Here is a 57,671-nt window from a genome sequence, read left to right on the forward strand (position 1 = left end):
CCATTTTCGGTCGGCGCGAGGGTGTGGCCTCATGGTTCACCCGCAAGCAGTGAGAAACGTCGGACACCCGGTTGTGGTCGCGGCCGACCGTGCTGCACCACCGGTTGCCTTTTCTTGCCCCTCGCTGGATGGCATGCGGCCCCGCCCATCCGTACGGACAACCCCGCTCGACCCCGCCACGACCCGACCCGACCCGACCACGATGCCTGGCCAACCAGCGCGAAACACTTACGCTCGGGGCGCTGACTCGGTAGTGAAGGTGCGTATGAGGGTTCCTGCGTAGGTCGCGTCCGCGGAGCGGTGGAAAAGGGGTCAACGCAGAGTTCCGTGGGGTTGATGTCACGCGGCTTCTTCGAGTGCCGCTGCGATCTCAACGGGTGCCTTGAGCAGCGGGGTTGGTGGTTTGAGCAGAGCGTGGCCGAGGTCTTGCACGGAGCGCAAGGCGGCGGGTGTCATGTCGAAGCCGTGCCTGCCGCGTGAGGCCCGGTCGAGGACCGCCCACGGCCGATACGGCGTCGGCTACCCCGAGGCGCCTACTTCGGTGCGAACGCCCCGTCGTCGACGCCATCCGCCATCAGCTCGCCGAGCACCTGGCAAGCCGTGATTCAGGACGTCGTCGTCTTGGGCCACGACCCGTGGCTCCAGACGGACCGCGTTGCATGGAAGAAGCTGGTCGAGGCCGCCGGCGGCCGGTGGCGGCGGGTTCTACCTGCCGATCGACCGGGACGGACTCCTGCGGCACCTGGCCGACCGGAACCGGCGCGAGGACGCCGGCGCCCGTACAGGTATGGCGGACGCAGAGGCGACGATCGGACGGAACCCGCGTGTTCCCGGGTTGTGGTGCTGGACGACGAGGCATTGGGTGATCCGGCTTCGGGTGCCTGGCAAGACCGGATCGGGGCACGGGGAGTTGGTGTTCCAGGAAGAACAGGCGCGGCGTACGCTATGTGATCGTGTCGCGACTCTCGGATGGTGCGGGCGGCGGGGATACCGGACTCGGGACAGTGCGTCAGGCGGTCATCCTGGCCGGCGGCTTCGGCAGCCGGTTGTGGCCACTGACGCGGACCCGGCCGAAATCGATGGTCGAAGTGCGCGGCACTCCGATCCTGCGCCATCAACTCGACTGGTTCGCCGAGTCGGGCGTGGAACAGGTCGTCGTCTCCGCGGGGCACCTGGCGCCGGTGATCGGCGACTACCTCGCCTCCCACCAGCTGCCGCTGCGTGCGGAGGTGGTGGTCGAGGAACGACCCCTGGGCCGGGGTGGCGGGCTCAAGCTTGCGGCTGCCGCCCTGGACCGGCTCGACGAGCCGTGGCTGGCGGTGTACGGGGACATCTGGACGCGGTTTTCGCTCGCCGGGATGTTCGCTCACCATCGGCGTCACGCCGCGCTGGCCACGGTTGCCCTGCCCCGCCCTTGGCTGCCCAGGGGCAGCGTCGACTGTGACGAGCGGGGCCGAGTGACCACGCTCGTCTCGCACGCGCCACCGCCGTTCCGGGTGAACGGCGGCGTCTACGTCTTCGCCCCGCGCGTTGTGGAACTGCTGCCCGACGAGGGCGACCACGAGGAGGTCACCCTCCCTCGTCTGATACGGGCACGGCAGCTGATCGGATATCTGGTGGACGGCCCGTGGCGGGCCATCAACACCCCACATGACCTGGACGACATCGAACGCGAACTCGCTTCGGCTGCGGATGACGCGTAGAAGAGGATCGCCATGCTGCTCGGACGGATCGGTGTATGGAGTGTGGGACTCACCCACGGGGACCGCACCGAGGCGAGGGACGCCGCAGCGGAGCTGGAGGCACTCGGCTACGGCACGCTGTGGTTGGGCGGCACCCCCGGCGACAACCCGCAGCCGGATCTCGCTGCTGCAGCCGAAGTACTGGCGGCGACCAGACGGACGGTGGTAGCAACCGCCTGCCTCTCCATCTGGACACACACCCCGGACCGGCTCGCCGCAGCCTACGGGGCACTGCCCGCCGCCGACCGCGCCCGACTGGTCACGGGCCTGGCGGTGAGCCACGCCCCGTTCGCCGAACACTACGGGCGGCCGCTGACCGCCATGCGCCGCTATCTCGACGCTCTGGACGCCATCGGCACCGGACCGCCGCCCTCCGCACGGCTCATCGGCGCACACCGCCCGCGGATGACACAGCTGGCCGCAGCCCGGACCGCCGGCATCCAGCCCTATCTCGTAGACACCCGCTACACCGCGCGGGCCCGTGCGCTGCTGGGCACGGGCCCGCTGCTGGCTCCGGTGCAGACCGTGGTCCCGCTCACCGACCCGATCACGGCCCGGGCAGCGGCCCGCACCGTGCTCGCGCCCTATCTGGCACTGCCCAACCTCACCCGAACCTGGCTCGACTCAGGCTTCACCGAGGCCGATCTCCAGCACGGCGGCAGCGACCGCCTCGTCGACAGGCTCGTCGCCTGGGGGGACACCGAGCGGATTACCGCCCGCATCACCAGCCATCTGCGGGCCGGTGCCGACCACGTCGCCGTCCACGTCGTCACGGAGCACCCCCGAGCCTTCCCACGCGCCGCTTGGCGCGACCTGGCCCCACGGCTCCCGACCACCTGACGATGCTGCTGGCTGCGCAAGTGCGGTGGATACAGGCATCTCGAGAGTGCCCCGCACTGCGGACAGCCAGTGTCCGCAGTGCGGTCGTCGGGAAAAGGGACACCCCGCAGGAACCCGCCCGCCGCGTTCGCACAGGGCTCTCTTCCCCGGCTGTCCCAGGTCGTCGGGCGACTGGAGAAGCGCGGCTGGGTACGCCGTAACCCCGACCCCACCGACGGCCGCTACACCGTGGCCGCCCTCACCGACGACGGGCTACGACAAGGTGGTCGCCACCGCTCCCGGAGACGTGGCGGCCGTACGCAGCTGCGTCGTCGACGCACTCACCAGGGCACAGGTCCGCCAGCTGACCACTATCGGCCGCCGTCACGGCGCGCCCTTGAGCGGGTCGGCATCCCAGATGCCGCGCAACGGGCACAGGTCCCGTCCGCACACACGCCTGCGGACGGCGGGACCGATCGGCGATGGGGGTTCGGCTCGGGCCAGACCTGCCTGCGGCGGCTGGAGCGGTGGCCGCCGCGGCCGTGCGAGCCATCATCGGGGCCCCGGTCACGGAAAGCCGTGACCGGGGCCCCAGGATCAGCTACCGCGGAAGGTGCCGACCGCCGCTAGTTCCGGTACCGGAACACGATCCGGCCGCGCGTCAGGTCGTACGGCGGGAGCTCCACCAGCACCCGGTCTTCCAGGTAGATCTTGATGTAGTTCTTGCGGATCTTCCCGCTGATGTGCGCGAGGACCTGGTGGCCGTTCTCGAGCTCCACGGTGAACATGGCGCTGCGCAGGCACTCGACGACCTTGCCCTCGACCTCGATGACGTTCTTGTTCTTCGTCATCGCACCAGCTCCAGGTTGCTACTCATCGGCCGGGCGCCGATGCTCTCGAACAGCGCCGAGGCTGCTTGGTTGGACTCGTGGACTTCGGTCCAGGCCGCGGTGAACCCGGAGCGGTGCAGCGTCCCCAGCGCGTGGGCGAGCAGCGACCGCGCGATGCCGCGGCGCTGCTCGCCGGCCCGGACCGCGACCAGCCCGATGCGCGGCCGGTTCACCGTCACCACCCGGATGAGACCCAGGTAGCGGTCCGGCGCCGCGGCCACCGCGTACTTCGACGGGTCAACGATGGTGTCGCCTTCGGAGCGGGGAATGACCTCCGCGGGCATCGACTGCCATCCGAGGGTCGCCTCGACTTCGTCACGGATCGCGCGGTCCACCGCCCGCAGCAGACTCTCGTCCGCCTGACCGGCGGGCACGAGCGTCACGCCCGAAGGCGGCAGGACCGCTTCGAGCCCTGTGACCTGAGGGTCGGTCGGCACGGCGTACTCCCACTCGCGGCGCCGGATCGTGAACCCGGCCCGCCGCCAGCCGGCCGTCAGTTCGACGTCGGCTTCGTCGACCACCGTGTACAGCGGCGCCGGCAGTTGTGCCAGCATCGCCTCGGCGAGCCGGTCGAAGGTGGCGTCGCGCCAGGCGTCGATGCTGACGAACAAGCGTCCGTCGGGCCGGTGCTCAGCATGCCCGCGGCCGACCACCAGGTCGTCATCCAGTGCATGCCATTGCCTGTCCGCGACGCGCGTGATCAACACCGCGTTCTCGCTCAGGCCAGAGGTGAAAGGCTTCGTGTTCATCGGAGTCTCCTTCCAGGAGTGCCTCGATCTCAGGCGCTCCCGGCGACACCGAACGTCAGCCGCCGGACCGTGACGGGTTGAGGGAGCACCCATGGGTAACTGTGTTCACGGGGCTCACCTCCATACGACGACTTCACGGTCCACCACGAAAGTAGCAACGGGGCGCCGCCTCGCTCAAATCATTTCCCATGAGCTCGTAACGTGATCACGATCCGGTCTACGGAGGTGCCTCAAGCAGATGACAGAACAGGCGGGTTGAGGATTCCTTGCTCTTCCAGCGCGCCCTTGACCACGGCTGGGTACCCGCAACGGCACGTCCCGCATCGTCGCCGTCACCGACGCGGGACGTGCCGTACACATGATGCGCACGGTCACTCGGTGGCGGTGGCGGGCACGTCGTCCCAGGCCAGTGACGACATCCTCCACCCCGACGGGGTCCGGAGGAACTGGGTGGTCTTGTGGCCGGAGCCCTCGAACCACTCGCCTTGGTGGAAGCCGGACTTGCGGTATTCGCTGAACCGGTGCGCGATCGACCCGAAGATCTCGGTCCGCTCAGCCACCTCCCATTCGTGGAACTCCGTCAGCGTCCCGTCTGTGAGCATCTTCTGCCGGGGCTCGATGAATGCGTCGAGGTCGTAGATCACGGGCTCGTCCCCGGCGTTCGCGATGATCCTCCCTTGCGGAATGAAGACGTCGCGGATGACCCCGAGGTCAGGCCGGCTGTCGCCGGTGTTGCTGAAGGCGCCCATGAACACCCGCATCAGCCGATCGAGCTCGGCCTGGACGCGGGACCCGGACACTTCCTCGGGAGACGGCCATTCTTCGGAAAGGACCGACCAGACTTCGCTGTCGTGCCGCGCACCTCGGTACGGATAACGCTGTCGCAGCACACCGTCACGGGTCATGCCCAGTCGGCGCGCGACGTCGATGCTGCGGGTGTTGCCCGCCGCGACCCACCATTCGACGCGGCTCATTCCGCGTTCCTGGAAGGCCCAGTCGATCAATACCCGGCAGGCCCGGGCCACCAGGCCCCGTCCCTCCCCGGCCTGCTCCAGCCAGCAGCCGATCTCGCACACCCCGGAGGCGCCGTCGAAGCGGGTGAACATGACGCCGCCGACCAGCGTGCCGTCCAGCCAGATCCCGTAGATCCGGCCGGCGTCCTGGGCCAGACGGTCGGCGTAGCGCTGGAGGGTAGCCGTGGCCGAGTCGAGGTCGGTGCTGAGCGTCGCCCAGGGTATCCACGGGTCCACGGAGACCCGGGCGCGGTCGATATGGGCGAGGAACTCCTCTACCTGCCAGGGCTCCAGGGGACGGAGTTGGGCATGGTCGCCGAGCGGAAGGGTGAACATGGGAGCCTCGCTCTCTGGATGCATAACAAGCGTTCGGTACGTAAGCTAGCAGCATGCCGCCCGCACCAGGAGACCGTGAAGCCCGCCGCAAGGACGTATCCGAGGCGGTGTGGAACGTACTCGCCGACAGGGGGTTCGGCGGGCTGACCCTGCGTACCGTCGCCGCCGCGATGGGGGTCTCGACCGGGATGCTCATGCACTACTTCCCGACCAAACGGGCCCTGCTCACGCACGCCTTGGACCTGCTGGAGAAGCGCACCGCGGAGCGGCCCCGCCGCACGCGTCCCGCCGCGGGTCTCGCCACCGTGCGCGCCATGCTCCTGGACATCCTGCCGCTGACCCCTGACGACACCGCCCGCAACCGCATCTGGGTCAGCTCCTGGGACCTCTCCCTCGCCGACGACGAACTGACCACGGAACAGGCCGACCGCTACACCCGGCTGCGCTCGACGATCCGCCCGCACCTCGAAGCCGCGCGCGAACTTGGCGAGCTCCCCGCAGCCGCCGACCCGGACCAACTTGCCGCCACTGCCGTCGCCTTCACCCATGGACTCGTCGTCCAGGCCCTCTTCGACCCCGGCCGATTCCCCCAGGACGTACAGATCACCATGCTCGACGACTTCCTCGCCTCGATCGCGCTGCCCCGGTCCGACGGCGGCAGCCGACCGGTCCCTGGTATCGGCGTACGGTCTTACTGATCACTTCAGAGTGAGGTTCGCAGCGGTCTCAAGCAGATGATGCTGCAGGCGAATTGGAGCAGCCCGAGGTGCAGGTCGACGCGTATCTCGTAGCGGGTCCGCAGTCGTTTGAACTGGTGGCGCCGAGCGAAGATCCGCTCGACGACCCAGCGGCCCCCACGCCGGAACCGTGGGCGGTGCCCTTGCGGGCGATCTTCGGCGTGATGCCTCGAGCTCGGAGAAGACGGCGGCACTTGTCGTAGTCGTAGCCGCGGGCGGCGAACACGTGCTTCGGCAGGCGATGAGGGTGTCGGCCGGTTCCTGGAAACGGGGGCGCAGGCTCTCGATGCGGCGGGGGTGAAGGCGTCGGTGACGAAGCGCCGCATACGGGTGTGCTTGGGCGGGTCCTGGTGGAGGAGGTGGACCTGGAGCTGGGAGTGCTGCGGTTCGGTCATGATCGAGGCCGCGGGCGCGCCAGCGGTCGTTGCGCGGTCGTGGTTCTTGCCCAGGCCGTCGTCGTTCAACGCGCAGTGCGCGGCGTCGTAGCCGGTGACGAGCCAGGCTTGTACACCGCTGGGGAAAAGCACGCGGTGGACCGGGCCGGCCCGCGCATCCGCTCGTAGAGCGGGTAGGGGTTGCTCTTGTAAGGGCAGCCGGTCAGCGGGACCGGGTCGGGCAGGCGCTCGGGTTTCACGGGCCAGCAGGGTTCCCGGAGGGGCATGGGAAGGCTCCTCAGAAGGCGAGTTCGGGCCGGTGGTGGTCCAGCCAGAGGGCGAGGTCGACGACACGTTCGAGGCGGAGGCGGTGGCCCCACTCCAGCCGGTCGGGCGGGGTGTCGAGGCAGGGCTTGATGCGGGCCTCGTCGGCCAGGGCACGGACTTGCTCGGAGGACAGGGCGTCGCGGGCCAGGTCCTGCAGGCCGCGGTTGTATTCGGGGTGGTGGGTGGCCGGGTAGTGGTTTTTGGGGCGCCACAGGACCGACTCCGGCGCGAGGCCGGTACTGGCGGCGCGCAGCAGGCTCTTCTCCCGGCCGTCGAAGCTCTTCAGTGCCCAGGGTGTGGCGAAGGCGTACTCGACGAGGCGGTGGTCGCAGTAGGGGACGCGGACCTCCAGGCCCTGGGCCATGCTCAACCGGTCCTTGCGGTGCAGGAGTTGGCGCAGCCAGCGGGTCAGGGACAGGTGCTGCATCTCGCGTTGCCGGTGTTCGGCGGGGGTTTCGTCGTCCCGATGAGGTACGGCGGCCAGCGCGCTGCGGTAGGTGTCCTGGCGGAACTCCCCCATGCGCAGGTCGAGCTCCGGGTTGAGCGGCATCGCGGCCTCGTCACCGGTGACGAGCAGCCACGGGAAGGTGGCTGCGGTCAGCGCCTTGGAGCTGTGGAACCAGGGGTAGCCGCCGAAGACCTCGTCCGCCGCCTCGCCGGAGAGGGCCACGGTGGAGTGTTTGCGGATCTCGCCGAACAGCAGATACAGCGAGGTGTCCATGTCGCCGACGCCAATCGGCGAGTCCCTGGCCACGACGACCGCCTTGCGGTGCTCGGGGTCGAGCAGGGCACGTGGATCGAGGACGACCGTGCTGTGGTCGGTGCCGATGAAGGCGCCGGCCTCGGTGGCGTAGGGGGTGTCGTGGCCGGTGCGCAGCACGTCGCCGGTGAACTGCTCCGCCTGGTCGCTGTAGTCGACGGCGTAGGAGCGAATGCGGGCGGCCGGCCCCTCGCGCAGACGGAGTTCGTCGGCGAGCAACGCGGTCAGCACGGTGGAGTCGATGCCGCCGGACAGCAGGCTGCACAGCGGGACGTCGGCCTCCAACTGGCTGCGGGCGGCCGTGCCGACCAGGTCGCGGATCCGTTCGACGGCCGTGTCCTGGTTGTCTTCGAAAAGACCCGCCGCCAGCTGCCAGTAGCGGCGTTCGCGGATGCCGTCCCGGTCCAGGACGAGCAGGCCGCCGGGCTCCACCTCCCGTACGCCCGACCACACGGTCGGACCGGTGTTGAAGAGCAGGCTGTACGCCTCCCGCAGCCCGTCGGCGTCCACCCGGGGCCGGATCTCGGGGTGGGCGAACAGGGCCTTGGGCTCGGAGGCGAAGGCCAGGCCACCGTCGACGGCTGCCCAGAAGAGGGGCTTGACGCCGAGCCGGTCGCGGACCAGGAGCAGTCGCTGCGCGCGCTCGTCCCAGACGGCGAAGGCGAACATGCCCTCCAGGTGGTCGGCGAGGTCCTCGCCCCACTCGGCGTACGCGCGCAATACCACCTCGGTGTCGCTGCGCGTACGGAAAACGTGTCCCCGACCGCGGAGTTCGGCCCGCAGCTCGTGATGGTTGTACACCTCGCCGCTGTAGCTCAGGACGATGGTCGGCCGGTCGGGCCGGTCGGTCATCGGCTGTACGCCGCCGGTCAGGTCGATGACGGCCAAGCGGCGGTGGCCGATCGCGGCGCGCTCGCCGAGCCAGACACCGCCGGCGTCCGGGCCGCGCGGGGTGAGGGTGGCGGTCATGGCCTCGATGACCGGTGCCTGAGTGCGGGCGTCGTGGTGGAAGGACGCCCAGCCGGTGATTCCGCACATGGGGGTGGCTCCTGGGTCAGTTGTGGGCGGCGGGCGCCGCGTCGGCGGTCTTCTCGGGCACAGAGGTGGGCCGCCTGCTGGGCAGGGCAAGGAGGGGTACGGCGAGACAGGCGGCGGTGGCGGCCAGCGCGAGCCCGGCCCGTACGCCCGCGCCGGGTCCGGTCAGCCCGCAGGCGGCGGTGGCCAGGGCGGGGCCGAGGGTGAAGCCGAGACTGCGGGCGAGCTGCACCGTGGAACCGACGGTCGCGGTCCGGCCCGGCGGGGCGGCGCCCATGACCAGGGCCTGGGTCGGGCCGCCGGTCAAGCCCAGGCCGACGCCCGCCAGCGCCAGCCGCCAGGCCACGTCCAGCGGTGACCAGCCGTCGCCCAGCGGGACCAGCAGGAGCAGGCCGGCAGCCGTGAAGGCAGCACCGGTGACCGCGACCGGCCGGGCGCCATACCTGTCGGCGAGGCGCCCGCCGAGCGGTCCGGCCAGTCCCATGCCCAGGGGGAAGGCGAGGACGGTCAGCCCGGTCGTGGTGGCGCTGACACCGTTGTCTCGCTGGAGGTGCAGAGCGACCACGTAGTGCATGGCAGCAAATCCGGCCGCGAGGGCCAGTACCGCGCTGTGGGCCCGGGACAGACCGGTGGCTCGCAGGACAACACCCACCGGTCGACCGCCCGGACCACGCAGCCACCACCAGAGCGGCGGGACCGCCGCGATCGCCAGCACCAGCCACGACGGGCGGTCCGCTGCCAGGGTCAGCGCCAGGAGCAGGACCGCCACACCCGACGCCACCAGCAACGTGTCCGCCGCCGACCGCCGGTCGGGCCGACGCAACCCGCCATCCCGCGGCATGGCCCGCCAGGCAACGACCAGGGCGAGCACACAGAAGGGGATCTTCACCAGGAAGACGGAGCGCCAGCCCAGGTGGTCCAGCAGCAGCCCGCCCACAGCCGGTCCGGTCACCGCGCCCAGCGGGCCCAAGGTGGCGGGCACGCTCATCGCCCGTCCGCGCAGCTCCGGTCGTACGGAACGGATCGCGAGGACCGGCATCAGCACGAACAGCACCGCCCCGAACGCGCCCTGCACAAGGCGGGCGGCGATCAGCCAGGCCGCCCAGGGTGCCGCAGCGGCCAGGGCGCTGCACAGGCCGAAGCCGCAGGTTGCAGCCAGCACTGCGGAACGCAGCCCCACCCCGTCAAGCCATCTGCCGACGGGCAACAGCAAGGCCACGACCGGTAGTTGGTAACCGAGAACAGCCCATTGGGCAGTGGCGGTGGACACATGCAGACCGTCGGCGATGTCCGCCAAGGCGACGTTGACGATGTTCATATCGAGCATCGCCACGAACGCCAGCACGCCCGCCACGGCGACCAGCGGCCAGCAGTCCTCACCTACGGGTATGTGACCGGGCCGATCCGTACCGGGACCGTCGTGTGCCACCCTTCCCCCCTCATCACCACGAGCGTGCTGCCGGACGGCAACCCGTCCCATAAGTCGAGAGGGATCCGGGATGAGTTCCCCGCCGTACCCAGAAAAAGTGACCGGTGAGCTGGTTCTTCACGCTGATCAGCCGAGCAGGTCGTTCTCCACAAGCAGAGTCCGAGGCAGAGCCCGAGACAGAGCCCGAGACAGTGAGCGAATCGACGTGGCGCGTTCCGATGGCGACGGCGGCGCGATGCCCCGCCCTGCGGCCGGCCCCCTCCCCCGTTCTCAGCCTCGAGATCGCCGCCCCGCCGTGGAACTCCGCACTCCGCTCAACCGACTCCTGACGTGTGGGCACTTGCCTGAACCCCGCACCCGCGGATCGGTCCACCTCTGAAAGCCCCCATGACACCCAGGAGTTCTCGTATGGCCCAGAAGCAATACAACGTCACCGGTATGAGCTGTGAGCACTGCGTGGCGAGCGTCACGGAAGAGGTCTCCGCGGTGCCAGGGGTCAACGAGGTCGTGGTCGACCTCGCCGCTGACACCGTCACGGTGCACGGTACGGACCTCGATGACGAGCGGCTGCGCGCCGCCATCGTCGAGGCCGGTTACGGCGTCGACGCCCCAGTAGCAGCCTGATCCCGACCGTGGGAAGTTCCAGGGCAGGGCACGCCCTGCCCTGCCCTGGAACTCGGGCGTCGTCGAAGGACACGTCAACCGCATCAAGATGCTCAGACGCCAGATGTTCGGCCGCGCGGGCTTCGCCCTCCTGCGAAAGCGAGTCCTGCTCGCGCCGTGACGCAGACTGTCTGCCGAGAGGCCAAGCAGCACTGGTCTGTCTGGAACACCGGAAATGGCGGCAGTGTGACGCAGGCCAGGTCTGCTCCCTCACCGCCCTGTACGGGCTCGCATCGCGGTGAGCCGTACTTCGCCCGCAACCGGATCCCGGTCACCACGAACGTCGAAGGCGCCTCCCGGCGTCAGTGGGCTCCGTAGGCTCGGGCAAGTACGCCCCCAGTGGCGGCCGTGGCCTGGCGCAGTTCGGCAGGTGAGACGACCTCGACGTCGATACCTAGCCGCAGCAGCTCCCCGCAGGCGTGGTCAATGCTCTCGATCGGGATGACAGCCTCGACCCATCCGTCGTCCTTGACGGCAGTCGCGGTGGAGTCGACTGCCCGCACCACCTCCGGAGGGACGTTGTCGGGCAGGCGCCGGCGTCCGCGCGGGGACAGGCGGATGGTGGCTGTGCCCGTGTAGCGGCGTGCCTCGAAATCGTTGAGGTACGAGGTCCAGTGCGCGCCCAGGTCGAAACCCTGCGGCCGGTCGAACCGCTCGTCGCTGGGCACCGCATCGAGGACTTGGGTGACCCGGTAGGTCGCGGTCCGACTCTCCGCCGCGGCGGCCACGAGATACCAGATACCGGATACCGGATACCGGATACCGGATACCGGATACCGGATTTGAGTACCAAGCCGTAGGGACGAAGACGGCGATTCACCTCCTGCGGCGCGCGCCAACGCCGATAGCGCACATCCACCGCACGCCGCGTGAGCAGCGCGTCGACCAGCAGGGGCAGAAACGGCGTCTGCTGCCTCGGACAGGACGCCGTTCTTGTGGGTGAGGCAGTCGGCGCGCCTGCCCATGGCCACTACCGACTCATTGCGTTCTCAGCTTGCGGCTTCCGGCTCGGTTCTTCGCGATGTTTCGAATTTTCCTTCTGCTGCCTGACTCGGCGAGCAGGGCGAGTACCGCAGGCGGCGTCGACTCCTCGGCGAGGACGCGCTGCATCCAGTCCGTGACCTTCGCCAACTCGGCCGGTGTCGGCACGTGACCGTCCTCGATGGACAGGTAGAACAGCCAGTCGTGGATGCGGCGGCGGATGAACTCGCGGTACCCCTCCGTCTTGAGCTGGTCGATCTCTGGCAGTAGTTCGGCCGACCACTGCCGGAACTCGGCAGGACCGGTCACCTTCATCGCGATCCTGTCCACGAGGGTGACCACCGCCGTCTTGGACGTCATCTCGTTGGGGTCGCGCAGGATCATGGCCACGATCGCGCGGTCTCGGTCGCGGCTTCGCGAGGAAGCAGTCACCAAGACGACGCGTCGGTACGCGGACGATCGCACGTGCTCGTCCGCGACGGCATCGTCGACGTCCACGTCGAGGATGCCGGCCCCCGCTAGCAATTCGGCCACATCGGAATGCAATGTCATCGCTTCATCCTTTCTTGCAGGGCCGGACTCCACATCGCGGGCATCTTCCTCTGGTCCGCACGCTGCTCCAAACGAAACGGCGTAGATGGCGAAGGTCAGACGATGCACGAAGGCCGCCTCGGCTGCCTGCATGCCGGCAGAGGGAGGCGGTTCGTCGTGGGCTGCGGTCGCATGGATCCGAAACCCTGCAGGGAGATCTTGCGTCTTCCTCCGCGTGCCTTTGTCTCGAAGATCCCCTCTCGTATCCGTCGCCGTCGGGATGACGGCGCTCCTCGCGCTTTCCGCGTGCGGTGGCGCGCCTTCCGCTCGCGGCAGGCAGGGCGGCGGCGCGTCGGAGAGCGGCTCTGCTTCCCCGTCACCGGCGAAGCAGAGGCCGGCGGGTGCTGGTGGGCTGCTGTCGGGAGGGGTCTGGGCGGTCCAGGAGGTCGAGATCGATGGCCACAGGGAGGATCTGCCGTCCGAGGCCCGGGGGTGGGTCGCCGTTCAGAGCGACGGCACGGCGTCGGGCAGTTACGGGTGCACGCCGTTCCGCACCCAAGCGAAGGTGACGGCGACGCGCCTCACGCTGGGCAAGGAGGTGGCGCCCCTCCCCTCCCCCTCCCTCCCACCCACCCGACCGGAAGACGGACCGGGCCCGTGCCATCCGGACGACGTAGCCGACACAGCGCCACTGGCGGACTTCGAGAAAAAGATGAAAGCCGCCTTCAGCGGAGAGCTCTCGCTGTCCACGAAGCGCACTCCCGGCTACCCCCTCCAGTTGCACGTCAAGAACCAACAGGGCTACGACATCACGTTCGCGCAGGCCAGGCGCGAGGACTTCTTCCAGATCAGGTGGCAGCTCGTCGATACCACCCAGTACGACAGCCACGGCGCGGAATTCACCGCCGGTGACCAGATGTACTTCGACTTCCACGACAACGGTGAGGTGAGCGGCAAACTCGGCTGCAACGCTTTCACCGCCAAAGCCACGTTCGCCGGTACCCACCTCTACTTCAATGACGCGGCTCTGACGACGCAGCGCACCTGCAGCGAAAAGATCACGAAAGACGAGGCGAGCGTCCTCGCGACCCTGAAGAAGTCACTCAACTACTCGTACTGGGCGGAACCAGACAGTCTCACCCTGTCCCTCAATGAGGACTTGGCTTTCCCTGCGAGAGAAACCGGTTTCACCTTCCGCGGGGTACCGCGCCCGTAGGCAGGAATTGCCGACCATTGTCCACGGCTTCTGCCACTGGACGCGTCACCATCTCGATCACGTCGAGAACGCGCGACGGCGCTACGCCACCCCGGATCGCATCGCCCACGCGACATTGTCCAGCGGAGCGTGATCTCCGCGTCGCCGCACGGGGGTCGCGAACGGGGACGCCGCATCTACGCGTTGGCCAGAGTCCGACAACCCTGGTCGTTCGTTCCCGCCTGCCCTTGCCCCATGCGCAGTGTGGGCGCAGGACGTGCCGTTGCTGCCAGCAGGTTTTCGCTCATGGATACGGCGGCGGGCGGTGGCGAGAACCAAGGAGCAGGTCCTCAATCCACTCGCCCGGGTGGCAACGCGCCGAGAGGACCACTCTTTCCTTGCCGCCGCCCGCGGCGCGTGCAGGATGACGGCATGACGTCCCATCACGGCGGCCCGACGGGCGGCCATTGGCCGCACCCCGTCATCCGTCTCCCACATGAGCAGGAGCTCTTCGCGCGTGGGCGCGGTGTACAGGACCACATCGCGGACGCGATCACCGCTTTCGCGGGATCCATGGCTTTTGTGTATGTGCACATGGTGTGGTTCGCCGGCTGGATCCTGATCAACGAAGGACTCTTCGGCCAGGCCGCCGTCTTCGACCCCTTCCCCTTCGGGCTGCTCACCATGATCGTCAGCCTTGAGGCGATCTTCCTGTCGACGTTCGTCATGGTCAGCCAGAACCGCCAGGCCGCGCGCGACGCGATTCGCGCCGATCTCAACTTCGAGGCCAGTGTGCGTTCGGAGGTCTGGTCGACGAACTTGGGGCGCGCCCTGGGCCTGGACCCCGAAGAGATCGAGCGGCAGACACAGGAGCTCATCGCGACGAGCCGGGCCAAGATGAACAACGAGATGGGACGACCTCAGGCTTGAGCGCCGAGCGCGGCGCGGGCGCGTACGCACGTGGCAGGCCCCGGCGCTGCATTGGGGAGTGCAGTGCCACTGCTTGAGGCGGCGATGCGGCGCAGCCGGTCGTACACGCCCCGCCCGTTGCCCTACGGGTGGGCAGGCTTCCCGCAGTCGGCCACTCCGGAGCCTCCAGCCGATGGTGTCGATCACCTGATGGTGATCACGTCAGCTGCCCCTGCCTCCAGATCCGATCCAGAAGCAACGACTCTCTCCTTACCCACTGCGCGGCGTCAGCGGCGTGCCGGACAAAGCCAACTCCGTGCGCTTCCACGGTTCTACGCCCAGTCCACGGAACCCCGTGATGAGCCGAGGGCATGCCTTCGTCACCGACCGCGTGCAGCCGTGAGCCCACCGGAGCTGCTTGCACAACCAGCCGGAGCAGGCACGCCGCATCCAGCCGGTGCACGGTCCGCCAGCGATTCGCCCCATTCCCCGGAGTGGCAGAAACGCCCTTGGCGCCATCAATGCCGATCAAGCCCAGGACGAAGCCGTAGGTCGGTCACGCCCGGACGGCGTAGTCCGAGAAGTCGTCTGCGGAACCGTGCCGATCAGCAGCTTCCAGGTATGTACGGCCGTGTGCGGTGAGGTGGGCAGGACGCACGCGGCCGTGGTCGGCGGTGGCGGGCCGGGTGATCAGGCGTCCAGCAGGCCACGCAGGACGACGTTCATGGAACGTACGTTGAGGGCGGCGCGGATGACACACGGTGGAAAGGGATACCAGCAGGGGGTGGCCGCAGCACGATTGCAGGTTTCCCAAGGGGAAATTACGCCGCTTGGCGTGAGCCGCCGCCCCAATGGAGACCGGGGGCGCCCACTAGGATGCCTCGAGAACGTAAACATCCCCATATATGAGCTATCAACCTTTGATTCACTGATGCCCGGTATGGCGCGTCGGAGCGGGGTACGGTCCGCTCACGGAGTATGTGTTCATGGCCGGCCCCATGCGGTCATGGTGCTCCGGCACCTGGTCGCCAGACGCGACGCGAAAGCCGCGACGTCCGGAACAGGTGCTCCCGCACCAGCGACCGAACCGAGCACCCGGATGGAGAGGACGCTGCGTGAGCGTGCAACGGGTTGGCATCGTCGTCCACGGGGGCCGTCCCGGCGCCGTGGCGGCCGCTGACGTGGTCCGACGGTGGTGCGAACGCCAGGATGTCGGCTGCGTTGCCATCGATGTGTGGAGCCAGGACGAACAACGGCGAGATGCGCGGGAGGAGGTCGACGCTGCCGGCGGCCCCGACCTGATCGTCACGCTCGGAGGAGACGGCACCTTCCTCCGCGGGGCACGCCTGGCCGCACAGAACGACGCGCTTGTCCTCGGTGTCGACTTGGGCACCCTAGGCTTCCTGACCGAGGTCCCGGCCGACGATGTCGAGTGCGCACTGGACACCATCCAACGCGGCCAAGCAGACATCGAGACCCGCCTCATGCTGACCATGCGTGCGTCCTGTCCGCTGCAACTCCCCGAGGGTATGGAGGCCCTCCTGCACTACGGCCGGGGTCCCGCACTGCCGTCTCCGCCGGTGCGCCCCGAGTGTGCCGTCGCCCTCGACTGGGGGATGGCCCTGAACGTGACAGCCCTCAACGACATCGTCCTGGAGAAACTGGCACGCGACCGGCAGGTCTCCCTCGGCGTGTACCTCGCGGGCCGGCTGCTCGCCTCCTACTCCGCCGACGCCGTCCTGGTCGCCACCCCCACCGGATCCACCGCCTACAGCTTCGCCGCCGGCGGCCCCGTCATCTCCCCTCGGGCCGACGCCATCATCTTCACCCCTGTCGCTCCGCACATGACATTCAACCGTTCGGTGGTGGCCGCACCCGACGAAGCCGTGGCCCTGCGCGTCCTGGGACATTCCGGTCGCGCGGCGGTGAGTGTCGACGGGCAGTTGCGCGGCGTACTGGATCCTGGGGACTGGATCGGTGTCTACGCGGCTCCGCAGCGCCTGCGCGTCGTGCGGCTCGGGCCAACCGACTTCTACGGCAGGCTGCGTGAGCGCATGCGCCTGACCGACGCCCCCGCGACAGCCGGCACCGACATCACCCCCATGTGGCCCCACACCAGCCCACCCCCCGATGACCTCGCACACCTGCGCCTTCCGCCCCTGCCTGCGGACGTCAACTGACCTCGCTCGCCCGGGTCTGCAGAACGCGGGGGTTGCCCGGCTGGTCTGGCGCGCGGTGGTCGACATGGCTGAGCGGGCCGACTTGCGTGGAGAGCACCTCGGGGTGGCCCCGCTGTCTCCCGGCGCGAAGGTATCCGTAGCTGGCGGGGGTGGAGACCAGTGACCCACCGCAACGCGCCCCTGTCACCCGAAGGTCGCCGTCGCCTGATCGAACGCTGCACGAGTCGGCCGATCGCCCCGTGGCAGCGGAGATGGGGATCTCACGTGCCTGCGCGTCCAAGTGGGTGAACCGTTACCGCCGCCCCCCGCCCATCGACCGTCGTGCCGAGCTGCGCTGCTATATGCGCGATCCCGACGGCTACCTCATCGAGGTGGGACAGGCCACCGGCCTGCTCGACGGCATCCTGGCCCGCACCGACCCCTGACCAGGGCGTCGTCCGGGCGCCCGGACGTGCTGCCGGGCCGGCAGCAGGCACCCGTACGCCCCGCCGGTTACGATGCAGGGAAGCAGGCGGACGGCCTCAGCGCGACCACCGCGAGGTCAGCTGCCCACGCCTCACCAGGGAGGCATGCCGTATGGCACCTGATATGGCACCTGACCGGATCCCAGGCATCAACCCGGCATCCGCTCCCAGCGGAGCCGGCTGTACGGACTGCCTGGCGGGCGACGGACCAGGCTGGTGGTTTCACCTGCGCCGCTGCGCCGAGTGCGGACACATCGGATGCTGCGACTCCTCACCGTCGCAACACGGCACCAAGCACGCCCGCGAGGCGGGACACCCGTTCCTCACCAGCTTCGAACCGGGCGAGAGCTGGTTCTGGAACATCGAGACCGGCGAGTACTACGACGGGCCACAGCTGCGCCCGCCCGTCGCCCATCCCTCCGACCAGCCGACACCGGGCCCCCGGGACAAGGTCCCCGCGGACTGGGAGCGGCAGCTGCACTGAGTCCCTGGCCTTCGGCCGGAGGCGAGGTCAGCCCTGCCGGGCTGCCCGCTGTGGGTCTGTCACCCCGCCAGGGCAGGCAAGCCCTTCGAGGTCCCATCCGGCACGCCCGGCACCGGCCCGGTACGCGCTGTCGTAGAAGGCGAGGACGGTGGCACGGGGATCGCTCTGGGCCCGGGCATCGTCGTACCGCAGGACGGCCAGGTGGCTGCCGGCCCGCGCGGCCCAGCTTGCCGCCGTGGGCACGAGCGGCTCCTCGGCCAGATGCGCGGGCTCCGGAGCGGTGTAGGAGTAGAACGCGGGCTCGGCGAAGGTGTCGTCCCCGAACCAGAAACCGAAGCTGATCACCTCCCGGGAGTACGCCTCCCGGGTCACCGGGTCGACCTGCGGCGGCTGGTCGACGCGCCGCTCGGAGAACCGGCTGTGGGCGATGTCGAAGGTGTGCCAGAAGTGGTGCACCGGGCTGGACTTCCCCGAGAAGCCCGCCGCGAACTCCTCCAGCACCGACGCCACCTGGCTGAGGACCCGCCAGTAGCGGTTGGCGTGCCAGGGATCGTACGTCGCGTGCTCGGTGTCCTCGGCGAACGGCCGGGCGGCGTCGGGCAGGTCGAACGGCCTGGGGATGTCGAGCCGCACGCGGACGCCCAGCGCGGCCAGCGCGTCCATGACCGCGTCGTGGAAGGACGCCACGGACTGGCCGATCAGCGGGAAGGAGATCTCCCGGCCGTCCAGAGTCGAAACAACCAGCTGATGGCCGACGAAGTCAAAATCGATCGTGTAGATCGGATTCCCGTCGACCTGCCCCATCGGGCGAGTGGTGATGCCGCGCCCCGTGAGATGGAACGGGACATTCCACCAGTGATTGCGCCGGGCGCTCGCGGCGAGGCGGACCTTCCCGACGACCTGCGCGAAGCGATGGAGCGTTTCCTTGGTGCCACACCACTCGGCGAGCGGGATCGGCGGGAACAACTCCATCGTCAACACCTTCCCCTTCCCACCCGACACTCCTCACGGCCGGACGGGGCCTGGAAGACCATGATGACCACGCCGGACAGCCGCGGCACCTCGTCAAACCCGGGAGGCGTATCAGCGTGCGTGCGCGCCACTGCCCCAGTTGGCCGAGCGCGTCTTCGGAATCGGCCCCCGGATCGGCCGGATCGGCCCGCGGCCGGCTTTGTCCACGAGATCGTGCGGCATTCGCGAATGAGGGACATCAACGATGCGTAGAGGAAGCCGACGCCTGTCGGTATGAGGCACGGCATGCATGTGCGCTCCTTTGGAGTAGGAAAACTGGACTTCGGAGGTGTGAAGTTCAAGAGTATTCTGCCGTTTTGACGGGCCATCTGCTGTGCTCGGCTCCCGAATGCCGTCCGTCGCGGCTCTGTGCTTCCCAGGCGACCTTGAGTGAGAGGTACGGGAGACAGGCGGCAATCGCAGTCATCCGCAGCGCAACGCCAACGCCTCGGCGCGAGGAGGGAGCGGGGACAGGAGGCGGGAGGTGGAGCGGCGAGGGCGCGGTGGCCGGTGCGTACGGTTATGGCGATCAGCCTTTCCCGCCCCGCTCCCCGCCCGCCTCGTCCGCACCGACGATCCGCCTCCGCCGCACGGGCAGGTCGGCTGGTGGGCAATCGGCAGAGGGGCGGCCAGGCACGTACCCACTTCGGCGGGGTAGTGCACTGGACTTCAACGAGCCCGTTCCGCGGGGGCCAGGGGTTTGGCAACGCCCGTTACGCAGGCACCCTGGCTGTGGCGGGGCCCACTGCACTGGCTCCAGGAATTCGAGCCGGTTGCCCACCGGATCCTCGGCGGAGAAGCGCGACGAGATCACGCCCAACTCCGGTACGTCAGGCTCCCGGTGGCAACCGCCACGGTGACGTTGCTTGATCAACAGGGACGGTGTTACGGTCTTAGTGAGCCCCGTATGGGCCTACGCATGGAGGTAGCGGCTACTCAGCCATTACAGAGATCGGCACGGTCCGTCTCTCGCAGTTTGTCAATCCCTTTCCTGGGATTGCTGCGCCCATCTTCACTGCGTAGGCATGCGGGGTATTTCTCTGTCGATTTCCGGTTGCATGGCATGACGTGGCCCTCCTTCGCGATCAATCGACGCGGAAAGGCAGTGCATGAGCAAGGAACAGGCCGAGACCTGGGAAGAGCAGGCCAAGACCTGGGCGGGCTTCGACGTCAATGAGTTCCAGCGTCAAGTCATCGCCGAGTTTCGGGCGAACAACGGGAAGATGAGCGGCATGTTCGAGGGCTGGACGCTGGCCGTGCTGACGACCGTCGGAGCCAAGAGCGGTCTGCGCCGGGAGAGCATCCTGGGGTATCTCGAATTCGACGGAAAAGGCATCGTCGTCGCGTCCGCGAATGGCGCCGACAAGCACCCGGCGTGGTACCACAACATCCGCAAGAACCCGATCGTGACGGTCGAGACGGGCACCGACACCTATCAGGCGATCGCCGCCATCCCGCCGGGCCAGGAGCGCGACAAGCTCTTCGACCGCGTGATCGCCGAGGCGCCCGGTTACGCCGACCACCAGGCCAAGACGACCCGGGAGATCCCGGTCGTCGTACTGCACCGGATCGGCCCCAAGGCCGGCGAGGAGCGCGTCAAGGGCATGGGCGACTGGATCGTCGAGGTGCACGACTGGCTGCGCAAGGAGCTCGAGACGCTCCGCGCCCAGGCAGACCAGGTGATCGAGGGCGGCGCGGACACGATCGAGCGCACGCCGCCGGACCTCGCCCAGCAGATGCGCACCCACTGCCTCAACTTCTGCGGGGCGCTGAAGAAGCATCACGGCGGCGAGGACATGGCCATGTTCCCGATGCTGGCCAAGCAGTTCCCCGCACTCGCTCCGGCGCTGGCGCAGCTCGGTGAGGAGCACACGGTGGTCGCGCGGCTGCAGGACGACATCCAGCAGCTCGTCGACAGGTTCGTACCCGGTGAAACCGACCCCGTAGAGCTACGCGCCAACCTGGAGCGGCTGGCGAACCAGCTGGAGTCCCACTTCAGGTACGAGGAGGAGACGATCGTGACGGCGCTCAACGCCACGGCCCCGGCTCCCGACTTCGGCTGATCATCCACCAGCGCCCCTCCGGGCCGACCCTTCCTCCACCCGGGGGTGTCCGCGGCGCGCCACGGCGCGGATAGCGAACGGCAGCAGTGGACCTTCGCTCCCTTCGTGAGCGGGGGGCCGCTGCCGTTCGGAATGAGTTCGGGCGAGGCATCTGCTGCGCTCGGCTGCCTCCGTGCGGGTGTTCGCCAGCACGGCCCGCATGAGGACATCGTGTGCCACGCCTGCTTCGAGAGGGGGCTGAAGCTCTACTTCGCGGCCGGTGAGAGCTTGTGCGGCGTTTCGATTGATGCGCTGCGGGGCCGCAGGTTCTCGCCGACGGGGCGGCACTGGTCGGCCGGGTTCCCTCCGAGCTGGAGCAGTGGTTGTTCGACCGTGCTGAGAGCCGGGAACCCTCTGCGGAGCTGTTCTATCTGCCCGGAGCGGAGGCCGGATCGCTGACTCTCGGGTTGGTGTGGTGTGTGCAGCGGACCGGCGATCGGTTGATCACGCGACCTGTCTTCCTGCCTGCCGCTGCCATGGGCGACGTCTCTCACCATCTGCCGAGGGAGGCCTGGGCCATCTTCTGATCAAGCACCGCCCTGCATGGACTCCGGCACGGGGGGGGTCATGAACGGGGCCAGACCGCCAGAGCGGCAGCGGTGACCGAGTCGAGGAGCACATACCCTCGCTTGTCATACCGGGTGGCCACGGCCCTGCAGCTTTTCCGCTTGTTGACGGCCCGTTCGAGGGTGTTGTGCTTCTTGTACCGGTCCTCGTCGAAACCTGGTGGCCGTCCGCCCCGCGATCCTTTACGCAGCTGGGCGGCCTGGCTGTCTGCCTTCTCCGGAATGGTGTGGCGGATGCCCCGACGCCGCAGGTACTGGCGGCAGGGGCCGTTGCTGTATGCCTTGTCAGCCGCGACGCTGTCCGGCAGAAACGGCTGCAGCCGCTCCCACTCGGCATCCGAGAGATCACCGTGTCCATCCCACGCCATGCCCAGGACAACGACCCGGGCGCGAGGCGCTCACATGATCGGCCGGACAGTTCCCGGGCACGGCCAGGCTGGAACGGGTGCTACCGGCGATCCCACCAGGCGGGCAGCTCCGGGACGTCGAGCAAGAACCCACGCCGCCGACCGGGCAGTACGCCGATCGCCGACTCGGCGCGGTGGCGATGCTGGAAGTCGCGGGCGCCCTCGCCGTTCTGCTCGGAGAACCGAAAGGTCTTGCTCGCCTCGTGTGTGCGTCCGTTGCTGGGATCCGTCCAGGCCACCTCGAGCCGCACCGTCCAGTGCCCCGGGCCCCGCGGGTTCTTGGCGAACGAGGTGCGCGCCGCGACAACCCTCCCCCGCACGGCAGAGACTGGGCAGCAACATGGGACAGCGAGGCGGCCCGACGGCCCGGACCGGCTGTGCTCCGGGCCGCGGTGGAGCCGGTCGCCGCTCAGCCTTCAGCGGACATCAGCCGTCGGTCTCCGAGGACGGCAGGTACGCCCCCGGCACATCCTGCGGCGCGAAGATCTTGTTCTCGCCCGGGTACGGCTTGTTCCAGTTGTGTGTCTCGTACCAGGTGAGGTGGTTCATCTGGGCGGGGTTGGCGTAGTCGGGGACGGCGTGGGGGCCGGTCAGCCGCTGCTTGGACTTCCACCTGTCCCAGGTTGCCGCCAGGTCCTGCTTGTCCGCGGGTACCTTCGCGGGCGCGACGGCCGCTGCCCCGGGGTTCTGCGGTGCCGGGATGTCCGGGCCGCAGGGCGGCTGGGTCTTCAGGCCGTCGGTGAGGGGGACGCGGTTGGGCTGCGCCGTGAACGGGGTGGTGTCCGGGTAGCGGGTGAAGGCGCGGCTCATGGGGCTGGCCGCGCTGTCCTTCTGGTTCATCGGGTGGATCCCGAGGATCTGCTCGATGGTCCGGATCATCGTGATCTGGGTGTAGTAGTGGCTGTCGGTCCTGCCGTGCCGTGCCCAGGGGCTGATGATCTGGATCGGGGCCCGGTGCCCGTCGACGTGGTCGAGGCCGGCCTGGGAGTCGTCCTCGACGACGAAGATGGCCGAGTCCTTCCAGTACTTGCTGTGCGAGATCTTGTCGACCATCTTGCCGACCGCGAGGTCGTTGTCCGCGACCTGGGCGGACGGGCTCGCGGGACCACCGGTGTGGTCGTTGGAGAACCAGAACATGTTCAGGTTCGCCGGCGGGTTCTTCTCGAAGTCCTGCTTCCAGACCTGGTACTTGTAGACGTCCGGGACGTCGAGGTCGAACATCGGGAAGCCGGGCACCGACACGTCGTTGAGCGAGGGGATCGCCGACCCGGTCTTGATGGGGTAGGCCGTGGGCTGCCCGGTTGCGTCCATGGTCTTGGCGTCGCAGTACAGGTTCTGCCAGGACGCTCCGGACGGTTTGCTCTCCAGCGACTGGAACTCACCGAAGTCCTTGACGGACTTGCCCGCCGCCTGCGCACCGGTCCACAGAAAACCGGACTTCTGGTGGCCGAGAGCGTCGTTCTCGGTGTCGTAGCTGCGCTGGTACTCACCGGCCGAGGACTCGGTGTACTCCGGATTGTCGCTCTGCATCAGCCAGTTGTGGCCCTCGGCGGAGTTGGTCCCGATGTCGTAGGTGTTGTCGTACAGCCCGAACTGCTTGGCCAGCGCATGCTGGTTCGGCGTCACGTTCTCGCCGAACTGTGTCAGCGTCGCATCGCCGTTGCCCTGCGGGAGGTCGCCGAAGACCTGGTCGTAGGTCCGGTTCTCCTTGACGATCAGGAAGACGTGTTTGATCGTCGAGGGGTCGCCGAGCCGCTGCGGGACCGCTGTCGGCTTCGCGTCGCTGTTCCCGTCGGTCTTCTTGACCGAGCCGCCCATCCATCCGTTCTGCTGGAAGACCTTGGCCGTCTTGGACCTGATGACGCTGTCGTCGGGCAGGGTGAACCGCTGCAGGCTGGAGGTGGTGTCGTGGGTGCCGTGCGCGCCGCTGGGGTTGGGGCGACGGGCGTCGATACCGCGGGTGTTGGAGACCAGCACCTGGTTGCCGACGGTGGCGATCTCCGAGGGGAAGTAGTCCGTGGGGAGCAGGCCGACGTAGCTGACCGGCTCCTGCGGGCTCTTGTACTTGTACACGGCGACCGCGTTGGCGCGGCCCAGCGTCACCAGCAGATGACCGTCGTCGGTGAGCGTGACCGCGTTGGGCTCGTACCCCACCGACGCCTCCGGCCACGGACGGGTGGCGATGGTCTGCACGACCTTGTCGCGGGCGGTGCTGATGACCGACACGTCGTTGCTGGCGGTGTTGGTGACGAACAGTGCCCCGCCCTTGGCGTACAGGGCGGTCGGGTGCAGACCGACGTCGATGCTCCCGACGGCGGCATCCGGCTTCGCCAGGTCGATGACGCTGACCGTGCCGGTGGTGGTGGCACCGGTCTTCGGGTCGGCAGGCACCTGGGTGTTGTAGGAGTTGATCGTGGTGTCGCCGGGCCTGGCCGGACGGCCGCCCTCGTTGCTGACGTAGAGCTTGTCGCCGACCTTGGCCATGTCACGCGGGGCGTTGCCCACGTCCCAGCTGTGCTTGACGGCCCCGGTCGTCGCATCGAGGGCAACCACCTTGTTCTGGCCGTTGACCGCGGCGTACACGGTGGAGCCGTCGGACGAGAACACCGGCTCACCCACCAGCGCGCGCTTGGCCCCGTCCGCCGGGATCTTGATGAACGTCGGGTCGGTGACGCTGCCGTCCGGGCTCACGGTGAACTTGGTGTAGCCGTCGGTCTGGCCCAGCCACAGCTGCTTGCCGTCGGGTGAGTACGTGGGGCCTTCCTGGCCCACGGAGTTGCTGCTGATGCGCGGGATCGACGATGCGGAGGCGCTGACGAGCTGCTGCACCTTCCAGTTCTTGCGGTCGACGATGGCCAGCGCCGCTCCGCCGTCGGTCAGCGAGGCCGCGACGTGGGTGCCGTCCGGGCTGACCGAGGACGACATGATCTTGCCGTTGTCGATGACGAGGCGTTCGCCGTACGGGGCGATGTACTGGTCGCTGGAGACGACCTGGCCGTCAGCCGTCTGCTGGCCGACCTGGTCGGTGCCGAACTGGTGCGTCTGGGCATAACCGATGCCGGCGGTGGCGGCGAGAACGACCGCGGTGGCCGTCGCCAGGGCACTGCGGCGGCTGAAGCGGCTGAAGCGTCTGTCGAGGAAGCCGGCACGGTCGTTCCCGTCATGCCGAAGGCGGCGTATGACCTGCATGGAGTCATCCCTTCGAGGTGGAGAGAAGTTCGACAGTGCCGTCGAACTGCCACAGCGGGTTCGGTGCGTCCCCCTCCGGGGTCCGCACCAGGAAGTAGCCGTTGACTTCCTTCGGCCCATCGCCATCGGCCATGTACCGCCCGTCCGGGGTCACGTCGAGCTGATAGATGGCCTGGCCGGCGGCGTCGACGCCGGGGAGATGCCAGGAGACGACGCAGCGCCAGTCATTGCCCGGCCCCTGCGCGGCGACCTGGAGGCCGCCCTTGTTGCACGTCGCCGTGGCTCTCAGCCGGTCCTCGGTGACGGCGGGCCGGTGGAGTTGGTCGGTCTGCATGCGGTACAGGTGGGCGAATGCCGTGGCGACCGAGCGTTGCACCTTCTCCTGCCCGATCCCGGAGCCGGTCGCCGTGGCCGTGGTCGTGTCCGTGGCGGTGGCCTTGGTCGTGTCCGTTGCCGTGATCGACGTGGTGAGCACCGCCACCGTCACGGCGACCAGCCCGACCAGCGGCAGCACTCCGACCGTGACCGCGCGGCGCCCCGAGCCGTCGTAGCTCAGGTTCGTGAAGTCGCGCCGCAGGAACAGCAGATAGGCCAGCGCTGTCGCGAGCACGGCCCACGCCAGGCTGACACCGATGCCGATCAGGAGCGGGGCAAGCTGGGCCGGGCCGGTGAACAGACCGCTCCAGGCGATGAAGGCGTAGCTGGGCAGGGCCAGGCGTACGGCGACGGGCAGTGGCATCATCTGGGCGAGCTGCATCGCGAGGGCGACGAACACGGGCAGCAGCAGTCCCATCGGGGAGCGCCCCAGCGCGACGGACCCGAGCAGTCCTATCCCGGCGAGGGCGAGGGTCGGAGCGAGGACGCAGACCCAGGCGAGCAGGACCTTTACGGCGGCGTCCGCCGACGTCAGCAGGTGGCCGTCGAGGCCGACCAGCGGCCGGCTGCCGACCGCCACGACCCCACCGGCCGCGCTGGAACAGACCAGCCCCGCCACGAGCAGCAGGAGGACGGTGAGGCTGGCGAACGCCTTCGCGGCGAAGATCCGCCTGGGCGACCGGACCGCCACGAGCAGGTGGCGCCAGGTGCCGAGCCGGTCCTCGGCGGCGAACACGTCGCCGGCGACCACCGAGGTCAGCAGCGGAAGCGCCCAGGTGCCCGCGAAACCGAGCATCACCAGCGGTCCGGCCCACCCCGTGGCGTGCATCCAGCGACCGAAAAGGGTGTCGACAGGGAGCGAGCTCTGTTGGCTCACCGCGGCGACGAAGAGCGCCGGCGCGATCCAGCAGGCAAGAACCAGCAGGCGGATCCGCCACTGCGAGACCAGCTTGACCAGCTCGAAGCGGTAGCAACGCGCCACCGAGGACCGGCGGGTACCGGCACCGTGGGGCCGGGCATGGGCGAGGGTCGCGGTCATCGTCCGGCCTCCTCGGGTTCGGTGAGGGCGAGGAACGCTGCCTCGAGCGGCGATACCAGGGGGCAGAGCTCGCGTACCGCGACGCCCGCCTGCACCAGCCGCACCACCAGTTGGTCGAGGGCAGATGCCTGCGCGCGCACGACGAGCACCTTCGCGTCATATCGTGCCCCGGTGTCGTCGACAAGGCAGATCCCGGCCGTTTCGGCAGCCAGTTGGCGGGCGGCGTGCGCATCGGAGGTGCGAACCCGGTAGTCGAGTTCCTGCTCCTCGGCGGCCAGCTTGCTCAGCGGCCCGGAAAAGACGACCCGCCCGGCGGCGAGGATGGTGACGTCGGAGCACAGGGCCTCGAGGTCGTCCATGCGGTGACTGGAGAGCACGACGCTGGTGCCGTCCGTCGCGAGCCGGGTCAGGACGCCGTGTACGTGCCTTTTGCCGGCCGGGTCCAGCCCGTTGGACGGCTCGTCAAGCACCAGCAGCCGGGGCTTGGTGAGCAGCGCCGCGGCCAGCCCCAGCCGCTGTCGCATGCCGAGGGAGAAGCCGCGGGCCCGTTCGTCGGCGACATCGGTGAGCCCGACCTGCGCAAGCGCGTCGTCGATCGCCGTCGTCCGCGCGTCGTCACCGCGGAGAGCGGCCAGCGCGGCGAGGTTCTGCCGGGCGGTGAGCGAGGGGTAGAGACCGGGTCCGTCCACGAAGCCCGCGACACCGTCGGGAGCGTCGAGCGCCCGCCCGACCGGTGCACCCAGGATCTCGAGGCTGCCGCTGTCGGCGACGGCCAGACCCAGCAGGAGGCCGAGCAAGGTCGTCTTGCCGGCGCCGTTCGGTCCGACCAGGCCGTGAATCTGCCCCTGCGTCACATCCAGGTCGACGCCCTCGAGCGCGACGACATCACCGAACCACTTGGTGATCCCGCGAGCCCGGACTGCGAGGAGTGCATCCATGAGTCCCCTCCTTCGAAAACCTCAAGGACCGTAGATGCAGCGCACAACAACGATCAGGAGCAGTCAACTGAACGCTCATGAAACGGTTGACGACAGGCGCGCACCCCGACGATGCCCGAGCGCGCGCCGAGGAGCGCCGGGGGGATCGGCAGCGGCGGGCACGGTTGACGGCGCGGGCGCGTAGGAGAAGGTGCGGCACTCTGTGCGGATGCGTGGATGCCTGCCCGAAGAGCACGGGAGTCTCGTCAGCCGTGACAGCGAACTGGCAGACGTACGGTGATCATCGCGGTCCGGTTCGCCGCGACCCTCCTGGGGCCTGCCGTCCCGGACACCCCGCCACCCGGCTTCCGCCACAACAGCGAGTCCTTCCACCCGGTGTGCAGGTCCTCAGCGTCGACGATCGCGTCGCGAGGCACCGTGATCTCCGCCCTTCCGGTGCCGAGCTGCCACTCGATGTCGACTACCGGATGTTCGATGACCGCCCGGGACAGGTCCAAGTGCACCCTTCCGAATGCGGACTCGACCTTCAGGCTCCGAGGTTCCCGCCATACGCCGCGACGCCGGATCCGTCCGCCGGCGACGGCAATCGTGGACGTGGTGCCCGCATTCTCCTCCGGGAGCGAGGCCAGTGCCGACTCGAGCTCGCTGTGCGTCTTGGCGGTGAGCACCTGGTGGAGGCGTTCGTCCAACTCCTCGTGCGGGATGTGCCCTTCGGCGTACGCCTCCTGCAGGCGCTGCACGGCCGTGTCGCGGTCGTCTTCTCTGACCAGTCGCGTCGGGTCTTCCGGCGGAGAGGTCACCGTTTCGCTCTGGTGCTGTGCCGACGAGCGAACGCGCCAAGGTCCGCTAGGGGGCAAGGCATCCGAATGGGAAGGTCGGCCACTCGGCAGCATGGTGTTGATCGCCAAACCCGGCGAACCTATGCGGCTCAGCGTCATGCGTAGTGTTGCCGGCTGTCGTTCGGGCCGGGGCGGGCCCGCGAGCGGAAGGTGCGGCGGTAGGTGTCCGGGGGCACGCCGACGGTGCGGTTGAAGTGTCGGCGTAGCGTCGTGGCCGTGCCCATGCCGGTGGCTGCCGCGATGGCGTCGACACTGTCGTCGGTGGCCTCCAGCAACTCCTGGGCGTGGCGGATCCGCTGGGTCAGCAGCCACTGCAGCGGGGTGGTGCCGGTCACCGACCTGAAGTGGCGGCCGAGGTTGCGCGAGCTCATCCTTGCTTGGCGGGCCAGGTCTTCCACGGTCAGCGGATGGTCCAGCCGTTCGATCGCCCAGGGGAGCAGCTCGGCGAGCGGATGGTTGTCCCGGGCGGGCACCGGGGTGGTGACGAACTGGGCCTGGCCGCCGGCCCGATGGGGCGGAACGACCAGGCGGCGGGCAATCGCGTTGGAGGTCGACGAGCCGTGGTCGAGGCGGACGAGGTGCAGGCACAGGTCCATCGCGGCGGCCTTGCCGGCGGAGGTGAGCACGCTGCCGCTGTCCACGTAGAGCACGTCCGGGTCCACCTCCACCTGGGGGAAGCGGGCGCGCAGATCGCCGGCGTGCGCCCAGTGCGTGGTCGCGCGCCGTCCGTTCAGCAGCCCGGCGGCGGCCAGCACGAACGCGCCTGTGCAAAGGGAGGCCACGCGCGCGCCTGCCTCGTGGGCCGCGCGCACCGCGTCAACCAGGTCGGCGGGCGGATCCTCGTCGACGTCGGCCCAGCCAGGGACGATCACGGTGTCGGCGCGCGGGAGCCGGTCGAGCCCGTGGTCGGGGTCCAGCCGGAACCGGCCGACCTGCACGGCGCCCGGACCGCACAAGACGGTGTCGTACCAGGCGTCGGCCACGCCGGCCGGGCCGGCGCCGAAGACCTCGTACGCCACGGACAGTTCGAAGTGCAGCATCCCGTCGGTGACGGCCAGCGCGACAGTACTCACGTCCGTAATTGTACGGGTCATGGCGTTCCAGACACTCGTGTGGGAGGCCCGCCATCGTCAGGATGTCCACAGCAGATCATTTGATGACGAGGGGGAACCCATGGGATCGAAGGTGACGGTGTTCGGCGCGTACGGGCACACCGGGCGCTTTGTGGTGGCGCAGCTGCTGGAGCGCGGGTTCGTCCCGGTTCTCTCCGGCCGCGACACCCACAAGCTGCAGGCACTGGCGGCGTCTCATCCCGGGCTCGACGCCCGCCCGGCGTCGGCCGGCGACCCGGATTCGCTCGACCGCGCGCTGGCCGGCGCGAAGGCCGTGATCAACTGTGCCGGGCCGTTCGCCGCGACTGCCGCTCCCGTGATCGAGGCGGCGCTGCGCGTCGGAATCCCGTATGTGGATGTGGCGGCGGAAATCGAGGCCATCGTCGATACGTTCGAGGACTTCACGGACCGCGCCCGCGCCGCAGGAGCGGTGATCGTCCCCGCGATGGCCTTCTACGGCGGCCTCGGCGACCTGTTGGCCACCGCGGCGATGGGCGACTGGACGACGGCCGACGAGGCGCACATCGCCTACGCGCTGAGCAGTTGGCACCCCACCGCCGGAACGCGCGCCACGAGCTCGGTCTCCCGGCAGCGGCGGAACGGCCAACGCTTCGTCTACACCAACGGGCGGTTGGAGTACCGCAACGACGACCCGCCGACCCTGGAGTGGCCCTTTCCCGACCCGATGGGCACCCGGGCCGTCATCGGGGAGTTCACGATGGCCGACGTCGTCACCGTCCCCAGCCACCTGTCCATCCCCGAGGTACGCACCCACATGACGGTCGAGGCAGCCAGGGACGTGCTGGCCCCGGACACGCCGACGCCAGCTGCGGTCGACGAACGCGGGCGGTCCGCGCAGACCTTCCTCGTCGATGCCGTCGTGCGCTCCGGCGACGTGGAACGGCGTGCCGTGGCGGGGGGACAGGACATCTACGCTGTCAGCGCGCCGCTCGCGGTCGAAGCGGTACACCGCATCCTCACGAGACAGACCAGCACGGTCGGTGTCACCGCCGCCGGCGAGATCTTCGACGCGCCCGACTTCCTCCGTGCCTTGTCCTCGCACATCTCCGTCGAACTGCCTCAGTAGTGCGTCCCGTCCGCCGAAGTGGTCGACATCCAGGCGATCGGCCGCGGCACCACCGTCGCGGTCAGCGGCTTGCAGAACGCGTTGCGGGACATCTCAGCGGCTTCGAAGTCACTGCGTACGGTGATCGGTATCCACACCGGCGGCCGCGGATCGTACAGCGGATCCACGGCGCCACGCCTGGGCCTCAACCATCGACTGCGTCGCACTGAGCGATCCGCTGCGCCTGGTCTGGCACTCGATGCGCGAGGCCAGGCACTCCCGCAACATCACCATGAACAAGCCCCGCACCCGCCCGTCGCCGGGCAACCACGACTACCACACGTCGGGCGCCTCGGGATACTTCAACTACTTCGGCGCCAACCATGCACCCGACACCTCGACCGGCCCACTCGTCCAGGCGCTGTACGACAACAACGCCGAGGTGATCGCCACCGGCCACAACCACCAGTACGAGCGGTTCGCACCCATGAACCCGAGCGGGCAGCTCGACAACGCTCGCGGCATCCGGCACTTCGTCGCCGGCATGGGCGGCGCCAGCCACTACAGCTTTGGCACCATCCTGCCCAACAGCCAGGCCCGCAACAGCGACACCTATGGCGTGCTCAAGTTCACCCTGCACGCCAACAGCTACGACTGGCAGTTCGTCCCCGAGGCGGGCAAGACCTACTCCGACAGCGGCACCACCACCTGCCACTGACTGCGCACGCCTGAGCACGACGCGGGGCTGTCCCAGGCGTCACCGCGGCCGGCCCCGCCTTCCGTGGGGAACAGCACGCGCCGGGCCACCGATGATCCGGGGCAGCCGGCCGCAGGCCGTCAGGAACGAGCGCGAAATTCAGGCTGATGGACCGCTTGTGGTCCTCGGAAATCGCCGGGTTGAGGTCCCGTTGCCCGCAGCGACCCTGGACAGTCCGGAGGGGCCGGTAGCGGCGCCCCGGAGCGGATGGTCCTGTTACTACCGGGGCTCACTACACGCCGGCGAGGCCGCGCGGGTCGCACCCACCTCAATCGCCAGGTATTTCGCGCCTGCGATGTGCACGCCTCCCGCACGCAACACTGCGGGGTCGTCGAACCCGGCCTTGATTTGCCCACAAGGTTGCCCTCCACGTGGGAATGGGCCGACCGCAGTGACAAGGTAGTGACCATCGGGAGCCAACCTCATGGCACGCTGGCGACTCCTTCTTGTTGAAAGCGCCTCAACTGGGGACTTCAGAGTCTTAGTTGACGCATGGGGAACACAGGTATCCAAGGAGACACGAGCATGAAGCTTGGCCTGAAGCGGTTCGCGGTGATCGGCGCGCTGGGTGTGGCCTCGGCGGCACTGGCAGCGTCCCCGGCGTTCGCGAAGAGCGACATCTCGATCCAGGCGACTCCCCACACGGCGCATGTCGGCCACGTCGTGAAGGTGCACGGCCAGGGTGGGGACGACGCCGAGGAGTACACCACGCTCGTCATACAGGAGAGGTCTGGCAGGCCCGGCCACTGGGGCCATTGGCGGGCTGTAAAGCGGGATTTCAGCGGCGATGCGCGCGCGAACGTCAAGGTCAGGCACACGGGCGAGCTGCAGTTCCGTTCGGTGCTGTACTCGACCGACAAGCACCACCAGCACGCGAAGAAGGACCGCGTATCTGCGCCGGTGACTATCCACGTCGTCCGCTAGAGCGTTTCCCTTTGGCGCGCTGAGCAGTTGATCGGTTGCGTCTGCCCGGCCGGCCCGGCCCTGGCAGCGGCCAGCAGTCATCACGTGTTCGGGTAAGGAAAGCGGACGGGCGCGGTAACGCGGCAGCGGCCTGGGACCGCGCCCGCCGTAGCCGGGCCGATACGGTCCGGCCGCCTCGTCGTGGGCGGTCATCTCGCCCTTCACCCGCAGCACATGGCCAAACGCGCGGTCTTCCAGACCATGGCGGACCAGCGTGCCGTCCTCACCGACGGCCCGCCGGCCGTCGTCAGGCGGGGAAGGTCAGCTCCGTGGTGGGAATCCACAGGTCGCGGATGGTGAGCAGGGGCATCTGCTGTCCGGCCCCGAAGAGGTCGAGACCGAGGATGATCCGCGAGGTGCCGTCCCGGCGAGGCTTTTGCGTGCGGACGAACTCCTCGACGGCGTCCGTCAGTTTCCGGGACCAGGTGGCGTCGGCTGTCGGTGAGGCGTCGATCGAGGTCAGTGGCAGCAGGGCGATGGGCAGGATGGTCAGCGGGAGGCCCGGAGCGGGAGCGACCGCGTAGGCGTAGGCGGCGGTCATCTTCGCCGTCAGCCGACGGCCGTCAGCCCCGGTGAACAGGGCCTTGAAGAAGCCGTCCAGATGGTCCTGGAGCCGTGCGGGCCGCCCCTGGGTCCCGAACCGGTACGCGGCATGGAACAGCAGCGGGACGACCGGGGCGGCGGCCCGCACCTCGGGTGTGCTGAAGCGGAACTCCGGCTCCACGACGTCCGCGTTGCGTTCGACGTGGAGCTGCCCGGATGCCTCCTGGTCACGGAAGATGTCGCGGGGACCGAACTCCAGGGCGCACTCCGCCGGAGCCGCCGCATAGCGGAGGTACGTGCCGGGCGTACCGCGGCGCCGGTAGTGCCAGGAGCGCTGGACGCCCTGCGGCGGATCCGTCGCCACCGGCTCGTACTCGGCGCCGAGCAGTACGGCGGGCGGGGTGACGCCGGCCGCGCAGCGCAGGTCCATCCGGGCCCGGCCGTCCGTCTCCTCGGCCAGCCGCAGCCACACCTGGACGGTCTCCGAGGTGTCCTCCGGTGCGGCGGCGGACGGCTGCGCCGGTGGGGTCGCAGGCGGGGACGCCCACCGCTCGTACGCCGTGGCGACCGCGCCGAGCAGGGTCTCGAACGCCTGGAGCGCCGCGCGTGCGGTGAGCACGTCGGTGTCGTTGGGCTTGCTGCGGGCACCGACCGGCCGCAGATGGCGGTCGAGGTCCGCGGCGATCGCCGGATGGCTGGTGACGAAATCGGCGAGGGCGGCCCTCAGGGGTGTGTCCACGTCCTCGGGGGCCTCGGCCTCCTGGGCGGCCGTGCTGCCGCCGAACCGGACCGTCGCGTCGAGCCAGTCCTGTGCGGCGCTGCGGTAGGAGTAGCCCAGCGCATAGGTCCACAAGGGGAGTTTGTCCGGCGTACCGGGCTTGGCGGCGGGGCGGCCGGACTGGGCGGTGATGGACGGCGGTTGCGGAAGGGCGCGCAGCACCACGGGGAAGGTGACCGTGCCGAGCGCCTTGGTGACCGCCCCGCTGACGAAGGTGATCCAACGGGCGTCGCGGTAACCGTCGATCCCGGGAACGTCCCGGATGTCGTGTTCCAGATGCGTGATCTCGTAGGTCACGTCCAGGGGCACGGAGGCGTGTTCGGTCAGGCTCTTGGATTCGAAGAGGAATGCCAGGTACGAGGTGCTGGTGTGCTCACCGGGCCCGCGAAGGGGCACCTTGGCGGAGGAGAGTGCATAGCTCTTCGCGGTGTCCGTGGAGGCTTCCTCGCCGTGCGGCGGTGCCGCCATCGGCTGGCCGTAGAAGCGCGGGGGCGCGGCGACCCCGGGCGGCAGGCCATGGGCCCGGGCATGATCGGCCTTCAGCACCGCGACGCAGGTGACGGAGTAGGCGGCGGCGAGATGGTCGAGTAGCGCCTCGTGCAGCTTCTCGCCGGCCGCGGTGCGGGCCGCGCCGCTGGTGTCGAACGGCGCGCCGGGCGACACCGGCAGCACACTCGCGGCGATGGCCCCGGCGAGCTTCTTCTTGTGACCGAGGATCCTGCCGAGCAGCCCGTCCCGTTCCGGATGATCGATACCGGCCAGCCGGTCGAGGACGAACGCGGGCGAGGTGAACGTGGGGGCGAGCAGCGCGTCGACGGCGGCCAGTGCCTGGCGCGCCCAGACATTCGGATCCGCTCCGCGCAGGGTGAGCGTCTTCTTCTGTCCGGGGCGCAGTCCCTTGCCTGTCTCGTACCGGGAGACCTCGGCCGTCAGGTCGCACAGGGCGGTGGCGAGCGGCTTGGGCGCGAAGAAAGCGGCGGCGGAACCGCTCGGGAGGTCGCAGCCCAGACCGGCTTCCGGAGAGCCCGGACGGGCCAGCCGCACCGCCCACAGGGTGCGGTCCCGTTCGCTGTCCTTGCCAGGCGTGGCACTGGACGTGCCCAGCCGGAGCACGGACGTGGCGGTGGTGAACGCCTTCTCGAAGTCCTCGGCGAAGATGCGCAGATCACTGTGCCGGGCGACGTGCGGGGCGATCTCCGTGTGGTCGGTGAGCGCGCCGCTGACCCGCAGAGCCGGGTCGGCCAGTGCGGACTGCCGGGTGAGCTCGAAGCCGACCTTCAGCGGGATGATCTCGTCCTCGCGGAGTGCGTCCGGCGGTACGGGGAAGCTCAGCGTCACCGACGGCCGACCGGTGGCCGAGGTCCCGGCGGCACGGTGAGAGACGTGGACGAGGCAGTCGGCGACGAACTTCCGCACCGTGTCGGCCTGCGCGGTGCTGAGCGCGGTGCCGGGGTCCTTCAGCAGGGAGCTGAGGACACGGAACCCGACCGCGTACCCGCTCACCTCCGGCACCGCGGCGCCGTCGTAGTTCTGGACGAGCTGGAAGTACAGCAGCCGGAAGGCCCGCAGGTCCTTGACCGCGGCCTCCCGGCCGCCCGCGTACGCCTCGGTCTGCAGCTCCAGACTGACCGACAGTTCCGGGCCGTTCGCCCCCGCACGGTAGGTGTAGGCCGTGTGCACATGCGGCCACTGGGACAGGCCGATCAGCGCATCGGTGTACTGGACGGGCAGCGGAATCTCATCCACCGGACGGACGTGGGTGCCGGCGGCGAGAGTGTTCCCGAAGATGTCGAGCCAGCGCGTGCCGAACTGGGTGAGGGTGCCGACGCCGGCGTACGGGTTGGCGGACCGCGCCGGGAGCTGCGGGTCGCCGGGGGCGGGCGCCGGGTTGACCTTCGCGAAGGCGGTCAGCCCGGCGGTGAAGGTGTAGCGCAGCCGGTCCGCCGGGCTCGGCCCGGTCGTGGCGCTGTCGTGCTGAGGGCCGAACGGGAGCCCCTGCGGGCCGGCGCGGAAACCGGGGGTCTCCGTGATGCCGCTGCTCAGCAGCGAGTAGAGCTGTCGCAGGGTCGCCTCCGCGAACGCCGCCCGCTGCGCCTCGGTCGGGCTTTCCGGCAGCTCCGGGGGCGTGGGCGCAGCGGCCCGGGTGACCTCGATGCCCGCGTTGCCCCGGCCGAGGGCGGGCCGGACGGCGCGTTCCTCGGTGTCCACCCGCAGGGCCGTCCCCGCCGGGAACAGCCCGGACACCTCTCGGGCGGCATCCCCGAGGGCGTCGTACGACAGGCCGTAATACTGCCGCAGGGATGCGAACGTCGCCCCGGCGCCGTGCTCCCTGCCCGAGCCGGTGACGTGCACGAACCGGGGAACGCGCAGGACGGTACCGGCCGGCGGCGGTTCCGCCGTGCCCGGGTTGGCCTGCTTGAGGGCCTGCACGGTCACCGGGTGCTTCGCGCCGCGTGACCAGCGGTCGGCCACGGCCTGCCAGACGTCCGGCGTGCCGGCCTCGGCCGGTGTCACCTGGTGCCAGGCGCCCCCGATCCCGATCTCCCGGCCGGCCGTGAGCGGCCGGTCGGCGTTGCGGCGCGCCGTGGTGCCCGGATCGCAGCCGTAGAGAGCGGCGAGGGCGGCGAGCGTGGTGTTCCCCTCCACCGGGGCGGACATCAGGTCCTTCGGTGCGGGCTGTGCGGCGAAGGTGAGGGTGGCAGAGCCAGGGGTAACGGGGTCGGCCGTCACCAGCGCGTTGACGTAGTGCGGCAGGGATCCGGCACCGGGTTGCCCCTTCGTCCGGTCGTAGGTGATCACCAGGGTGAGGTCGGCCGTTCCGGAGGCGTCGAACAGCGCGTCGGGCAGCCCCCGGTCCTCGCCCGGGACGTGGTAGTGCAGGTAGTAGCCGCCCTTGCGGACGGTGGACTGCTCCCACAGCAGCCGGACCACCTCACCGGGCGGATTGGCGATGCCGCGGGGCGGCTGCGGGGTCGCCTTCGCCTCGGCCGGGACGGCGGAGGCGAAGGCGGGCGGCGCGGATTCGGTGGACAGATTGGTCCGGGTGAGGAACGCCAGCAGGCTCGCGCTCGCGGTGCCGGCGAGACCGCGCGTGCCGTGCGCGAGGGCCGGGTGCAGCAGGAACTGACCGGTGATCAGCTCCTCGCCGCCGCCGTCCAGGGCGGTGAGCAGCCGTTCCAGCAGGACGGCGTCGGCGGGGCTCGGACCCAGGATCTCGTAGGTGAACGGGGCGAGCGGTGGCGGCACCGATGTGGCGGCATCCGGCGGGGTCACATCGCTGGCGTGCGGCTTGCGAGGGGCCTGGTCGTCGTGTTGTGCAAGCCGGCGGACACGGAAGGAGACCCGGGTGGCGTAGGTGTAGTGGCTGACGGGGGTGAGCAGCGGCTCCGGCGCCCCGTGGGGGTGGGTGACCAACTCCGGGACGAACTCCGGCAGATAGGGCTGGGCCTGCCTGGGGGTGAACCGGCCGGCAAGCGCCGTGGCCCGGTCCTCGATGTGGTGGAGAAGCGCGTCCGGCAGGTCCCACAGGGCGGGCCGCAGCCCCGGACCGGTGGGGGGTGTGCCGCCGGGGGGCGTGACGACCTTGGCGACCTCGTCCAGGCCGGAGGTGGTCCACGGGGTGGCGGCCCGCGCGGGGTAGCGCCGCCCGGCGGTGAGCGTGCCGGGGAGCGCGGAGAGGCGGGCTTGCGGGTCGAAGGTGTGGGAACTCAGCCAGGTCAGGACGGTGGAGAGCTCCCGGGCCGCCTTGTCCAGGGTGAGGGTCACGGATGCGCCGGATGGCGATCCGTTGCACCTCAGCCAGGAGACCGTGCCCCGGTTCAAGGTGATCCGGAAGGTGGGGTCGGCCGGCAGCGCGGGCGTGGGAACCTGCTGTCCGGCCAGCTGGTAGAGCCCGTACTCGTCCTGGCCCGTGGGGTAGAGGAAGTCGGCGGACGGTTTGAGGCCGGGCTGTTCCTTGGCGGGCAGCCGCATCCCGTGGAGGTGGAAGCGGGCGGCCATCCCGGCGATGTCCCGCAGTCGGCCCTTGCCGGTCAGTGCCTGCCAGACATCGCCGAAGGCCAGGGTGGTGAGGCGGGGCAGCGGCAGGGAGTCGCCGGCGAACGCGAGGACGTCGGTCCCTGCCTCGGCCACCACGACCGCGGTGGTGCCGAGGCTGCGGGCGATGCCGCGCAGGGTGTCGCCCTGCGCCGTCGTGTAGCCGATGCCGGGCAGGGTCAGTGCGGTACCGGGTGTCAGCAGGCCGTGCTGGGCTTGCGTGCCCGCGTCGGCGGCGAGCTGCGCGACGGTGATGCCGAGCCGGTCCGCGACCCGGGTGAAGGAGTCACCCGGCTCGGTGATGACCGGGCCTGCGGCGCCGACCGTGACGCGCTGCCCCGGCGCCACCAGGCCGTGCACATCCTTGCTCGCCTCGATCAGGGACGCGGGCCCGACCGTCCACCGGGGGGAGCCGGTCCGGTCGCTGTAGCGCTTGGCCACCGCGGTGACGGTCTCGTCGCGCTGGACGGTGCCCGCCAGCCCGTTCACGGTGACGGTACGCCCCGGCTCCAGTGGGTGGTCCGCGGCGGCCGCGGCGACCGAGGCCGGAGTGAGTGCGTTCCCCCGCTCGTTGGCCCAAGTGCAGGCCGCCGACGGCGACCGGTGCCCGTCCGAGAGCGGATACCGGCAGTCGGTGAAGGCGTCGTCGGCGGCCTGGAGGAGTTGCCGGGCGACCAGGGTGAACCAGTCCTGGAAGACGAACTGGGCGAACGACTCGTCCGGGTCCTCTGCCGTCCCGGCGTTCCCGGTGCTGTCCCCGGCGGGCTCCTTCCCGGCGTACTCCTGCTCGACGAGGGCGGCGAGCTGCCGGAAGTGCCGGGCCAGTGCGGTGCGGTAGGCACCGTTGAGGGTGACGTAGGTGGCCGGAGTGACCGTCTTGGTCCTGCCGGAGCCGAGGACCTGGCCGGGGTCGGGGAAGGTGGCCGTCAGCCCCGGGAAGGCCGGGAACAGGGTGCTGCCGGCCTTCAGGGCCGTGTTGCCGTCCCCGTCGGTGGGGGCCGGTGACAGATCGGCCGCGAAGCCGGGCTCCAGCAGGAGGTTCTCCAACCGTTCCCGGGTCAGCGGGGTGTCGGCCGGATCGGCCAGCTGCGCGGCGACCGACCGCAGCAGCGTGTCCGTCACCCTGGTTCCCGTCATGGCGTCCGGGTCCATCTCGGTGCCGGTCCCGTTGGTGTACGCGTCCACGACCCAGGCCAGCAGGGTGTGGCACAGGGCCTCGAAGGACGTCGTCCGGCCCCTGCTCTGCGAGGAGGGCACGTCGGTCACCAGGAACCACACGAACGCGCCCTGTGCGGGCTTGCCGCCCGCCGGGCCGGCCACGGTGAACTGGGCGGCCGGGTGCAGTTTCAGAGCGGGGTTGTCACCGGACCGCTTGACGCGCTTCCACACGGGCCCGGTGACCGGGGCCGCCATGGTCAGCGACACCGTCCTCGCGTCCGCCGCGGTCACCGCCTGCGGGCGTTCCCAGGGCGGAACCCCGGCGGCGGTCTTGATCGTGAGGTCGGCGGTGACCGTGGTGGAGAAGGAGAAACTGAGGCTGATGCTGAACAGCCCGAGGCTGATCCGTACCGACAGCCGGACGTTCACCGACGCCGAAGCGGAGAGCTGGATGTCGGCGAAGGACTGGTAGACGATCTTCGCATCCAGCCGCACGGTGAGGTCGCACGTCGCCTTGACGACGGCGAAGTCCACCGAACCGTACAGCCTGCCCAGGAGGCCGAAGGTCCCTTCCACCCGGAAGTAGTAGTCGCTCTGCAGGGCACCTCCGGCGCTCGGCGCCGGCAGCGCCCCGGTCTCGCCGGACTTGACGGCCGGGGGGTGCCAGCCGGCGATGACGCCTTCCACGATGCCGAACACCGTGACGCTGAACCCCGCCTTGAAGATGCCCTTGTCGATGGTGTGCCCCACCCCGGCCTGGAGCCCCACCCCGAAAACGAACGCCGGACCGAACGCCCCGTAGCGGGGCACCGGCAGATGTGCCTCGGAGCCGATGCTCAGCTTGCCGAAGTAGAGTCCCGCCGAACCGATCACCGGGATGCCGCCGATCACCGCCTGCAGGGTGAACGACCGCGAGAAGTCCACGCGGTACGGGAAGCCCAGGTCGATCAGGAAATCGCCGTTGGTGTAGATCCGCACGCCGATTGCCGGCAGGGTGACCGAGAACGCCCCCAGGTCGAAGGTGCGCAGCGCCGCGGGGAAGGTGAACTCCGCCTGGTAGACGCCGACATCGTCGGTGACCTTCTTGTAGAGCACATCGAGCGCGAGTCCGGCGAGCACCTTCGCCTTCTCGCCGTTCAGCTCCAGCCGCAGCCCGTACAGATGCGGATCGTTGAAGACCAGACGGCAGTCGACGGTCCACTGCCCGGCGGCCTGCAGCAGGCCGAAGTGCGCGGCCACCAGCCAGTTGCTGCTCGGGTCGTAGCGTGGCTGGAGCGGGGCGGTGCTCTTCGGGTCCACCGGGAGCTGCCCCTGCCCCGAATCCGGGATGCCCGTCGGGTGCTCCGGCGTGCCCTCCAGCGCGTCGACGATGTCCTTCGTGGTGGTCATGGTGGCCGCGTTGACGGCCACCCGCTGGCCGATCATCAGCAGCCACAGGTCGAAGTAGGACGCGCCCTGCGCGGTGGTGGCCGGCATGCGGGTCACGTCCTGGCCCTTGGAGGGGTCGAGCAGCGGCGAGCCCTCCAGACCGCCGATCGTCGTCGATCCGTCGATGGCGAGCGTGACCTTCGCGTCGGATCCCTCGCCCCGCCGGAACGTCAGGCCCTTGACCGTCACCACTCCGACGCTGATCGGCCGGGACAGCGTGTACGTCGCCTCGAAGCGCGGTTTCCCGGGTTGCGCCTTGATCCGGATCGTCAGCCCGAGCCCGTCCAGCGGGATGCTGTTGAGGAAGTCCCACGGCTGGTCGAGGGTGAAATAGGGGTTGTTCACGGTGCGTACCAGCGACTGCAGCAGCCGGCCCACCGACCAGCCGGTGAGGTTGAGGGTGAGGGTGCCGTCGGTGAGGTCATAGGCGCCGCGGATGCCCTCCCACTGGACCCAGACCACCGTGCTGCTGCCGGTCCCGCTGCCGCCGGGGTCGGCCGACGCCGGCCCGAAGCGGTAGCCGGCTGCCACCTCGGCACCGATCTCCTTCAGGTACAGGTCACCGACGATCTGCCCGGCGAACCGCGAACCGGCCTCCCGCGCCGCGTCGTAGTCCAGCCCCACCTGCGCCCTGGCGGTGCCGATATGGGGAATCGACCAGGACATCGCGGCGGCGACGGAGTACGTGGACCGACCGCTGCCCGGCGGGATGACCGCACCGACCCCGAGCTGATCGATCTGCAGGCCGGCCAGGAAGTCCGGCAGCCGGTACTCGGGGAAGAACTGCCCGACCAGATGGTCCAGGGCCAGCGGCCGGTCGAGTGCCGCGTTCAGCTGCCACACGGCGGGCGTGACGGTGCTGTCGTAACCGATGTCCACCAACGCGTTCACCGGCCCGATGGCGAGCCCGCCGGACACCCCCACCACGTACGCGGTCCGGCCTCCCGTGGCGCCCTTCGCCGGCCGGAGCGCGGTCAGCGACACCTCCATGTCCCGCACCGTGAGCAGCGGTTTACCGCCCTCATGGAGGAACGCCACGTCCGCGTCCACGACAAAGCCGAACGCATAGCGCCGCTCGGCCGGATACAGGCCCAGCCGTACGTCCGACATGTCCAGCGCCACGCCCTTGGGGAGCCGCACCGTGCCGGAGGTCAGCTCCTGGAGCAGGGTGCCGAAGGACACGGTGCCTGCGTAGCGCGCGTCGACGGACAGGTCCGACCCGATCGAGAGCACGAACTGCCGGGTGAACACCTGGGGCCACAAGGTGACATACGCGGTGAGCGTCACCGAACTCGCCGACGTGGCCGGCTTCAGCGGTGTGGTCACCGTCCAGTACAGGTCGAAGCCGTCCACCGCCAGGTTTTCCCCGGCGTCCAGGCCGGGGAAGAGCGGGACACTGCCGCTGCCCCGGGTGGACAGCAGCACGCCCGCCTGCGTCAGTGACGGCTTCCCCGAGGGGGCCTCGCCGAGCATGCCCAGCAGAACCAGCTGCCGCAGGCCGACCGAGGACAGCAGTCGCTGGAGAGGCTCCGGCACCTCGGTGAGGAACGACCGGCCGCTCGGGCCGCGGATCAGTGCGATGGCGTCGCCCGGTGTCATCGGGGCGCCCTCGGCGGTCAGTTCGAAGTGGAACGTCGGCACCCCGCTGTCGGACACCGAGCCCAGCAGGTCGTACGCGCCCCGCTTGCCCCCGAGATCGAGGCGCAGCCGCAGCCCGAGCCAGGGGAGCCGGTCCTCGCCGGCCGCCTTGCTGCTGCCGTCCGTGGTGCGCAGCCCGATCGCCGGTGCCGACGCGTCGACCAGCAGGATCTTGAGGTTCTGCTCGGGCAGAGGCGCCGCGAGATCCAGCACGGGGTACAGCACCGGATTCTTCCCCGGCTGCTCACCCGTCACCGCCGTCACCTTGTCGAGCTGAACGGGCCCGCTGAGACGGTAGGAGGTGCCCGGATCCCACTGGATGTCGAAATTGCGCAGCAGGTTCTTCAGCTGTGCGGGCACCTTGACCAGGGCTGCGAAATTCTGCCCGGCCCGAAGATCGAGCGGTTTCTCCTGCCATGTGCGCCGGCACGGCCGGGTGGTGAAGAGAAATGCGGGGGCAGCGAGCGGGAGACGATCGAAAGGGGGCCCGGTCATCGCCGTGAAAGACGAGGCGAACGACCAGCCGGTGAGGGCGGTTTCGATCAGCACCTCGACCGATGTGCGGCTCCCCCGCTCGAAGACGAGCGTGACCTGGGATTTGGTCGCGTCGTAACCGAGAAAAGACAATTGCACGCCCGAGACCGTGAGCACGCTGCCGTCGACCTGCACCTGCTTGCCGGAGGTGAACTGCAGCGTGAGTCCGCCCGCCCCCTTCAGCCGGAATGCCTTCGCCAATTCCGCGTCCAAACCGTCCGGCGGAGTCGCTCCGGCGGCTCTGAGGTACTGGGCGTTGAACTGCACGCTGCCGGTCGCCTGGCGGAAGGCATCGGCCAGTGAGTCGATCTCGGTCACGGTCGGGCCTTTCCGCTATACCTCGATGACGATGGGCAGGTGGTCGCTGATGCTCCGGACGCGTGCCTCGTAGGACTTCCTGAACACGTCCTCTTCCGTGCCCACCGGGGGCTTGGGGTCCTCGGGAGCCTGATCTCCGCTCGGGGGCGGCAACTCGACCAGCCGCCCCATCGTGAAATGTCCGGTCGGTAGTTGGCCGTTGTTCTTGAACGGCCGGTACGGCGAACCGGCGACCGCGTTGACGATGCTCGGACCGTTGGCCCCTGGATTCGGCTTCGCATTCGCACCGTGGGCGGTGAATGCGTTGTCCAGGGCGGTGACCATCTTGTTCGTCTTCTGCATGGGCTTGCGGTCGATGTAGCGGAAGCCCGGGTAAGGCGATTCCTCTTGGTTTCCGGGCCCCCACGTCGCCTTGTCCTTGCCACGGATGATCGTGACGAAGTAGTCGCGGGAACCGTCCTTCTGATTGAGCTGACCCAGGTGGGAAGACGGATCGAGGGCAAGCTCGTACTTCTGGCTTCCCGGGGACGAGGGGGTGATAAGGGCGTGATAGCCCCCCTGTTTGTCGGGAAGGTCATCGATCGAGTCGAGATTGAAGTCGCCGATGAGGACTCTGGCTTCCGATGCGACGACGGGGGTGGCGACGTCCTTGAGCCCGGCGAGTCTTCTGAGGTAGTCCTGCTGGTCGCCGCTTGCCGGTCCGTGCACCCCGATGATATTCAGCTCGCGGGTGACCTGGTCGTTCTCGACCTCCACGAAACGCGCCCGGTACGGGTCTCGTACGGCGTCCGAGGGCTTGATCTTGTTCTTCTGATAGCTGGCGCGCAGCCCGAGACTGGTCTGCGGGGCCGCCGAGTTCTCGTACTCTGGTGGGTTCGCGATGCCTCTGACCTGCTGAAGATATGTGGTCACGCACGGGTCGAGTTTCCTCTCCCCCACCACCTTGCGGGCATAATTCTTACCGAAGGACACATCCTTCTGAGGGCGCCCCGGAGGAGGGGAATCTCCCGGCTTGTTCCCCTGCGAGAATTTCGGTCCGGTGAAGAACCGCTTCCGACCGCTGGGGTCCAGTGCCAGGTAGAGCATGGCGACCCCGCCGTTTCCGCCGCAGTTGAACGGGGGGATGAGTCGCCAGTTGGAGTCTTCCTTCGCCAACTTCGCCTGGAGGTCGAGGCAGGCCGCGTGGTTGTCGATCAGCTGGCCGTTTTTTGTCCCGGCAATTTCGACCAGGACAATGATGTGGGGCTGAACAGCCTTGATGACGCCCAGTACGTAGGCCTGGTACTCGTTCCTCATGTGCTTGGGGGTACTGGTCCCCGGGCTGTTTTCGCCGAAGTTCTCGATGTTCCAGCTCAGAATCCGCGTCGGTGCCGTCACGGTGCACTCCCCACCGCCACGCTCTGCGGCTTCTTCTTGCGGTACGCGGCGTACCAGCCGAGGCTGCCCTTGCCGGCCGGGTCGCCGAAGAGGAAGAAGTTGATGCTGGCGCCTGGTGGGAGTTTGGCGATGCCGAGAAAGCTCAGCCCGGCGTTGGAAAGGCGGAGCGTGAACAGCTTGGAGGTCTTCTCGTATTGCAGGGCAAGGCCGCTGATCGACACCTTGAGCACACCTTCGAGGGACAGCGTCTTGGCGCCGGGCGCGGTGCCGGGCAGGCGGAGACCGACGAACGCGGAGTGCCGCGGGTCGCCCGCCCGGGACTGCGGTGACCAGGCCAGCAGCATCGACGAGCTGAACCCGGCCTTGGCCGCGAGCGCACCGGCCGTCCCCATGGTGACCTTGGTGACGATGCCGTACCACGGTCCGTCGAGTTCCTGGACCACAGGTCCGATCGCGACCGGCAGAAATCCGTACCCGGCGGGCCGCTTGCCGGCGGGCGCGGCCACGAACCCGTCGGGCTGCAGGGCGAATTGCGAGAACAGTCCGCCCTCGCGGGGCCGGCTCGACGCGGTGTCGAAGGCGAGCCCCGAGGGGTCGAAGCGGAAGCTGACGGCGTTGGGGGTGGCGGTGGGCGAGGTGAGGTCGACCTGCAGGTGGGAGAAGGCCAGGCCCTGCCCGGACGGCGGGGCGCCGACCGGCGGGCTGCCGAACGACAGCATGTCGAATGCGGAGCCGTCGCCGCTGGTCAGCGCGGCGAAGTCGAGTGAGCCCCAGATCAGGAAACGGCTGCGGATCTCGTGCTGGTCCGCGCTGACGGTGTTGAATTGGACCCGGTCGAAGGCGACTGCCTGCAGGACGTTGCTGTCGAGGGTGAAGACCGTCGGGGCGTCGGTCTCCATGACGTAGGTGGCCCGGCCGCCCTGACTTTGGTAACGGCCCTTCAGCACCACCGCGTTGGACGCCACCGGCCGTGTTCCGTACGAGGTGGCGGTCACCTGCGATCCGAACAGTTCGCCGGCGGTGAGCTGCGCCCGGCTGCGGAAGTCGGCGAGCGCGGCGTTGTGGAAGAGAGCCTGGAGCTGCAGGACCCGGAATGCGTACCCCTGGACCCCGTCCGGTGTCACCAGCGGCAGGTCCGGGTCGGCTCCGGCGCCCACGCTCGCGCGGAATTCGGGTGTCCGGTAGTCGATGAGGGCGAACAGGCTGCTGTCGCCGGTGATGCCGATGCTGCCTCCGGTGGCCGCGACGGGCGTGACGGTGATGCCGAAGTGGTGGGCCCGGAACTGACTGAAGTCGATCCCGGCGGACAGCCCGCGGATCTGCTCGGGCAGTCCGGAGGGGTCGATGCGGGCCCCCAGGACGAGGACGCCCCGCCAGTTCGGGTCCTGGACATGGCGCGCGAAGTCGGCGTACAGGGTGTTGCCGCGTCCCGCCTCGTCGATGGCCTCCGCGAGGTACCCCTGGAGCCACTGGGACAGCGTGCCGACGGCCTGCTCGTCGCCCGCCGCGGTGTCGCGGTGCGCGGACACGGAACCGGGCAGCAGGGAGAAGTCGGCCGTGTCGGTCCACTTGGCGGGATGCCGTACGCGGTCGAGGACGGAGCCGTCGCAGAACTTGAAGATCACCACATTGCGGAAATCACCCAGGGCGGATCCCTTGCCGACGTCGGCGTGCATCGTCCAGCCGCCGATGGTGACGGAGTTGCGGAACATCGCGCCGCCCTCCGGCGCCTGCTCCCGGCCCGTCGCCATGGTGCCGAAGGGCGCGGGGTTCACGGCGACGGCGAAGACCTGATTGGCCTGGAGCAGGTTCACCATCGCCTGGGTGGGGGCGGACAGCGCCAGGTCCGCGGGGTGCGGGCCTGCGCTTCCGGTCCGGGCCAGTGTCACCGCCCGGTAGGTGCTGCCGGACAGCTCGACCAGGAACCCCTGCGGGCTCGTCGCCCTGATGGTGTCTTCCACGGCGTCGGCCACCGGGGCCGGCGAGCCGCTCCGCACCGCGACGGCACGAACGGCGGCCTTCCGCAGGGGCGACAGGATCTGGCTTTCGAAAGGGGCCAGTTCGTCGGCCGGAAAGCCGTCCGGGACGGTCCCGAGACCGGCATAGGGGACCAGCGGTACGCCGAACCCGGGAGAACCGGGGAGGAGGGTGCCGATCTCCCGCAGCGGCAGCACCTCTCCGCCACCGACCTTCGCACCGCTCCCGTACAGCGGCGCACTCTCGGGCTGGGTACGGTGCTCCGCGCTGCCCCCCTCGGCCGGCACCACCGTCACATACGAGGTCCGGCAGCGGTCCGACAACCGCGCGGCCAGCTCTCCCGGTTCGATCGCCGATGCCTGCTGGTAGGGGAACCGCGCCGCATAGGCCGCCCGGCCGGGTACGAAGCGGAACCGGTCGCAGTCCTGGTCCGATCCGGACGGCCAGGAGCGGAAGGTCATCCGGTCCAGCCCGTAGAGGCCGCAGAGCAGTTCGTGGGAGGTGCCCGGCGACGTCTCGTCCGCGACAGCCGGTGCCCAGTCGCCCGCGTAAGTGACGTAGAGCGAAGAGACGTTGGCACTCTCCTCGGTCCTCTGGAGTACCAACGATCCGGCGTACGACCGGAGTTCGTCCACTTCCCCGCCGATCGGCAGCAGGTCGATGGCGCGCCCCGTGGCGGTACGGAAATGGCTGGGCACCCGGAGAGCGGGGTTCGAGGAGGGCGTGAGAAAGGAGCGCAGCCGGCCGGTCGCGACGTCCGTGAGCGGCGAGGTGTTGTAGGGGTCGAGGGGGTCGAAGGCGCCGCACCACGGCACACGTTCATCAGCCGTCGGGGCGAGGACGGGATAGGTCTGGGCGACGGTCTCCCCGTCCGTTCCGGGGTGCGCGTACCGGATGCCCTTCGGCAGGTCGCGGAACGAGCCGAGCAGCGGCATCGTTCCCGAGGAGAGCAGGAAGCAGCCGGCGAGCGGCCCGGAGAAGGGGATTCCGCCCTTGGTGGCGAGGGGGCAGGAGTCGTCGTCGTTGCCCTTGCCTCCGAAGCGGATACCCGGGTCCGGGGAAAGGGCGAGGACCGCGGGGTGGTCGTCGCCGATGCTGAGAGCAGTGCCGGACGGAACGCCGAAGAGGTATCCGCTCCCCAGGTTCTGTGACCAGTCGTCGGTGGTCTGTGGGTACGGGTCCGGCCTCAGGCGGAGGAAGTACGCGACGTCGATTCCGTGCTCCGCCAGCTGTGGCCTGATCCAGAGGCAGTACCACTTGTCCGCGGCGAACTCCCGTACGGCAGAGATGAATGCGTCAATGCTGTCCTGGTGATGTTCTTCGTACGGCACCTGCGATGCGAACAGATAGTGTGCGTGAGATCTAAGGGAGCGCCTCACCGGGATTGTTTCCTCCGGTGCGGGTTCCTCGGGGAGTAAGAGCCCGCGCCAGCCCAGCTCGTTCGGCCCGGAGGGCAGAGCATAGAGAAGCGTCTGGCCGACACGGGTGAAGGAGAGTTCCTCGTCGTTCGCCGTCATTTCCGTATGCCCTGCCGTTTCTGCGCTTTCCGGTTATGCCCCTGATCTCGGGAGGCGGAGGCGAGTCCGCGACCGGCTCATTCGCCCTCGAGGTTCCAGTAGCGGAAGGTTCGCGCGTGCAGGTGAGTTCCCATCGGGTTGCTGATCTTCATGTCGTAGTAGAGGTGACCCTGGCGCCGCTCGGTGGGGATGTAGAGGCGGAAGAGGGCGCCCTTGTTGACGACGATTTCTCCGTCGACCGTCAGGTCGTCGGTCGTCTCGTCCACGGGCTGCGACTGGGTGAGCTTGGTGGTCCACAGGCGCTGCTTCGAGTCGAAAATCTCGATCAGCACCTCCTGCGGACCGTCCTTCTTCACCGTGGACTGGATCCAGATGCGATCTGTCACATCCTCACGCTTGGGTCCCCACTGACTGTCGGCCATGGAATACTCCTTCGGACTCACGGGGGGGGATGGCATGGCGATGACACCCCGCCGAGAAAAGGGCAGAGCATTCGCCAGCATTTTGAATAGCAGATGGCATATGCGCTTGTCATGACGACATTGCTTCGCCGCCATGAATTGACTTCAATGCAGGAATGCCATGCCAGCGCGCGGCGTGAATGCGGGGCCAGCACCTGAAACCGCCTCCGGCCGCGGTGCCCCCTCCGCCCCCCCCCCCCCCCCCCCCCCCCCCCCCCCCCCCCCCCCCCCCCCCCGCCCGGGGGGGACCGGTCAGAAATCGCTGCCTGAGCTGGTTGGCTTCGCTGTTCAGGGCATGGTGGGGGTGCATGAGGCCGGTCTGTGGGCGGCCGGGCAGGAGCCGGTGTTCGCGTGCAGGTGGCTGGTCGGTGCTGCGGGCCGGTTCGCCGGCGCCGGGAAGAGCCATCGGTACGGGGAGACCGGCCCTTCCCGGCAGACACATCGTCAACCGGCGACCTTTGTGTACCCCAGGGCCGAACAGCCCCCTTTCGGACCACGACCGGCTCTCGGTGGCGGGTCGGCCGGCCCCCTTGCGGAGCCCTTCGGATGGCCGGTCGGTGCCGGTGCCCGCCGGCGCTGCCGCGCTGATCACGTACGCTGCCGAGCAGACGTTCGGGATCTTTGGAGCAGCACGGTCATGTCGGAATCGCAGCAGTACGCACCGGCCGCGAGCGGTCCGCACGGGCCGCAGCTCCACGCGCCGGGCCGGGTGCGCAGCCTGCTCGACGCCGTGATGAGCCTGGGGCGGGGGCTCGAACTCCCGCAAGTGCTCAGGGGCATCGTGGAGGCGGCGGTCACCCTCACCGACGCGGAATACGGCGCGCTCGGCGTGGTCGGGGACGGGCAGCTGTCCCAGTTCCTGCCCGTCGGGATGTCCGACGAGCTCATCGGGCTGATCGGCCGGACGCCGTGCGGTCGCGGCATCCTCGGGGAGTTGATCCGCAACCCGGCGCCACTGCGGCTCACCGACCTGACCAAGCATCCGCGCAGCCATGGCTTTCCGGCCAACCATCCTCCGATGCGGACCTTCCTGGGGGTGCCGGTCCGGGTCCGCGACGAGGTGTTCGGCAACCTCTACCTCACCGAGAAGCGCGGCGGCGGCTCGTTCGACACGGACGACGAGGCCGTGTTGACCACGTTGTCCATCGCGGCGGGGGTAGCGATCGACAACGCCCGCATGTACCACGAGAGCCGCCGCCGCGAACGGTGGTTGGAGGCACTGAGCGAGATCACCCGCAGCTTGCTGTCCGGTACCGACGCCGACGAGGTGCTGCGGCTGATCGCCGAGCGCGCGCAGGAGGTCGCCGGCGCGGACAGCGCGGCGGTCCTGCTGCCGGCGTCCTCGTCCGCGGACCAACTGACGGTGGCGGTGGCGTGCGGTTCGGGCGCGAGCCGGATACTGGGGCTGCGCGTGCCCACCGGCGGTTCACTGCCCGGACTGGCCGTCCGCAGCGGCCGGCCCGTGGTCAGTGCCGATCTACGGGCCGACCCACGGGCGTACCCGCTGGGCCCGGGCGCCCCCGGCACCGAGGCCGTGCACCCGCCCAAGGGAGAGGAACCGCACGGCGCCGCGCTGACCGACGAGCCCCCACAGACGCACGGGCCGACGGTCGCCGTCCCGCTCCAGGTGGACACCGGCTGCGGCGCACTGCGGCTGAGCCGCCTGACCGGGCGGCCCGCCTTCGACGACGCCGAGGTCACCCTGATTTCGGGCTTCGCCGACCAGGCTGTGATCGCCTTGGAACTCGCCCGCCGGCGAGCCGAGTCGGAGGAGCTGACGGTTCTTCACGACCGTGACCGGATCGCTCGGGACCTGCACGACCTCGCCATCCAGCGGCTGTTCGCGACCGGCATCACCCTGCAGAGCGCGACCCGGCTGATCGACCGTCCGGAGGCCGCCGAACGGGTGGGCCGCGCGGTCAACGACCTGGACACCACCATCAAGATCATCCGGTCCACGATCTTCGGACTGCGCACCACCGGGGGCACCACCGGGGACGGCACCGGTGGCCGTGGTCTGCGCCGCGACCTGACCGAGACCCTCCAGCGGGCGGCCGGCCCCCTCGGCTTCAGCCCCGCCCTGCGGATCGACGGCCCGGTGGACGCCGCGGTCTCCGACGGCCTGTCCCAGCACCTCGTGGCGGTGACCGCGGAGGCCCTCAGCAACGCCGCCCGCCACGCCCACGCCCGCCACCTGGACGTCACGCTGTCGGTAACCGCGGACGCGGTGACGCTGACAGTGACGGACGACGGGGTGGGGGTCGGGGACGCACCGCACACCGGAGGACTGGCCAACATGCAGGCCCGAGCCGACATGCACGGTGGCCGGCTGGCCGTCGAGAGGCCGGAGTGCGGTGGCACCCGCATCGTGTGGCGGGCGCCGCTGCCCGACTGACCTGGTCGGTTCCGGTGCCGTACACGGTCGCGCCGGGGCACCGCTCGGCTCGCGGCGCACCGGGAGTGGCGGGTCAGGCCCTGGAGGTTCCTGGTGCCGCGGTCACGCCCGTGGCCCCTTCAGCCGTTCGACGACCATCGCCGCCTGGACCCGGCGGCCCACCCCCAGCTTGGACAGGATCGCGGACACCCGGTTCTTGACCGTCTTCTCCGAGAGGAACAGCCGGTCCGCAATCTGACGATTCGTCAAACCCTCGCCGATCAGGTCCAGCACCTCCCGCTCTCGCGGTGAGAGCCGGCCGAGTTCGGATGTCTCCGCCTCCGTCGCCTGGGCCCGGCCGGGGTCGCGCAGCCGCTCCATCACCCGCGTCGCGGTGCGCGGATCCAGCATCGACTGCCCCGCCGCGACCGTGCGGATCGCGTGCACCAGCGCAGTGCCGTCGATCTGCTTGAGTACGTAGCCGGCCGCCCCGGCCATGATGGCGTCGAACAGCGCCTCGTCGTCGTCGAAGGACGTCAGCATCAGGCAGGCCAGATCCGGCACACGGGCCCGTAACTCCCGGCAGACCTCGATCCCTTCGTGGTCGCCGTCGGGTCCGTCGGTGCCGCCCAGCCGGACGTCGAGGACGGCCACCTGCGGACGGATCGCCGGCACCCGGGCGAGGGCCTGCCGGGCGTCCCCCGCCTCCCCCACGACCTCGATGTCCTCCTCGGCCTCCAGTAGGTCCCGCACACCGCGGCGGACCACCTCGTGGTCGTCGAGGATGAAGACGCGCAGCGGCATACCGGGGGCGGCGACGGGGGCGGCGGGGGCAGGGTGAACAGGCTGCTGGTTCATGCACTCTCGCTCTGTGTTCTCGCGGTTCGGCGGGGCACAAGGGTCCCGGCCACGAGGTTCGTCGGGTTCGGTGGCCCGCGCAAGGGCCGAACGGCCCCGGGACCGGGGCCGTTCGGGCAAGGAACCGGGTTGCGAGACTGGCACTCCCGTCAGGAGGTCGATTCCATGCAGCAGTCCCACCAGCCCGCACATTCCGCTTCTCACGTTCCGTCCGGGCGGTCCGGCGCGGGCACCGTCGGCGGCGAGTACCACGCCCTGCTCGCCCGGCACGACGCCATGCGGCTGCGCCGGCGCATCCTCAGCCAAGGCGGGGCAACCGCGCCGGACTCAACGCCCGCTTCCTACGACGGCGCCGCGGACCAGCAGCTGATCACCCAGTACCTCGGCCTGGTCACGCCGTTCGGCGACCTGATCGCCCGCCTCTACGACGAGATGTTCGCCCGGTGGCCCTACCTGCGGTCGCTGTTTCCCGAGGGCATGGACTTCCAGCGTGCCCATCTGGCCCGCGCCTTCTGGTACCTGATCGAGAATCTGCACCGCCCCGCAGAGGTGGCCGCCTACTTCCGGCAGCTCGGCCATGACCACCGCAAGCTCGGGGTGCGTCCGGTGCACTACGAGGCGTTCGAGGCGGCACTGTGCGCGGCGCTGCGGAGCACCGCCGGACCCCGCTGGGCCGAGGCGGCGGAACAGGCATGGGTGCGGATGTTACGGTTCGCCGTCGCGTCGATGGTCGACGGCGCCGACGCCGCGCTCGCCGAACCCCCGTGCTGGCAGGGCACGGTCACCGCCCATCAGCGGCGCAGCCCGGACCTCGCGGTGCTGCGGATCCGGCTGCCCGAGCCGTACCCGTACCGGGCCGGCCAGTTCGCGGCGGTCGAGTCCCCACTGATTCCCCAGGCGTGGCGGCACTACTCCCTCGCGTCGGCGCCGGGGCCCGGCGGCGAGGTGGAACTCCACGTTCGATGCACCGGTCCCGGCGGAGTCAGCGAGGCCCTGGTCAGCGGCACCCGGGTCGGCGACATCCTGCGCCTGGGCCCGGCGCACGGCACGATGACACTCCGGGAGGAAGACCGCTCCCGCGACCTGCTGATGGTGGCGGGCGGCACGGGCTGGGCGCCGATCAAGGCGCTGCTCGAGGAGTGGGTGGGCCGTCGCCGCGGGACCGGTGGTCTTCCGCAGCGCCCGGCCGGCCGGGTGGACCTCTTCGTCGGCGCCCGCAGTCGCGCCGAGCTGTATGACGTCGCGGCGCTGACCCGGTTGGCGGCACGCCACGACCGGTTGAGGGTGGTCCAGGTACTGGACGTGGACGTCGTACCGGAGAACGTCGGCCCGCCGGCCGCGTACAGTCCGCTGGCCGAGGCGGTGGCGCGGCACGGGCAGCGGTCGCATCACTGCGCCTTTGTCAGTGGTCCGCCGGCCATGGTCGGTGCCACGGTCGCGCGGCTGACCGCGGCCGGCATGCCGGCCGACCACATCCGCCACGACCCGGTGCCCGCCCCGCTGATCCCGCCGGCCGACGGCCGCGCGGCGTAGACGTCTCTACGCGCTGGCGGTGCCGCAGTTCCAGCAGAGCGATCGCCCTGCCCCGGGTGCTGGTGGCCCCGAGCCCCGTGTCGGTGGCCATGGGCAGATCAGGCGGTACTTCACTCCGGCGGGTGCGTACTGACTTCCTTCGATGTCATCAAGCGGCTCCCCCTCCGCGCCCTCCAGGCGGGCGACGAAATCAGCGCCCGGACATCGCGACCCCCGACATTCAGGGCGCGGATATCAGATGGGGACCACTTCGACCACCGAGTCCAGCAGTTCGCGGAGCTCTCAGGGAACCCCACGCGTCTTCTGAGCCCGCCCGCGGGTCACCGTCCGCGATCCATACCGCGCGACCGCTCGTCTACGAGGAAGGGCACACGCCGAACGGACGCCCGAACCTGCATATCTTCTATGCCTTCAGACTTTCCACCAGAACGGGCTACACGAGATCTCCGCCCCAACTGTTTGAATAATGGGGCAATCAAAACACCCTGCGCCGGGCGCGGAATAACTCCGCCCTGGAGAGCCAGGATCCCTTCCGGATCACATGGCAGTGGCATGGGTGCCGTGTCTGGGAAGGAGCGCCGCAGACGATGAGGATCACCACCAAGCTGTCCCGGGCCGTCACCGCCCTCGCCCTGAGCGCCATTGTGGGACTGGGCCTGGCGAACGGGGCGCAGGCCGCGTCAGCACAGGACAACACGGCCCACCCCAGCGCCCGTTCGGCCACCGAGGGCGGCGGTTGGCAGGGTGAGGGCGGGCTGTCGTTGAGCCCGGCGGACAATGCGCGCGTGGACGCCTATCTGGAGCAGGCCAAGAAGGCGGAGCGGTCCATCAGCCCGCAGGTGCGGGCGGCCGCGGTGCTCAGCGCCGCCGAGGTCATCGGCTTCGACCGCCGCCTGAAGTCCCCGGATTCGCTCAAGCGCAAGGTCGCCACCTCGATGAGGGAGAACCCGGGCCAGAACGTCGGCGAGGCCCTGGCGAGAATCAGCGACTCGGTGCGCTACACCCTGCAGTGGCCCGACGACCGCTACAGCGTCGGTGTCACCATCGCCTCGCACACCCTCGCGGCCTGGGGCAACGACAGCACCAAATGGACGAACCGCTGGAACGGCGGGAAGGGCTACAAGGGGCTCAACACCGGCTGGCACGCACCACATTCCGGACATTCGTTCGAGATCCAGTTCCACACTCCGACGAGCAAGTGGGCACAGGAGGAGACACACAAGCTGTACGAGGAGCAGCGACTGCCCACCACCACACCCGAGCGCGCCAAGGAACTCCAGGAACAGCAGGACTCGATCTTCGCAATGGTTCCCGTCCCGCCCGGCGCCGACCGCTTGACCGCTCCCCGCGTGCCAGTCACCGCCTCCCGTCGTTGATCCGCTCGCCCAGCACAGGGCCTCGAAGCAGGTCAAGGCGGGCTTCAGTCCAGATGGGACACCCGGCGGAGGCCGACGAGTCTCCCCCGCCGGCGGGGGGGGGTGTTCGCTCAGCGGCACACGTGAGTTCCTCAGAACTTCGCAGGCTCCTTCTTCTGCACCCGCGAAGCCTTCCGGGCCATCAAGGCCCGCAGTGGCGGAGCCATCGTCGGCACAGGCTCCTGCACCTGCACCGTCGCTCTGCGCAAAGGCGCCGCCTACAGCGCGTCGAAGGGCGCTCGGGCCCAGCTGACCAAGGTTCTCGCCGTTGAGGGCGGGTCACTGAGCATCCGCGCCAGCATCGTTGCCGCAGGCGTTATCGAGACTGATCTCCTCGACACGATCCACTCCGACAGCCGCGCGTACCTGGCGTCCTTCGCCGACGCGCAACCCTGGGCCGAGTGGCACAGCCCGAAGAGATCGCGGAGGTCCTGTGCTTCCTCGCCTCACCACGCTCCAGCTTCATCACAGGAGCCGTGGTCGCGGCTGACGGCGGCTTCACCGCGGTCCGGTGCCGCATCAGGCAATGTGTCTGTGACGACCCGCAAGCGGACCCAGTATGTCGTCCGTCAGGAACTCATCGACGTCGCCTACATCCAGCGGAACAACCCGGCCGGGCCCCGAGGCGGCGATCATCGCCCGCACCGCCCCCGCGCGCAGATCGCCGCGGAGAGGAGGCAGCACTGCGAGGAGGTGCTGCAGAAACTGACGGAGCGGCAGGAATGTCAGGCACAGGCGCTGGAGCGGCTAGTTTGTCTGTGCAGGACTGGTACGCAGGCCCGTGGTGGCAGAGGTGCACGGGGGACGAGAGGTCGGGAAGAGTGTCGCTGCGCGAAGGTGATCCAGCCGAGATCGGTGGTTATCCACTGGAGGCCCGGCTCGGCTCGGGTGGCATGGGCACGGTCTTTCTGGCCCGTACGAGTTCAGGGCGAACTGTCGCGATCAAACTGATCCACCCGCAGTTCGCGGCGGACGACGAGTTCCGCACCCGCTTCCGGCAGGAGGTGGCGGCCGCGAGGCGGGTGAGCGGCGCGTTCACCGCCGCCGTGGTCGACGCTGCCCCTGAGGCCGAGCAGCCGTGGATGGCGACGACCTATATTCAGGGGCACACGCTCTCCCGGCGCATCGCCACGAAGGGCCCGCTGAGCGGAGCGGAACTGAGGCGGCTCGCTATCGGACTGGCGGAGGCGCTGCGGGACATACACCGGGTGGGGGTCATCCACCGTGACCTGAAGCCCTCGAACGTCGTGCTCTCACCCGAGGGCCCGCGCGTCATCGACTTCGGCATTTCGCGCGCCGTGGACCAGCAGACGCTGACGATTACAGGGCGGGTCATCGGTACGCCGCCCTTCATGTCGCCCGAGCAGTTGCAGGCGCCGCGTGATGTGGGGCCGCGGTCCGATGTCTTCTCGCTGGGGACGCTGCTGGCGTACGCAGCGACGGGCCACGGGCCCTTCGACGCGGACAGCCCATACATCGTTGCGTATCAGGTGGTGCACGGGGAGCCGTTGCTGGAGGACGTGCCGGTGGCCTTGCGCACGGTCGTCGAGTCGTGCCTGGCCAAGGAGCCCAACGGACGCCCCTCGGCGGACGAACTCCTCGTGCTGCTACGGGACCTGCCGGCCGACCTCGGCCAGACCGACGCGGGGGGAGTCGACGCGGGCCGCACCCGCGACATGATCACCCAGCATCACTTCGCGACGCCGGCCACCCCGGCGCCGACTGCCCCGACCACCACCCCGGCCGGTCCCGATACGGGAAGCGCCGACACCCCCATCGGCCGCCGACCGCGTCGCCGACGGCGTCCCGTGCTCGCGGCCGCGGTCGCGGTCACGGTGGCAGCGATCGGTGGAGGAGTCGCCGCACTGACGGCGGGCGGCTTTGGGGGAAACAGCGGCGGCGACAAGGGCAACAGCCCTGCGGCGGCCCCGGGTGCCGCGCTTCCGGACGGCTTCAAGCCATGGCACAAGACCGTGCCGGGCGGTCGCGAGGACATACCCGACGAGCTGCGTTGCGTCGCGCGTGGCGACGCGCTGTTCTGCGGGGGCGGCGGTGTGATCGCGGCCCGTATCAGGGCCAGGGACGGCTCGCGGGTGTGGACGGCGAAGAGCCCGGGCGTCCCCGTCAACGGCATGTACCTGGTGGGCGCCACCGACGACACGGTACTTGGTTACCGCTTCGCCGCCCAGGACGCCCCGCAGAACCCTCGCAGCGAGGTGGTGGCCATCGACGCGAACAGCGGCCGGGAGCTGTGGTCCGTGCCGTCCGGCGCCCAGTCGACGGCTGTCACGGGTCGGACCCAGGAAGCCCTTGTGGTCGGCTCCGACGTCGTGACGGTCGACGCTTCCCACTCCCGCTTCGAGGCCCGCAACGCGCACAGCGGTCAGGTCACATGGACGTCGCCATTCCCTGCGGGCACGCAGTGCGCTCCCGTCCCGATGGGCCCACAACTCGTCGCGATGTGCGCGACGAATGCGGAGGTGGATGCCTTTGCCGTGCGCCACCCCACCCTGTACCCGGTCGACCGCGCCTCGGGGACACTGGGCAGGCCCGTCGCGGTCAACGGCCCCGCCGTGCCGATAGGCGTCGCCAACGGCAGGCTCGTACTCCTGCAAGTACACATGGGGGGACCGGACCGGGCCCGCTACAACGGGGTGGCACGGGTCGCCCCGGCCTCACGGAAGGTCACGTACTCCCGACTGGCCAAGACATACGCGGGGACACCCGGCATGGCGGACGGCACCGTCTACGTGAGCGGGCAGACCGGTCTCGTCACAGCACTCGACCCCGCGACCGGCCGGAAGAAATGGTCGCGGCAGACTAGCGTGGAGGGCGCGTCGGGTCCTGTTGCGGGAGCCGACGCACTGTATTTCAGCTCGGCCACCGGCCGGGTGGTCGCGCTGTCGCCGTCCGATGGCAAACTCCTGTGGACAACAGATCCGCAGGCCGATGGGTTGACGGGCGAGCTGGGCGCAAGCCCGCGTGTGACTCTTGCGGGGCGTGCGGTGATCGTGGCCGCGGCCAAGAACACTCTCTTCGCTTTCGACGCGCAGAAGCCGCCGAAGTCGGGCTGACCCGGGGGGGCTGGACGGCGGCTGCAACATTGCCATGGAGTACCGGGGGGAAGCTCCGCCGCCGGCACCACGTCCCAAGATCCGGGCCAGTTGCGGACCAACTCGGCTTCGCATCGGGCATTTCAGCAGCCCTGCGCGGCTGCGCGCAGCATCGTGCCGGCAGTCGTCCAGCAGAATCCGTTGCCCGCAGTCAAGCCCCGTGAGATCATCAAGGCTCAACGGTCCGTCTCCTTTCGCTTACGCTTACGCTTCGCGACGCAAATGAAAGAGTGCGGGCCGTTGCCATGTCCACGATTTCGAGTAATCGACCAAGATCCGCGAATGGCAGCGACCGTTTGATGTACACAACAGAGCCAACAGAAGCACGCATCGAGGATGCGAGCAACATCTTGGTTGCGCCTTCGGCATTGCAAGACAATGACTTGATCCGGGACTTTTTCGGGTCCACCATCACACCAGAGGTCCTTGCTTCTAGTTCGCACACCCTCGCGCAGAAGACCGTCTACCTGTGTGGCGATGTATCCGGGATCAGCGGCCGCCAACTGCATGCGGCGGACCGGGTATTCGTTGTCCGGGAGCTATCGCACGGTTACCACGAGGACGTCGACAATCCTTGGACCCTTGTCGACCTCGGCCGGGTTCCCCTCCGCGTACACGGCGCCGGCGTGTAC

The 57,671-nt window shown here is 69.4% G+C and carries 39 protein-coding genes and 4 pseudogenes (1 of these 43 running past the window's edge); 21 read left to right on the forward strand and 22 right to left on the reverse strand.

The features are described from left to right. Nucleotides 1-953 precede the first annotated feature (953 nt). The 3 genes from ADL29_RS30755 (at nt 954) to ADL29_RS46380 (ending at nt 3,191) form a co-directional block, all read left to right on the forward strand. The gene (locus ADL29_RS30755) at nt 954-1,703 is read left to right on the forward strand and encodes a nucleotidyltransferase family protein (RefSeq protein WP_053926887.1); all 750 of its coding nucleotides are present in this window, start codon (nt 954-956) and stop codon (nt 1,701-1,703) included. Between the two features lie 12 nt (nt 1,704-1,715). Continuing rightward, nucleotides 1,716-2,582, forward strand: a complete 867-nt coding sequence (locus ADL29_RS30760; protein ID WP_053926832.1) for a TIGR03620 family F420-dependent LLM class oxidoreductase — start codon at nt 1,716-1,718, stop codon at nt 2,580-2,582. 78 nt (nt 2,583-2,660) lie between these two features. Continuing rightward, nucleotides 2,661-3,191 carry a MarR family winged helix-turn-helix transcriptional regulator gene (locus ADL29_RS46380; protein ID WP_342671185.1) on the forward strand — a complete coding sequence of 177 codons (531 nt, stop codon included), beginning with the start codon at nt 2,661-2,663 and terminating at the stop codon, nt 3,189-3,191. On the opposite strand, the gene infA is transcribed toward ADL29_RS46380, so the two are convergent. The 3 genes from infA to ADL29_RS30775 all read right to left on the reverse strand — a co-directional run bounded on the left by infA (nt 3,188) and on the right by ADL29_RS30775 (nt 5,549). Further along, nucleotides 3,188-3,412 (reverse strand): translation initiation factor IF-1, encoded by a 225-nt coding sequence (gene infA, locus ADL29_RS30765; protein WP_046930064.1) that lies wholly within the window; start codon nt 3,410-3,412, stop codon nt 3,188-3,190. The genes ADL29_RS46380 and infA overlap by 4 nt on opposite strands. Continuing rightward, the gene (locus ADL29_RS30770) at nt 3,409-4,200 is read right to left on the reverse strand and encodes a GNAT family N-acetyltransferase (protein WP_053926833.1); all 792 of its coding nucleotides are present in this window, start codon (nt 4,198-4,200) and stop codon (nt 3,409-3,411) included. The genes infA and ADL29_RS30770 overlap by 4 nt, the downstream gene beginning before the upstream one ends. A gap of 371 nt (nt 4,201-4,571) precedes the next feature. Beyond that, nucleotides 4,572-5,549, reverse strand: coding sequence for a GNAT family N-acetyltransferase (locus ADL29_RS30775; protein WP_053926834.1), 978 nt, complete (start codon nt 5,547-5,549; stop codon nt 4,572-4,574). Between the two features lie 53 nt (nt 5,550-5,602). Between ADL29_RS30775 and ADL29_RS30780 the strand changes: the two genes are divergently transcribed. Continuing rightward, the gene (locus ADL29_RS30780; RefSeq protein WP_053926835.1) at nt 5,603-6,247 is read left to right on the forward strand and encodes a TetR/AcrR family transcriptional regulator; all 645 of its coding nucleotides are present in this window, start codon (nt 5,603-5,605) and stop codon (nt 6,245-6,247) included. 5 nt (nt 6,248-6,252) lie between these two features. Here ADL29_RS30780 and ADL29_RS45620 read toward each other — a convergent pair. The 3 genes and pseudogenes from ADL29_RS45620 to ADL29_RS30795 form a co-directional block, all read right to left on the reverse strand. Then, nucleotides 6,253-6,521 (reverse strand): annotated as a pseudogene (locus ADL29_RS45620) (IS5/IS1182 family transposase); the annotation flags it as partial. A gap of 437 nt (nt 6,522-6,958) precedes the next feature. Next, on the reverse strand, nt 6,959-8,785 hold the full coding sequence (gene asnB, locus ADL29_RS30790; protein WP_053926837.1) for an asparagine synthase (glutamine-hydrolyzing): 1,827 nt from the start codon (nt 8,783-8,785) through the stop codon (nt 6,959-6,961). 16 nt (nt 8,786-8,801) lie between these two features. After that, nucleotides 8,802-10,211, reverse strand: coding sequence for an MFS transporter (locus ADL29_RS30795; protein WP_053926838.1), 1,410 nt, complete (start codon nt 10,209-10,211; stop codon nt 8,802-8,804). A gap of 408 nt (nt 10,212-10,619) precedes the next feature. On the opposite strand from ADL29_RS30795, the gene ADL29_RS30800 reads away from it, so the two are divergent. Continuing rightward, nucleotides 10,620-10,835 (forward strand): heavy-metal-associated domain-containing protein, encoded by a 216-nt coding sequence (locus ADL29_RS30800; RefSeq protein WP_053926839.1) that lies wholly within the window; start codon nt 10,620-10,622, stop codon nt 10,833-10,835. 341 nt (nt 10,836-11,176) lie between these two features. Here ADL29_RS30800 and ADL29_RS30805 read toward each other — a convergent pair whose 3' ends face one another. Next, complete coding sequence (locus ADL29_RS30805) at nt 11,177-11,602, reverse strand: helix-turn-helix transcriptional regulator (RefSeq protein WP_425424295.1); 426 nt, start codon at nt 11,600-11,602, stop codon at nt 11,177-11,179. A 250-nt stretch (nt 11,603-11,852) separates the two neighbouring features. Continuing rightward, nucleotides 11,853-12,539, reverse strand: coding sequence for a hypothetical protein (locus ADL29_RS30810; protein ID WP_245689706.1), 687 nt, complete (start codon nt 12,537-12,539; stop codon nt 11,853-11,855). A gap of 127 nt (nt 12,540-12,666) precedes the next feature. On the opposite strand from ADL29_RS30810, the gene ADL29_RS30815 reads away from it, so the two are divergent. The 6 genes and pseudogenes from ADL29_RS30815 to ADL29_RS30830 all read left to right on the forward strand — a co-directional run bounded on the left by ADL29_RS30815 (nt 12,667) and on the right by ADL29_RS30830 (nt 17,618). Continuing rightward, nucleotides 12,667-13,602 (forward strand): META domain-containing protein, encoded by a 936-nt coding sequence (locus tag ADL29_RS30815; protein ID WP_053926841.1) that lies wholly within the window; start codon nt 12,667-12,669, stop codon nt 13,600-13,602. A gap of 411 nt (nt 13,603-14,013) precedes the next feature. After that, entirely contained in the window at nt 14,014-14,511 is a 498-nt protein-coding gene (locus tag ADL29_RS30820) for a DUF1003 domain-containing protein (RefSeq protein ID WP_053926842.1), read from the forward strand. 1,094 nt (nt 14,512-15,605) lie between these two features. After that, complete coding sequence (locus ADL29_RS30825; protein ID WP_053926843.1) at nt 15,606-16,670, forward strand: NAD(+)/NADH kinase; 1,065 nt, start codon at nt 15,606-15,608, stop codon at nt 16,668-16,670. 159 nt (nt 16,671-16,829) lie between these two features. Continuing rightward, nucleotides 16,830-16,969, forward strand: a pseudogene (locus ADL29_RS44690) (IS481 family transposase); the annotation flags it as partial. A gap of 3 nt (nt 16,970-16,972) precedes the next feature. Beyond that, nucleotides 16,973-17,095 (forward strand): annotated as a pseudogene (locus ADL29_RS44695) (VOC family protein); the annotation flags it as partial. 163 nt (nt 17,096-17,258) lie between these two features. Beyond that, a complete protein-coding gene (locus ADL29_RS30830) occupies nt 17,259-17,618 on the forward strand; it encodes a UBP-type zinc finger domain-containing protein (protein ID WP_053926844.1) in 360 nt (119 codons plus the stop codon). Nucleotides 17,619-17,645: 27 nt separating this feature from the next. Here the strand turns inward: ADL29_RS30830 and ADL29_RS30835 are convergent, their stop codons facing one another. Beyond that, nucleotides 17,646-18,590: a DUF5996 family protein gene (locus tag ADL29_RS30835; RefSeq protein WP_053926845.1), complete on the reverse strand. Its 945-nt coding sequence runs from the start codon at nt 18,588-18,590 to the stop codon at nt 17,646-17,648. A 1,148-nt stretch (nt 18,591-19,738) separates the two neighbouring features. Here ADL29_RS30835 and ADL29_RS30840 point away from each other — a divergent pair. Then, nucleotides 19,739-20,692 (forward strand): nitroreductase/quinone reductase family protein, encoded by a 954-nt coding sequence (locus ADL29_RS30840; RefSeq protein ID WP_078971420.1) that lies wholly within the window; start codon nt 19,739-19,741, stop codon nt 20,690-20,692. A 604-nt stretch (nt 20,693-21,296) separates the two neighbouring features. Here ADL29_RS30840 and ADL29_RS30850 read toward each other — a convergent pair. The 7 genes from ADL29_RS30850 to ADL29_RS30880 form a co-directional block, all read right to left on the reverse strand. Continuing rightward, nucleotides 21,297-21,665, reverse strand: coding sequence for a transposase (locus ADL29_RS30850; protein WP_107095132.1), 369 nt, complete (start codon nt 21,663-21,665; stop codon nt 21,297-21,299). An 80-nt stretch (nt 21,666-21,745) separates the two neighbouring features. Then, the gene (locus tag ADL29_RS30855) at nt 21,746-22,024 is read right to left on the reverse strand and encodes a hypothetical protein (protein WP_157878618.1); all 279 of its coding nucleotides are present in this window, start codon (nt 22,022-22,024) and stop codon (nt 21,746-21,748) included. A gap of 106 nt (nt 22,025-22,130) precedes the next feature. Then, entirely contained in the window at nt 22,131-24,893 is a 2,763-nt protein-coding gene (locus tag ADL29_RS30860) for a bifunctional YncE family protein/alkaline phosphatase family protein (RefSeq protein WP_053926848.1), read from the reverse strand. A 4-nt stretch (nt 24,894-24,897) separates the two neighbouring features. Continuing rightward, entirely contained in the window at nt 24,898-26,307 is a 1,410-nt protein-coding gene (locus ADL29_RS30865; protein WP_053926849.1) for an ABC-2 family transporter permease, read from the reverse strand. Beyond that, nucleotides 26,304-27,245 carry an ABC transporter ATP-binding protein gene (locus ADL29_RS30870; RefSeq protein WP_053926850.1) on the reverse strand — a complete coding sequence of 314 codons (942 nt, stop codon included), beginning with the start codon at nt 27,243-27,245 and terminating at the stop codon, nt 26,304-26,306. Before ADL29_RS30870 ends, ADL29_RS30865 begins: the two co-directional genes overlap by 4 nt. A 245-nt stretch (nt 27,246-27,490) precedes the next feature. After that, complete coding sequence (locus ADL29_RS30875) at nt 27,491-28,045, reverse strand: DUF1707 SHOCT-like domain-containing protein (RefSeq protein WP_053926851.1); 555 nt, start codon at nt 28,043-28,045, stop codon at nt 27,491-27,493. A gap of 134 nt (nt 28,046-28,179) precedes the next feature. After that, nucleotides 28,180-29,157, reverse strand: a complete 978-nt coding sequence (locus tag ADL29_RS30880; protein WP_053926852.1) for a helix-turn-helix domain-containing protein — start codon at nt 29,155-29,157, stop codon at nt 28,180-28,182. Nucleotides 29,158-29,257: 100 nt separating this feature from the next. Here ADL29_RS30880 and ADL29_RS30885 point away from each other — a divergent pair, with 100 nt between their 5' ends. Further along, nucleotides 29,258-30,283, forward strand: coding sequence for a saccharopine dehydrogenase family protein (locus tag ADL29_RS30885; RefSeq protein ID WP_053926853.1), 1,026 nt, complete (start codon nt 29,258-29,260; stop codon nt 30,281-30,283). On the opposite strand, the gene ADL29_RS45635 is transcribed toward ADL29_RS30885, so the two are convergent. After that, on the reverse strand, nt 30,277-30,450 hold the full coding sequence (locus tag ADL29_RS45635; protein WP_245689707.1) for a hypothetical protein: 174 nt from the start codon (nt 30,448-30,450) through the stop codon (nt 30,277-30,279). The two genes, ADL29_RS30885 and ADL29_RS45635, sit on opposite strands and share 7 nt — an antisense overlap. Nucleotides 30,451-30,521: 71 nt before the next feature. Between ADL29_RS45635 and ADL29_RS30890 the strand changes: the two genes are divergently transcribed. Both ADL29_RS30890 and ADL29_RS30895 read left to right on the forward strand, forming a co-directional pair. Next, a complete protein-coding gene (locus ADL29_RS30890) occupies nt 30,522-30,980 on the forward strand; it encodes a metallophosphoesterase family protein (RefSeq protein ID WP_053926854.1) in 459 nt (152 codons plus the stop codon). 564 nt (nt 30,981-31,544) lie between these two features. Continuing rightward, complete coding sequence (locus ADL29_RS30895; RefSeq protein ID WP_053926855.1) at nt 31,545-31,943, forward strand: hypothetical protein; 399 nt, start codon at nt 31,545-31,547, stop codon at nt 31,941-31,943. A 286-nt stretch (nt 31,944-32,229) separates the two neighbouring features. Here ADL29_RS30895 and ADL29_RS30900 read toward each other — a convergent pair whose 3' ends face one another. The 4 genes from ADL29_RS30900 to ADL29_RS30915 all read right to left on the reverse strand — a co-directional run bounded on the left by ADL29_RS30900 (nt 32,230) and on the right by ADL29_RS30915 (nt 47,707). After that, nucleotides 32,230-42,414 carry a LysM peptidoglycan-binding domain-containing protein gene (locus ADL29_RS30900; protein ID WP_053926856.1) on the reverse strand — a complete coding sequence of 3,395 codons (10,185 nt, stop codon included), beginning with the start codon at nt 42,412-42,414 and terminating at the stop codon, nt 32,230-32,232. A gap of 15 nt (nt 42,415-42,429) precedes the next feature. Then, a complete protein-coding gene (locus ADL29_RS30905; protein ID WP_053926857.1) occupies nt 42,430-43,791 on the reverse strand; it encodes a hypothetical protein in 1,362 nt (453 codons plus the stop codon). Then, a complete protein-coding gene (locus tag ADL29_RS30910; RefSeq protein WP_053926858.1) occupies nt 43,788-47,285 on the reverse strand; it encodes a hypothetical protein in 3,498 nt (1,165 codons plus the stop codon). Before ADL29_RS30910 ends, ADL29_RS30905 begins: the two co-directional genes overlap by 4 nt. Nucleotides 47,286-47,362: 77 nt before the next feature. Continuing rightward, nucleotides 47,363-47,707, reverse strand: coding sequence for a hypothetical protein (locus tag ADL29_RS30915; protein ID WP_053926859.1), 345 nt, complete (start codon nt 47,705-47,707; stop codon nt 47,363-47,365). A gap of 772 nt (nt 47,708-48,479) precedes the next feature. On the opposite strand from ADL29_RS30915, the gene ADL29_RS30920 reads away from it, so the two are divergent. Then, on the forward strand, nt 48,480-50,141 hold the full coding sequence (locus tag ADL29_RS30920; protein ID WP_425424296.1) for a sensor histidine kinase: 1,662 nt from the start codon (nt 48,480-48,482) through the stop codon (nt 50,139-50,141). Nucleotides 50,142-50,243: 102 nt separating this feature from the next. Here ADL29_RS30920 and ADL29_RS30925 read toward each other — a convergent pair whose 3' ends face one another. Then, nucleotides 50,244-50,978 carry a response regulator transcription factor gene (locus ADL29_RS30925; RefSeq protein WP_053926860.1) on the reverse strand — a complete coding sequence of 245 codons (735 nt, stop codon included), beginning with the start codon at nt 50,976-50,978 and terminating at the stop codon, nt 50,244-50,246. Between the two features lie 165 nt (nt 50,979-51,143). On the opposite strand from ADL29_RS30925, the gene ADL29_RS30930 reads away from it, so the two are divergent. The 5 genes and pseudogenes from ADL29_RS30930 to ADL29_RS30945 all read left to right on the forward strand — a co-directional run. After that, entirely contained in the window at nt 51,144-52,511 is a 1,368-nt protein-coding gene (locus ADL29_RS30930; protein WP_078971422.1) for a globin domain-containing protein, read from the forward strand. A 587-nt stretch (nt 52,512-53,098) separates the two neighbouring features. After that, nucleotides 53,099-53,887: an ATP nucleotide 3'-pyrophosphokinase gene (locus tag ADL29_RS30935; RefSeq protein ID WP_053926861.1), complete on the forward strand. Its 789-nt coding sequence runs from the start codon at nt 53,099-53,101 to the stop codon at nt 53,885-53,887. Between the two features lie 147 nt (nt 53,888-54,034). After that, nucleotides 54,035-54,417: pseudogene (locus ADL29_RS41920) on the forward strand (SDR family NAD(P)-dependent oxidoreductase); the annotation flags it as partial. Nucleotides 54,418-54,747: 330 nt separating this feature from the next. After that, a complete protein-coding gene (locus tag ADL29_RS30940) occupies nt 54,748-57,000 on the forward strand; it encodes a serine/threonine-protein kinase (protein ID WP_053926862.1) in 2,253 nt (750 codons plus the stop codon). A gap of 338 nt (nt 57,001-57,338) precedes the next feature. After that, nucleotides 57,339-57,671, forward strand: the beginning of a protein-coding gene (locus ADL29_RS30945) for a hypothetical protein (RefSeq protein ID WP_053926863.1). It continues 897 nt past the right edge of the window; only the first 333 of its 1,230 coding nucleotides appear in the window; the start codon lies at nt 57,339-57,341; the stop codon falls past the right edge of the window.

Origin of the sequence: Streptomyces chattanoogensis (assembly GCF_001294335.1) — a bacterium.
Classification (GTDB): Bacteria; Actinomycetota; Actinomycetes; order Streptomycetales; family Streptomycetaceae; genus Streptomyces; species Streptomyces chattanoogensis.

Bases quoted from the DNA above. Each gene is read 5' to 3' on its own strand.
- ADL29_RS30760 (WP_053926832.1), top strand. From the start codon at position 1,716: ATGCTGCTCGGACGGATCGGTGTATGGAGTGTGGGACTCACCCACGGG.
- infA (WP_046930064.1), bottom strand. From the start codon at position 3,412: ATGACGAAGAACAAGAACGTCATCGAGGTCGAGGGCAAGGTCGTCGAG.
- ADL29_RS30770 (WP_053926833.1), bottom strand. From the start codon at position 4,200: ATGAACACGAAGCCTTTCACCTCTGGCCTGAGCGAGAACGCGGTGTTG.
- ADL29_RS30775 (WP_053926834.1), bottom strand. From the start codon at position 5,549: ATGTTCACCCTTCCGCTCGGCGACCATGCCCAACTCCGTCCCCTGGAG.
- ADL29_RS30780 (WP_053926835.1), top strand. From the start codon at position 5,603: ATGCCGCCCGCACCAGGAGACCGTGAAGCCCGCCGCAAGGACGTATCC.
- asnB (WP_053926837.1), bottom strand. From the start codon at position 8,785: ATGTGCGGAATCACCGGCTGGGCGTCCTTCCACCACGACGCCCGCACT.
- ADL29_RS30800 (WP_053926839.1), top strand. From the start codon at position 10,620: ATGGCCCAGAAGCAATACAACGTCACCGGTATGAGCTGTGAGCACTGC.
- ADL29_RS30810 (WP_245689706.1), bottom strand. From the start codon at position 12,539: ATGCAGGCAGCCGAGGCGGCCTTCGTGCATCGTCTGACCTTCGCCATC.
- ADL29_RS30815 (WP_053926841.1), top strand. From the start codon at position 12,667: ATGACGGCGCTCCTCGCGCTTTCCGCGTGCGGTGGCGCGCCTTCCGCT.
- ADL29_RS30820 (WP_053926842.1), top strand. From the start codon at position 14,014: ATGACGTCCCATCACGGCGGCCCGACGGGCGGCCATTGGCCGCACCCC.
- ADL29_RS30830 (WP_053926844.1), top strand. From the start codon at position 17,259: ATGGCACCTGACCGGATCCCAGGCATCAACCCGGCATCCGCTCCCAGC.
- ADL29_RS30835 (WP_053926845.1), bottom strand. From the start codon at position 18,590: ATGGAGTTGTTCCCGCCGATCCCGCTCGCCGAGTGGTGTGGCACCAAG.
- ADL29_RS30840 (WP_078971420.1), top strand. From the start codon at position 19,739: ATGAGCAAGGAACAGGCCGAGACCTGGGAAGAGCAGGCCAAGACCTGG.
- ADL29_RS30850 (WP_107095132.1), bottom strand. From the start codon at position 21,665: ATGGCGTGGGATGGACACGGTGATCTCTCGGATGCCGAGTGGGAGCGG.
- ADL29_RS30860 (WP_053926848.1), bottom strand. From the start codon at position 24,893: ATGCAGGTCATACGCCGCCTTCGGCATGACGGGAACGACCGTGCCGGC.
- ADL29_RS30865 (WP_053926849.1), bottom strand. From the start codon at position 26,307: ATGACCGCGACCCTCGCCCATGCCCGGCCCCACGGTGCCGGTACCCGC.
- ADL29_RS30870 (WP_053926850.1), bottom strand. From the start codon at position 27,245: ATGGATGCACTCCTCGCAGTCCGGGCTCGCGGGATCACCAAGTGGTTC.
- ADL29_RS30885 (WP_053926853.1), top strand. From the start codon at position 29,258: ATGGGATCGAAGGTGACGGTGTTCGGCGCGTACGGGCACACCGGGCGC.
- ADL29_RS30890 (WP_053926854.1), top strand. From the start codon at position 30,522: ATGCGCGAGGCCAGGCACTCCCGCAACATCACCATGAACAAGCCCCGC.
- ADL29_RS30895 (WP_053926855.1), top strand. From the start codon at position 31,545: ATGAAGCTTGGCCTGAAGCGGTTCGCGGTGATCGGCGCGCTGGGTGTG.
- ADL29_RS30910 (WP_053926858.1), bottom strand. From the start codon at position 47,285: ATGACGGCGAACGACGAGGAACTCTCCTTCACCCGTGTCGGCCAGACG.
- ADL29_RS30915 (WP_053926859.1), bottom strand. From the start codon at position 47,707: ATGGCCGACAGTCAGTGGGGACCCAAGCGTGAGGATGTGACAGATCGC.
- ADL29_RS30920 (WP_425424296.1), top strand. From the start codon at position 48,480: ATGAGCCTGGGGCGGGGGCTCGAACTCCCGCAAGTGCTCAGGGGCATC.
- ADL29_RS30925 (WP_053926860.1), bottom strand. From the start codon at position 50,978: ATGAACCAGCAGCCTGTTCACCCTGCCCCCGCCGCCCCCGTCGCCGCC.
- ADL29_RS30930 (WP_078971422.1), top strand. From the start codon at position 51,144: ATGCAGCAGTCCCACCAGCCCGCACATTCCGCTTCTCACGTTCCGTCC.
- ADL29_RS30935 (WP_053926861.1), top strand. From the start codon at position 53,099: ATGAGGATCACCACCAAGCTGTCCCGGGCCGTCACCGCCCTCGCCCTG.